Genomic DNA, 57509 nt, shown 5'->3' on the forward strand with positions numbered 1-57509 from the left:
GCGCCTCGGGCTGCGCTACGACCGCACCGAGGCCACGTTGCTCCCGTTGCTCCTGCTCGCCATCACGCTCATCAACCTCCGCCGACTGTGCCAGGCAACGGAGTTATGAGACAAGGTCTTAGTACGAGACCATGTGAAGCTCACCGTGACCCTCGCGGCATAAACCCCGTCACCTATCGGTGCGACAGCCCCGAGGGCTTGCCAACATCAGCGCCGATGATTCCCCCAAAGCGGCGGTAGTAGGCCGCTCGGCCATTCCAAGATGGCCTGACCACGACCGTGCTTATCGGGCGGACCGCCCATGCCCAGCACGCCGTGACCAAGCTGCCCGTGGGCACCCTGAAAGTCAACAACATCTTCGGCGAAACCCGGGGCGGATGAGTGCTTTCCGGTCACCGGCCGTAGTCCTCGCCCGGTCAGCAGCGGCCTTGCCCGAATCCGATCTCCAAGTTCACCTTCCTGGCCCTGCCCTGCGACACCTGCCCTCCGCCCAAGTCGAGGCGGTCGAGCAGACCACGGGCCGCGTCCGTTCAGTCGGGTCTGCTGTCAGGGGCACCTCCCGAACGGTGGTCGAGATTGGGGTCGATGGTGTATCGGACGCCACCGATTTCCATTCCGTCAGCTTTCAGGCGAACATCGATGGCCTGCACGCCCTCGGAGCGGAGCTCGTCAGCGGTGAACGACGCGCCGGGTACTAAGCGCAGCCTTAGCGTCCGTTTGATGCCCGGTGCTAACCGGAACCCGCCCGCTGCGTCCCCGACGTCCAGCGACCATCCCTTGTCGGCGAGAACCTTGGGCGTGGTCGTGTGCAGGGTCATCTGGGCGGGGCGAGTCAGGTTGTTCCCGGCGACGAAGACGGCATCGGCCATCGCGGAGAACAGCGCCTCAGCGCCGCCCCCCCCGGGCACGACGCTGACATTGCGCTGTCCCACGTTGTTGTCGTTGGGCACAAGCCGCCACTCCTGAATGGACTCTGCCCCCGTAAAGTGGGTGATATTGCTGGGGTCTCCGTCTGTGGTGGCGATCATGAGCACACAGTCGTGGCCGTACACATTCTCGTTGGGCACCCACTCGAATGGACCCAGGATGACCTCTTCGGCGCTGTTGCCTGCGATGCCAGGAGTGCTGAGTCCTGTGGCCGGTGACATGGCCGTGAAGTCGCCGGGCCAGGTCAGGCCCGCCCCAGGCAGACAATGGTATCCCCGCACATTCACGGTGCCTGAGGTAAACGTGCCACGGTTCTTGACCGCCACGTAAAAGTAGTTTGTCGCGCTGGAGACCGCGTTCTGGTGGCCTGGCAGCCCATCCGGAGCGTTGCGGTTCCACATCGATTGATTAGCCCAGTGGACTGGCTGGAACTGGTATTCGCCGGCGCGCCCGTCGTCGATGTACACATCGATCTCCGGGGGCTGACCACCGTATGAACCCTGCCTTTCGAAGGCCCAGCGGATTACCTTATTGTAGGCAGCTCCGGACAGGCCTTCGGTCACCCAATCCTCCAGGTCTGCTTCTTGGAGTTCCTCGCACCACAGCTGAGCACCGCGTCCCGGGACGTTGATCAGGGCGACAGGATCCCAGTTGTCTGGGTTGGTCCCAGGCGTCAGTTGGCCGATGGCACGAAGGATTAGGTACGTCGCGACTCGCGAAGCGAAGCTACGGCGGCCCAGGTCCGGGTGGTCACCCCCGATCGACCGGTAGATCGCAAAATGACAAGTCGCCAGGATCTGCTCGCTGCCGTACCCTTGATCGTCCTGAGGTCCGCCCCAGAGCCACGTTCGGTCGAAGCGCCGCGAAATTGAGGGCCGGAACGGAGCGTAACGGAAACGGTCCGCCGTGGCCCGTAGCGCGGAGCTGGGATCCATCTGCAAGGCGGCGAGACCATCCCCGGCGCTGTGGGCGAAACCGAACGTCCCCCTGCCCACGTGGTCGCCCAGGCTGCCGTGACCACCCATTTCGTGCCAGTGCACCCACGGGTCGACTGCCCGCCCCAGGGGCTGCGCGATGTTGGTGAGGTCGCCCAAGCCATAGCACTGGTGGCCTGTTCCGCCAGTTCCGTTGGGGGACCAGTGGGCGTTAATCTGGTTCGCGCCGCCCAGGCCGCGGTGGTCCACTGGCGTGGGGAAGGACGTGCCGTTGAAGTAAGTCGTGATGGGGAAGCCCAGATTGGCGATTCTACGGAATAGTTGCGTCTGATGGTAATAGGCGTTAACCGCCGCAAATTCGTTAGTTCTCGGCGCGTAGTCGAAGTTTGAGCCGGAGGGGCGCGTGGGCGCGGCGATATTCGGATCCTCGACATTCTGCACCACCACGTAGGTACCCCGAAGACTCTGGCTTCCCGACACGGGCGGGTTGAGATTGTGCAGCACTTCGCTCGAGTCGTGGTTCTGCAGGACCGCGTCGCCATCATCGGCGGTGACCGTCAAGTCGCCGCTACCGACGTTGGGGTCGACACGGAAGACCATGCCGTTGATAAAGCACGTCTGGCATTCGATGTAGAGCACGGAACCGGTGTCCACTTCCACAAGAAGTAGCCAAATGAGCTCGCCAAATTCGGGGAGCTCATGGCGCACTATCATCTCAGCACACAGATAAGTACGCCCTCGTTCGATCGACTCGTTGACAGGAGGGATGTCCGGGAACGGAGGGTTGCCTTCCACCCCTGATGGTTCCTCGTCGACGGGGACAGGTGTGCTGTCCGGGCGGAGCTCGGACCGACCGGCGAATCGCAGCTCGGGGTGGAATCGGTAGGCCACGAACCGGCCGTTAATCAGGCCGGTGGTCCTGGCGTCGTACGTTTTGGGGTCGCGTTCGCGGAGTCCCAATAACCGCTGAACCTCCGCAGACGCCGCAGCCACCTCAGTAGGGATCTCCGTTTCCTCGAAGTGCGCGGCTCTGTCGAAAAATTTCGCGCCGCCCCGAAAGAGCCGCTGGTAGAACTGGGTGCGATCCGGGTCTGGTAGCCGCCCGTGGAGTTCCGATTCCGTGTTGGCCGTCGCGCCGACGATCCGGCTAGGCCCTTGCTTGACCTTGACGGCGACGCCTCGGCGGAACACCGGCACGTCGAAAAAAGTCTGCACGAAGCTGACCGTGGTGGCGTCAAATAGCGCCTTCTCATCCTCGAGGCGGAACTCCTCACCCTGGTCCCGCGGTACAAGTGACTGCACCGGAGCGTTCAGAGTCTCCAAATGGCGACGGTCCAGGCCCATCAACCCGGCTAGCTCCCTGAGATAGACGCTCGCCGCTTCGAGAGGAGCGCTCTCCTCGCTCGCCCGTAGTTCCTGGCTGTATCGGACGTGGGTGACGTTGCCATCGGTGTCCCGGGTGATGTGGCCTTGGACCCTGTCGTCGTAGTATGTGGTCATTGGAGTTTCTCCTGGATGTGGCAGCAGTTGCCTGAGTGCTGTGGCGGCCGCGTCACCGGGAGGACGCCCATTAAGAACTATGAGCCACTTTCTCAGGCGCCGTTCTGAGCCACCGTGGGTCCGTTGACCTAGTCTCGGCCCACCCGCGTTACCGCCGCGTTACCAGGCCACCGTGTCCGGTCACCCGATCGGTGGCACCGCTGGTGCACGCGTTACACCAGGTCTTACATCTGGTTTCATAATTCGGTTGCTGGGTGCAGGCGGCGGAGGTTGATGAGGGTGACGGCAGGCAGCAACAACGGAAGCAGGGCCGCCTCGGTACAGTCTTACTGTCCGCGTGTAGCTTCTCCGGGCGGCGCTGTGGCCAGCCCGGGCGTCCGCGGCGGCCGCGCACCCCGGGGTTTGTCTCCAGCAGGGGTTCGAAGAGCCAGCTGTCATGGACGTTCGCCGCCGACGCGAGCACGCACAGGGGCAGGCCGTGCGGTCGTTCAGCAGATGGTACTTCGACCCTGGTTTGCTGTGGTCGATAGAGTTTGGCCCGGTCAGCACGCCCCCTTTTCGCCCACACCGACACCGAGCCGATACCGGCACGCTCCGTAGCGTTGCCATCACCGAGCAGACAAACTAACCACAACCACGTGGCCCACTATTCGACGAGCACCACCGGCCCACAATTCCAAGAGCGCTGACAACCCCAGGGCGCTGGGGTCCCCGAGGCAGTGGGCTCATGGCCGGCATGGGCCCCGGGGGCCCCGCCAGCGTGCCAAGGTAGACCAAGCTTCAGTCCCGTCCAGGTAAGGACCCCAATGCACCATCTGGAGCAGCTCCCGTCCCGTGGCGAGGTGCCGCCCACGGCCGGCGAGAGGGAGAGTTGATGCCGCGCATCTTGATCCCGTATCTGCTGTGGTGGGTTCGCCTGTACTACCGGATCGGTCATGGTCTGGCGCACTGGTTCTTGCGCATCATCCCGATGCCCTCCGGATTGCGTCACCGCCTGGCCGGGACCGTGTCCATCACCCCGTACTTGTTCATGGTCTGGGCTGTGGCCGGCGCCAACGACTTCACCTGGACGGCGATCGGAGTCGGCGCCTTGATCACGGCACTGTTGCTGGTGCTCGTCCACAAAGCGGAGGCCCGCCGTGCGTTCCTCGGACGTTGAGCGCTTCTACTCCCACGTCCTCAAAGGCCCGCACGCCGACTCGTGCTGGCTGTGGCTCGGGGCGATCAGCGATGACGGCTACGGCCGCTTCTGGATCAACACCGTAGGCGGTCAACGAGCCGTCGCCGCCCACCGCTTCTCCCTGGCCACCGTGCACGGCGGGCTGGCCGCGATCGAAGGCCTCACCGCGCTGCACTGGTGCGACGTCCCGCTGTGTGTGCACGCCGCCCTGGAGCCCTCCACGCACCTGCTGCTGGGCACCCGCTCGGACAACATGGCCGACCGGGCGATGAAGGGCCGGATGCCTTCGACCACTGCCGCCCGGTGGCGCCGGCTGTCGAGGACCGAGCGCTCCGCCCGATCCCGGCAGCTGCGCGAGGAACTCAAGTCCCACGGCTGGGACGAGGACCTGGTGCGCGAGCTCGTGCACGGCATCGATCCCGACCACCCCACCCTCTTCTAGCGCGTTCCGCTCCGACCCACACCCGGTTCGGGCCGGCCCCAGTGCCGCGTCACTGTTGGCGGTGGCCTACCGCACGAGCGGCCACGAGAGGACGGAGCTGTGTGCGCTCTCGAATCAAGCGCACGGCTTCAACGAAGCGATCTTGAATCAGGAGGGAGCCCTACGCGAGGTAAAAGGGTGCCAGCGCACCGGAGTCACACACCCACCGATGCTTGTTGCGCCGTCTGATCGGATTCATCAGTCACGTCGATGCCAGTGGAATCGTCGATGGCATCAGATGACCTGGGAACAAGGGAACCCTTGAGGAGGGCGCGGACCTCACTGACTGAAAGCTCCAGCCGTTGAGCGATCTCGGTGAGTCCGATCCGTTCCTCCTTCATGGCAGCGACCACGCGCGCCTGTGAAGCGCTGGCTCGAGCTGACTCCTGCTCGGCCTTGGCACGGATCTCCGTGATGCGCTGCTCGGCGCTCTCCATGATCTGTTCGGCCTCGCCCTGGGCGAGGAAGAATTCCTCACCCCATGCCAACAAGCGCTGCTCTCGGGCCATCGACTCGGCAGCTGCTCGACGGGCCCGCTCTCGTGCTTCGGTCTTGGTCGCACTCTTCCGCGGTGCCATGCCACCCCTTCCAACAAATGAACATGTTCACACGTATTCAAGCACCACTCCCCCACCGCCGAGGACCAGCCCGCGGATGCGGTCGCGCCGCGGGGCGGCGCGACAGTGCTGTGAGCTTTCGTCGGTGGCTGTGGACCGGCTCCGGGATAAAGCCTCCGGTCCCTTCACCGGACCCACAGCCACCCGCGAAACCTCGGCGCGGTTGTCCACCCGAAAACCACGCATGGACAACCGCGGGGCGGTGCCACCCAATCGACCTGTCAGCGTGGACAGCTGATGCTGCTTTGCCTGTCCTCGTTCCTCGTCCGCGCAGTGGCATCACCTGCCCACCCTTCCCAGGTCTCGTGGGCACCACCGCGTCACATCCGTGACGGACACTCTGGGTCGCTCCGACCCGATGACTCGCAAGCTCGCACCGGCCCTTCCCGCCCTATCAGAGACGTCACACCTCTTGCATCATTGATAAACAAGGTTGAACATGTTCAAATCAGGGGTGTGATGACCGTCCACAAGCTCAGCGCGGGGGACGGTTATACCTACTACACCTCCGAGGTGGCATCGGCCGACGAACTCCGCTCCGGCGACCGGGAACTGGGTGACTACTACACCGTGGCGGGCATGCCTCCGGGGCAGTGGGTAGCCCACTCCCAGGCGCTGTTGGGGGTGTCCGGGGAGGTGAGTGAGGCGCAGATGGCGGCCTTGTTCGGGGAGGGCATCCACCCCGAGGCCGACCGCATCCTGGCCGCCAGCGGCAGCGCGGTTGAGGTGGCCTTGGGGCAGAAGTACCGCCGTTACAACGCCGCCAACACGGAGCTGACCCGGCGCCTGGAGGAGGAGATCGCCCGACACGAACGCACCACCGGGGCGGCCCCAACTCGCGAGGAACGCCAAGCCATTCGCGGTCGCATCGGTGGCCAGCTGTTCCGGGAAACACACGGGCGCGACGTGCGGAACAAGGAGGAGCTGGGCCGGTTCATCACCTCCCAGACCACCCCGAAGCAGCAGACCGTGGCCGGGTACGACCTGGTGTTCTCCCCCGCCAAGTCCGTCTCCTTGCTCTGGGCCCTGGGCGGAGACGAGGCCCGTAAGGCCGTGGAGAACGCACACTCCGAGGCCATTGCGGAGACCATCTCCTTCCTCGAGTCCGAGGCCACCTACACCCGGCGTGGTCGCAACGGTGTGCGCCAGATCGATGTCGAGGGTGGGTTGGTGGCCACCCAGTTCCGCCACTACGACTCCCGGGCGGGGGATCCGCATCTGCACGATCACGTGGTGATCGCCAACAAGGTCAAAGGCGCCGACGGGAAGTGGTCCTCACTGGACGGGCGCACCTTGTACCGGATGGGGGTGGCCGCCTCGGAGACCTACAACGCCAAGGTCATGGAAAAAGTCTGCGTCACACTCGGGGTCGCCGCGGTGCCCCGTGTGGCGGGTGGGGATGAGCCGATCTATGAGATCGCCGGGGTGGATCTGGACGCGATCCACCACGCTTCCTCCCGCCGGACCGACATCGCTGGGACCCTGGATCGGTTGCACGCAGAGTTCACCGACCGCCACGGCTATGCCCCCAACGCCAAGCAAAAGATCGCCCTGGCCCAGCAAGCCACCCTCCACTCGCGGCCGGCGAAGAAGTCCGCTCGGCGCCTGTCCGAGCTGGTCGAGCAGTGGAGAGACGAGTACGGGCAGCAGGTGCAGATGCCGGTCGGAGAGGACCTGTTAGCTCACGTGCGGGCGGCCGCCACCGGGATGCCGACCGGCCCGGACACTACCCAGATCGACGTCAGTGAGCACGCCCGGCTGGTGGTGCATGAGCTGTCTCAGAAGCGGGCCACGTGGAGCGTGAACCACGTCCACGCCCAGACCCGCCGGCACCTGAAAGAGACCCTCATCGGGCGCACCGTGCCCGATGAGCTGGTGGCCGAGGTGGTACGCGAGGCCACCAGCACGCACAGCCTGTCGGTCACACCGACCGCTGATGTGCCGCACCTGGCGGAGTTCACCCGCGCCGATGGCACCAGCCAGTTCGTCCGCTCCGACGCCCAGGTGTTCACCTCCCGGGAGGTCCTGGAGACCGAGCACCAGGTGCTCGCCGCTGCCCAGCGAACCGTCATCCCAGCCGTGTCCACCCAGACCTTTGACGAGGTGCTGGCCGACCACACCGGCCCGCTCAGCGAGGGGCAGGTGGCCCTGGCCCGTGCCTTCGCCACGGACGAGAAGCTGCTCAGTCTGGGCATCGGCCCGGCCGGTGCCGGCAAGACCACCAGCCTCTCCCTGACCGCTGATGCGGTGCGCGCTACCGGCGGCAACGTCACCGGCCTGGCCCCGACCGCGGCCGCCGCCGCCATCATGGCGCACGACATCGGAGCGCAGGCAACGACCATCGACGCCTTCCTGATCGCCCACCGCACTGGGCGCACTGGGGCCGCGCAGCTGCACGGCGGGGACGTGGTGATCCTGGACGAGGTGGGCATGGTGACCACCCCGAAGCTGGCCGAGCTCGTGGCCGTGGCGGCCCGGCACGGGGCCGTGGTGCGCGCCATCGGGGATGACCGCCAGCTCGGGGCGATCGGCTCCGGCGGGGCGCTGCGCCTGCTCGACAACGAGGTCGGGGCAACTCGCCTGGAAGCCGTCCACCGCTTCCAGACCGAAGGGGAAGCGGCCGCATCCCTTGCGCTGCGCGAGCCCCCGGCGGCCGGGGCGGACACCCCGTGGGCCTGGTATCTGGAGAACCGCCGGGTGGTCGCCGGGAACGCCGAAGCGATGACCGACACCGCGCTGCGGGCTTGGATCACCGACGCGCAAGCGGGCAAGCGGTCCCTGCTGATCGCCACCGACAACGCCACCGTGACCGAGCTGAACGCCCGGGCTCAGGCGGCCCGGATCGCCACCGGGCAGCTCGATGCATCCGGGGAGTCTGTGGTGCTGCGCGACGGTCTGACGGCCCATGCCGGGGACGTGGTGGTGACCCGGCGCAACGACCGGACCTTGCAGCTCAACGGCGGCCGCGACTTCGTGAAGAACAACGACGTGTGGACCGTGGAGAAGGTCGGGGCCGACACCGCGACGCTGCGCCACACCGGCCACGGCGGCAAGATCACCCTGGACGCCGACTACCTGGCCCAGCACGGCCAGCTGGGTTACGCGGCAACGGTGCACCGCGCCCAGGGCGCAACCGTGGACACCGCCCACGCCATCGTGGACGACGCCACCGACCGGGCCGCCGCCTACGTGGCCGCCACCCGCGGCCGGGACACCAACCAGCTCTACGTCGCCCTGGCCGAGGGTCAAAGCCGGGACGAGGTGCTGGAGACCATCGCCAGCGCCTACGACCGGAACCTCTCCGCCCACGAAACCGTGGCCGCCGAGGCCATGCGCAACGGCGACATCGCCACGCTGGGTGAGGTCTACCGCGAGACTGCTGACGCTGCCTGGACAGCCAAGACCCGCACGATGGCCGTGGACGTCATGGGCGCGGACAAGGCAGCGGACTTCACCAGCGCCGAGGCGTGGGGCGCGGTGGCCACCCACTTGCACGCTGCCCAAGAGGCCGGCATGGACCCGGCCGAACTATTGTCGCGGGCGGTGAACCAGCGCGGCTTTGGTGGGGCGGAGGACCCGGCCGCGGTGCTGGCCTGGCGGCTGGAGCACCAGATCGAGGCCGCCCAGCGGATCCTCGACAACACCGACGGCCGGCCCCTGGGCAACCTCACGGACGAGCACCTGGAGCGACTGGCTGAGCGCACCACGGCCGCCCAGGCACAGCCCACGGTCGAGGATCCACAGTGGGCCTCCCACCCCTACGTGCTCGTGCCCTCAGCCCAGTTGGCTGAGGCGAAGGCCAGTGCCGAGGCCGAGAACCTGGCCCTGCCCCCGGATCTGTGGGAGTCCACCACCTCGGTGCACCTGGACTGGGTGGCTCGCACGATGGGCGCCGAGCAGGAGCGCCGCGCCGGGCTGTCCCCGGAGCAGGCGGCGGTGGAGCAGATCGCCCGCGGTGAGCGCACCCGCACCGACACGGCAGTGTCGATCGGGGGGGCGATCGCCGCCGAGCAGCAGGTGCGCGCGGTGGTCGCCAAGACCCCGGCACCGGCCCCGGGGGCGGACGGGCGCCGGGTGAGCGAGGACCTGGCCCCCACCCCACTGATCACCGACCGGCAGGTGCCGGTGCAGTACCGCCAGCAGCTGGAGCGGCTGCGCACTCGCATGGAGGAGCGCATCATGGTGCGCGGTGCCGAGCTGGCCGAGACCCGACCGGAGTGGACCGCGGCCCTGGGGCCGGTGCCGGCCAAGCCGACCAAGGCGGCCGAATGGCACCAGGTCGCCGCCGAGGTCGAGGCATACCGGAACCGCTACAACGTCCCCGCCCACGAGGCCACGCTGATCCCCCAGGCCCACCAGCAGGACCCGGCGGCGGCTGCGCTGGTGGCTCGGGCCACCGCGCTGCACAAGCACTCCGCGCTCACGACCGCCGCCCCGCAGACCCCGGAGCAAATCCGGCAGGCCGTCGATGAGGCGCACGTGGCCGAGCGGGTGCGCACCACCCCGGCCCCGGCTCAGGAGGCCGTGGAAGCACTGCGCGCCACCCGCGCCCAGGCCGCCGATCCGCTTCCTGACCCCCAGGTGCGGGAGGCCGCAGTCACCGAAGCTGCCACGGCCCCAGTAGCCGAGGAACCCCGGCGCGTGCAGACCACGGAGGAGTTGATCGCCCGCGCAGTGGCCCGGCACCGGGCGCAGACCCAACCCGCTTCCCCGGCTCCCGGCACGTCATCCCCCGATGCGCCGGCCCCCCAGAAGAAGGAGCCCACCGTGTCCGAGAACGCCCAGAACGACGCCGCCAGGAAGCAGAACAAGACCGACCTGGAACGCAGCCAGGCCGAGGTCATCAAACGCTTCAAGGCTGCAAACCGCACGGAGCAGAGGTCCAACCGCCAAGAAGATCATGCTGCTGCCACTCGTCGGGCTGCCGACAGCATCCGCCGCGATGGTGGCCACAGCCTCTAGCGCCTGCCCACATGACCAGGCCCCCAATCGCTATGCCCCGCATGAGCAAGCAGCCGCGCTTGCGCAATGTGGGGGATCAATCCCATGTGGATCAACAACCTCAAACTATGATTTTCAGATGTACATTCCTAACGAGCTGAGCGACAAGCATGGCAAGTGACCAGTTGCAGGCAGAGACCGATCGACAGCTCCAGCAACAACGTACGCACTCGGATGCCCTCGCTACTCGGGCTGGCATTTTAATAGCAGTTTGTACTCTGCTAATTGGTCTTGTGCCAAAGGTGGGCGGCAACCTCTCGGAGGGCCATTTGGCGCTGACTGTCGGGGCTACTGTGGTCGCAGGAGTCGTTGTTTTGACAATGTGCCGAATATCACCCGGACCATCGGCTGTTGCATTGACTGGTTGGAATGGTGGGAATGACTCAGATCAAAAATTGCTAGATGCAAAACTTCTAGTGATTGAGGCGAATAGTAAAGTTCTTAGTCGAACAGAAGTTGTTTTTTGGGGGCAGGCTGTTGGGACAGCAGTAGTGGCCATCATGATCGCAACTCAAAGTTAAGGCGTGAAAATGCCAATATCTCAAGAGCATGAATACCTTGAATATCTTGAACGTCAATTTTCAGGAGAAGCATCGACTGGGGAGTCGGCGCAGTCGAACGATGGACCGCAAGTAAAGGCTCAGGATGAGCGACGCCACGCGGAATACGTGAAGGCGGAACAAAAGCGGTGGCGGGCAGCGGAAGGTGCGGTACTTCCAAGAAGCAAATTTGGAATACTTTTCGGACTTACCGCAGATGACATAACCAGATCACGGTTGCTGCTGGAAGGACTTCCTGCTCTTTCGAAGCTCGCGTTGGTCACTAAGCGTATTGTGGATATAAGTTCTTCCGTGTGGTCTTTGATTTTGCTCGCACCAGTGCTCTTGGTGGTTGGCATTCTCATCAAGGCTCATGATGGTGGACCTATTCTCTATGCGCAGACCCGGGTGGGAGTCCATGGCGAGATTTTTTACATGTACAAATTCCGTACAATGCACTTGGACTCAAAAAACCGATCAGCAGCATCCTTGACGGATGGACCTAGCGCCGATGGCACTTTATTTAAAATGAAGAACGACCCCCGGATTACTCCCATTGGTGCGGTGCTGCGCAAATATTCGATTGATGAACTGCCGCAGTTTCTCAATGTGTTGCGCGGTGATATGTCTTTGATCGGGCCGCGCCCACCATTGGTTTCTGAGATGGAAGCCTTTGATCGGTTAGGTGGAGGAAATCTTCTGGTCAAACCAGGAATTACTGGACTGTGGGCCATTGCAAAAAGTTCCAATATGACCTGGGCTGAGCATCAGCAGGCTATCCTGTTTTATGCCGAGAATTGGTCTGTTTGGCTGGATTTTCTAGTTTTACTTCGAACGTTTGGTGCTGCCTTTCGTTACCAACCTGAAAAATTATAAACATCTTTTTTCGAACCCAGTGTGTCCTTAGAATATCTAAGGGTGTTCGCCATAACTTGACCAAGGCCGATTGAACGCATGGGTCGTTGTGAACACGCATGGCAGTGGCCGGGACCCCTGGGAAGGAGGGACCCCGGCCACTGCGGGACAGGGCACTAGTGCCTGTCCCTGGAAGGGGCAGGACGCCTACTGGGAAGGGGCGGCGACCTGCCCCAGGTCTATGTGGTCACCACGACCAGTCGGCCGGAGGGTGCTCACAGGCCAACGTGCGACGGAAGCCTTTTTCCACGTGGGAGGTGCCGCACTCCCCGAAGGGACCGCGCTTGGTGAACAGCACGGCTGCGTGGCGGTCGAAATGATTGACCCACCACGAGGACATGCCGCCCTCAGCCTGACACACGATCCATTCCTCATAGAGGGCCCTGAATCGGTCCACGGCTTCCGTGTGGGCCCACCACTGCGGGCACCAGCGCATGGCCTGGTCCATGTCCACGGACTCCACCCGGGCCATCAACCGCTCCAGCCACTCCACGAACTCCTCCGAAGTGTACGCCTGCTCCGTCTCCGCCTGCTCCGCCTCCATCTGCTGCTCACTCATCGGTGCTGTCCTTCCGTGATCCGCTTCAGTACCGGGGTGATGCGAGCTGTCAGGGCCTTGTCCTCGAACCACCGCACGGTGCGCACGATCGTGCCGCCCCCGGTGGAGGTCTTCACCCAGGCGTGCCCGGCCGGCAGCTCGGAGAGCTTGGAGACCGGCATGATGTCGCGCTGGACGGTCTGCACCGACCGGGAAGCGACACCCCGGGAGGTGGAGGTGCTGCGCACCTTCGCGTCGTAGGTGCCGATGAGCTTGCGCAGCGACTCCAGGAACTCCGCGTCATCGGAGCCCCCGCCGTAGACCTTTACCGCCGCCGCCGACCAGAGGGTGTCCCACCCGGTGCGGGCGAGCATGTCCACGCCCTGTCCGCGGGTTTGGAAGTAGGCCGAGACAACGATGCCCATCGACCCGAAGAACGAATACCACTCGGGCAGCTGCTTGAGCTTGACCACGTTGCCCACCTCATCGAGGTCAGCCACCAGCGGCACCGGCAGCCGGCCCCCCGCCCGCCGGGCCGCCTGCTGGGCGGCAGTGACCACCGCATAGACCAGGGTCGAAACGAAGGCGGCCCCGGAACCGGCGGCGTCCTGAGTCAGCAGAATGAGAGTGTCCTTGCTGGTGACGAAGCAGTGCGGGTTGAACACCGGCACCCCCGGGGTCGGGGTGGTCCAGGCCAGCAGCTCGTCATGTACCAGGGCCGAGGACATGCGCTGGGCGCTGGCGGCCACCGACCCGCGGGTGTCCTCGGGCTGATCCCCCATGCCCTCCAACGCCGCAGCAGGCCCGGTCTGCCCGGCCTGCTTCAACAGCTGGGCCGGTTCCATGAACGCGGCCGAAGACACCCAGCGCAGGACGTCCGCCAGCGTTTTGCCGCTCTTGGCCGCTGCCAGCAAACACCAGGAGAGGTAGTCGCGGCCCTGGGATTCAAACTGCGGATCACCCTTCCCACCGGCCGAGCCGGCGGCCGAGGCCGTCTGGAAGATCGAGGCGACCTCCCCGGCCGAGACCGTATCGGTGACGGTGGCCAGCAGGTTGAAGATCATCGCCGGGCGGGAGCTGTCGCGCCAGATGCGTTGCGGGTCGAACAGCCACACGGTGCTGCCCGGCGTCGTGCGGGCGGCCAGGACCTCGGCCACCCCGTCCACCTTGTTCGACGTCATCACGAACGCCCCGGGGGCCTCGGTGGCGTGGCGGATGACCTGGGAGGTGGTCTTCCCGCGCCCGGTGCCCCACACATGTGCGGAGCATTCCCGCCAGCCCTGATAGATCGGGTTCTTACCCACCAGCCCGATCGTCAGACCGGGGCCGATGTTCTCGGCCTCGGGGTGCAGCCGGTGGGCCTCCGTGGTGCGCGCCGCAGCCATCGCCGGGTTGATCCGCCCCGGAGGGCTCATCCGCCGGGCGGCTTCCTGAGTCTTGGACGGGGTGCGGGTGCCCCAGATCATCAGCGCGGCCACACCCACCACCGCCTCCAGGCCCACGAGGAAGGTCGCAGCCGTCGGCCAGTCCACCGCCCCGGTGGCCAGCTGAATGCCCAAGGTAAAGGGGTTCCACGGCAGGTCCCCGGACACCGGGGTCAGCACGTCCCCCAGGTGCACCAGGACCACCGCACCCATCACGGCGGTGAACAGGATCAGCACGCCGATGAAGCTCTTGTTCTGGTCGTTGGTGCTCATGCGTTCACCCTTGCCTGTGCGGCCGCCCAGGCGGCATTGGTGTCGTGGACCCGCAGCTCTCCGGCGGTGAGGTTCGTTTGGAAGGGCACCCCGGGGGCCTCCCCGGTCTTCAACATGAACCGGCCCCGCCCCGGCGGGGGCGAGGTGCGCCCGGTCTTGGGGTTCACCGAGCCCTCGGCCGACCAGGCCACCAGCAGCGCCTTCTCCTGCTCAGACAGCGGGAAGACCGTTTCCAGCATCCCCATCTCGTTCTGGGCCAGCCCGCCGAGGACCTTCATGGAAGAGCGCTCCATGAACCCGGTGGCGATCTTCGTCAGCTCCTCGGTGCTCAGCTGGAGGTCCTTCATGGAGTGGGTGATCAACAGCTGCCCGAGGCCCTTGGTGCGGTTCAGGCGGGTGATGCCGTCGATCTGGTGGACCAGCAGCTCCGAGGCGCGCAGGGCCTGCCACAGCTCGTCCATGATCATCAGGTGATGGCGCTCCTCCATCAGCCCCGCCTCGGCCAACGTCTTAGCCGCCGAGATGCCGGCCTGGGCGTAGGACCAGCACACGATCTGCACGGCCGCCCGCAGGTCCAACAACGTCTCATCAATGGCCGAGAGGTCGAAGTCCACCGACTGGTCGATCTGCATTTCCTCGGAGGTCTGCCGGCAGAACACGTCCCCGAACGGGCCATGAGCACCCAGGGCGTTGAGGCCGGCCAGCAGGTTGCGGACCTGCCCCCGGTAGGAGATCTCGTCATCGACGAGGATCGCGGCCATGATCGCCGGCCGCGCGGCGGTGATCACGTCCACCACGTCTTGAATGATCGGCTGTCGGCCTTGGGCCTCGGCGTGCTCGGCGGCCTCGGTGATCGCCATTGAGAGCACCGTGGGCTCTTGCTGCCGGGCATCCAACGGGGCTTTGAACACCAGCTCCAGCAGGCCGGTGAGGGCGTTGAGGCGGCGGCTGTGAATCTCCGCGCGCATCTGCCGCTGCAACGCCTCGGGCAGCTCCCCCAGCCGGCGCCACAACGGCCCCGCATCAAGGGGGTTGATCGAGCCCACCCCGGGGGCCACCCGGATGACTTGGCCGCCGACTTCGACGGTGAGCCCGGCCAGATCGGGCTTCACATCACTGGCCCCGACGAACAAGAACCCCTGGTCGACCAGGGCCAGGGCCATGCGCACGGCCACCGAGGACTTGCCCCTCGCCTGGAGACCGAGGATGAAGCAGGAGGGGGAGGAGATGATGCCGCGCAGGAACAGGTTGATCGGGTCCCCGCAGACCACCGAGCCGTTGAGCTGGTTGCGCCCCAGTACCGCCCCCACCAGGGGTGAGGAGGTGCCCACGGCGAAGGGCCACAGCCCGGCGGTCTGGTTGGAGGTGGCGGTGAACTCCGGGGGTGCCTCCACCCAGGAGTTCATCCCGCCGTGGGCGACGTCTACGCCTTTCTCGGTGAGCTCCCGGAACTGCCCGGCGCTCTGGGCGGTGGAGCGGCCGAAGACCTTGTTGAGGATCGCATCGGTGAGCTGGTCGAAAACAGACATCACAGCGCCTTTCGCACATCAGCCGGAATCGTGGCCACGGCATCGGGGACCACACCCAGCCCGAGGTTGAACGCGAACGCCGCATCGTCGTTGTAGTCGCACTCCCGTAGGCCCAGCTGCACCCCTTGGGAGGCGTTGCGCCGCAGCGTGGCCGCCACCCGGGGCAGCTGCTCGGGCCGTTCCACGGTGGCGGTGACCACGATGGAGAACCGCACCAGCGACGCCCCTTCGGCCTGCTCCCGCTCGGCCTTCCGCGCCTTCTCCAGGGCGATGATCTGGGAACTGGTGGGCCGCCGGTTCTTCTGGTTCGCCGCGAACTGCGCATTGGTGAGGGACTGCTGGACCTGGGTGGCGGACTTGTCCGGGGACTGGGGCCGGTAGAACACCGTGACGCGCTTCTGGAGCATTTCGGAGTTCGGGGCCAGCAGGGCCACCAGGGCGTTCTCCCGGAAGGTGCCGGCCGGCGGGCGCCACATCTGCCAGGACTTCGACACCACCCCACCGTGCTCGTACCGGCCCGGGGAACCGACCACCCGTGCGGCGGCGGGGCCGACTTCCTCCCAGCGCAAACCGGTGCCGGCTTCCGAGAGGCGGGCCTTCTCCACGGCGGCGGCCGCCAGGGGGTTGTAGGCCACGTAGGTCTGGTCGATGAGGTCGTGTTCCTGCATCAGGGAGACCGACCCGGCACCGGCCTGCTCCAGCTGCTCGAGGAATCCGCTCAGCAGGGAGGACACGTCCGTGGCCAGCTCCTCGGCGGTGCGCTCGGGCACCCCCTCGCCCTCGTTGGCTTTGGCGCTGAACGTGAGGGCGATCCACTGCTCCAGCTTGGGCACATCCTGGTTGAGGTTGGCCACCACTTCATCCATCGTGGCGCGGGCGAAAGCCGGCACCGACTGGGACCCGGCCTGAGCTCGACCCACGGCCACGGCATCGGGGAGTCGTTCGCCGGGGTCGGTGGTGGACTGGGTGGTGACCGAGACCTGCACCAGCTCCGTGTTGGAACCGGCGTCGCGCTGGAAGGCGGCCCAGGTGCCCACCATGCGGTCCACCCGGTCCTGGTCCAGTAGACCCAGCCCGGAGGAGTTGGCAATGACGAACACGGTTCCGGTCTTCAGTTTCGGGTGCCACAGCATCACGCCCTGGTGCCCAAACAGGTCGGTGAAGGTCACCGGCTCGGTCGCCGCCAGCACGCCCGGGGCGCGGAAGGACCCATCGGGGAGCTGTGAGGTGGGACCGGCCTTGTACGTGGTGCGCTGCTTCTTCTCCGCCCGGGAGAACATGGACCGGGCGACCCAGCGTTCGGGCTTGGACCGTCCGTTACGGTCCTTGGACCCGAGCACGGTGGCCACGATGAACGCGGCCACGGCGATGCCGGCGGCCACCCAAATCTGGGAGGCCATGATGAACAAGAACACCAGCACCGACCCCACCCCGAGCACCACGGTGGAGGCCATCGAGAACCCCAACAGCCCGGCCGTCTTGTCCTCAGCGATGTTGCCGTACTGCCGCACGATCACCTGGTTGCTACTCACAGATCCTCACCACTTTCAATGGAGTGCTCAGCGTCCCGGACGACTTCCCGCAGCCCGAACTCGATCCGTTGGCCGTTGATCAACGGTTTCTTGGCCCCCGTCACCGAGGACCCTTCCCCAGCCGGATGCCCGGTCGGCCCGGCACCGTTCGTCGGAGCCACCGCCTCGGCAGCGGCCGGCCCAGACACCTCGGACGCCCCACCGGCAGCGGCCGGGGACGGGCTCGAGCTCTGCACGCTCTCGGCACCCGTGGGCCCGCCCGTGCCGGTGCCTGCTGCACTGTTGGGGGCAGCACCCGTGGTGGGACTTTGCACGTTCTCCGCGCCCGAGGCACCACCGGTCGTGGTCCCTGGTGCGGAGGTAGGAGCTGCACCGGCTGTGGTGCTCTCCACGTTCTCGGCACCGGCCGGTCCACCAGCCGAGGGAGAGCCACCACCAGCACCAGTCGATCCCGGCGCCCCGGTCGAACTGGAGGCACTGGAGCCGGTGGAGGAACCACCCCCAGCACCCGAACTGGCACCAGCGCCGGAGGCACCGGCTCCGGCACCCGAAGCACCGGCCCCAGCACCAGAGCCAGCCCCGGCAACTCCAGCGCCACCAGCTCCAGCACCCGCAGCGCCACCAGCTCCACCACCGGCAGCACCAGCAGCTCCCGCACCGGCCCCGGCAGCACCGGCAGCTCCGGCACCGGCCCCGGCAGCACCAGCACCCGCGCCGGCAGCACCCGCGGCGGCCGCTCCGGCGGCGGCCGTGCCGACACCAGAGGTGAGCGCGCCGATGGCCACCGCACCACCGAGCATCGCCAGCCCACCAGCACCCATACCGCGCGGCCCGGCGCTGACGGCCGGGACCATGACACGGGCCAGGGCGGGCATCGACAGGCAGGCGGAGAAGATGATCACGGTGCCGGTGAGCAGGGTGATGACCTGGTTGGCCACCTCACCGTCACCGGTACCGCTGATCCCGTTCATCAGCGCCAGGCCGAAGCCGTAGAGCACGGCCGCGACCGGCTTGAACAGGATCACCGAGATCAGCCAGCCCACCGCTTTGTCGAATGCCTTTCGTCCCCGCTCCGTGGTAGAGGCGGCGGCGAAGATCGGCAGGATGCCGCACAGGGCACCGGCCACCCCGTAGGAGAAGATCACCAGGGCCGCGTTGAGGATCGCCCCGAGGATGGCGAAGGGCGCCAACACGATCAGAATTCCAGCGGTGGTCAGCGCCATCGTTGACCCGGTCACAGCATCCAGGCCCATCGACTGCCCCAGCCCGTCCCGGGCCGCGTTGCCGGCGATAGTGTCCACCAGCCACGGGGCGACCTCATCGGTGACCGCCAGGGACAGCGCGACCATCGATACCGCCAGCCCGGAGACCACCACGGTGCGGATCAGCCCCATCACCAGGTTCTCGGCCGACTCCCGAATGTGATCCCTGGCGATGCGCAGCACGGCGAAGGCTGTTCCGATGATGCCCGCGACCCCGACAAAGGTCGTCGTGGCGGTCTGCACCCGTTCGGTGGCCGAGCCTGCGCCCATTTCGGGGGCGCCGATGTTCAGCCACCAGGTGCCCACGAAATCGAGCATGGTGGTGAAGATTTCGATCAGCCACCCGGCCATGAACAGGATCAGCTTCTCCACCGTGTCCCCGGCGATGCTGCTCGCCATGTCACTGATGAACTCCATCAGACCTTGGGTCCCCACTGGACGTAAGGCTGGCCCTGGTACTGATCACCGGTGATCATGTCCGTGCCCGAGGCCGGGTCCAGCTTCCAGTCCCCGTCCTCCCACACCACATCGACCTGGCCGGTGATTTTTTGCGTGAGGCCGTTACCCGAGGGCAGGTCATAGACCAGCCGGTAGGAGGCAGCCTCATCGGTGTAGTGGTCTTGGGAGTAGCCGATCAGCGTTGAGGAGGCCGTGGCCGAGCCATCGGTGCCTTCTTCCACACCGTCGCGGATGCGCTGAGCTTTTTCCTCGATTCGGTCCCGGTTGGGACCTTCCACCATTGCCACTTCGACGTCCTCCGCGGCCTCCTCGCTCACTGAGGGGTCCAGCGCCATCGCGTAGGTCGCCGCAGCCATCAGCGCCCCGGCTTCGGAGTGGGCATAGCCGACTCGCAGTCCGGAGTCCCGTCGCTCACAGCCGCCGAACTCCGGGGAGGAGGGCACCACGTTGTAGCCGGCGGCCACCCAGTCCTGCACCTCGGGGGCCTCATCAGCCACCGACACCGCGTCCTGGTTCAGCTGTGCTTGGCAGTCCCAGGCGAAGTCCTCCCCCAGCTGGGGGGCAACGGCCTCGGCTGCCCCGGGGGTGGGGGCGGTCGAGGCAGCAGGGGTCTCGGGGGCCTGGGCCTGGCTTTCATCGGTGGTGAGGTTGCGGATGGTCACCCCGGCCACCGCGACCAGCAGCAGCACCAGGGCGATCAGGGCCGGGCCGAACCAGCGGGGGCGGGTCCGGGTTGCGTCGTTGTTGTTCGTGTCCATCGGGGGGTCTCCCTGTCGTTGCGGTGCCGGTTGAGGATCTGGGACCGGCTCAGCCGCCGGTGATCATGTTCCAGATCGCTCCGGCCGCCCCGAGCAGGGCAGCAGCGACCAGCGGCCACACCGGGGCCTCGACCTCATCACCGCGGCGGCGGTTCCGCCCGGCCGTGACGAGTCCGAAGATGAAGTAGACGAACAGCACCAGGCCGGCGGCCCAGAGGATCCAGCCCAGGATCATGGTCACGTTTTCCATGCCCGGGGGCTGGGTGGGGGTGGCGTTGATGGCCGGGATCATCAGGGCGTTGAGGGTGTTGACGAACATTGGGGGGTTCCTTTCTCAGTGCCCGGTGTGGGCGATTTTTTCGATCTTCCGCAGCACGGTTTTCAGCCGGGTGCTGGAAGGGCTGGGGGTGACGCCGACCTCGCGCCACGACGACTCGTAGGGGACGGTCATGGCCACCGGGAACATGCGCGCCACACTCCGGGCGAAGCTCAGGGTGGGCTTGGTGATCCGGTTCTTGGGCCGGTCATGGACAATGACCAGGCCGACCAGCTCATAGGGCAGCTGCCCGGTGGCGGACTTGCGCGCCAGCTGGGCCGCTGACTCCAGGGAGGCCGCGCTGGTGGAGCACACCAGCAAGGCACGTCCTGCCCACTCCGGCTCCTGCACCGCCGCGTCCACGACTTGCTCGGAGCACAGCCCGGCCAGGGTGGAGGTGCCCACTCCGCCGGAGGCACCGACCAGCCACAGCGTGGCCTGGGTGACCTCCACCGGGGCCGCCGACTCCTCGGCGGGCACTGGTTCCTCGGCCAGCCTCTGCTGGAGGTTCTGCGGGCCGCGGATGGAGTCCCGGGACCCCAGGATCGGGTCCTCCTCCATCGGGTCCTCCTCTTCGACGACCTCCGGCGCTGCCACGAAGGGGTTGCGGGGGCTGTCCACGATCACAGTCCCTCCCGCACTGCTGCCCCGGCTCGGAGCCAGGCCCGGCGGGTTGCCGGGGTCATCGCGGAGAACCGCACCCGGCCCTCCACCAGTGCCCGGTCATAGGGGATCGTGACCACGGCACGGGCGTAGGGGGCGAATTCGGCGGCCAGTTCCTTGGCCTTGGTCTTCTGGTGGCCGGGCTCGCAGCACAGCACCACCACCACCGCGTTGCGCGCGAGCTCCTGGGCGTGGGTGTCTCCGGTGTGCAGGGCGGCCAGTACCCGGGAGGCTCCTTCGGCGGCGTCATCGACGGATTTCACTGGGATCACCACCTGATCGGCGTGGCTGATCATCGCCTGCCAGTTCGCCCCGCGTTCGGTGTTGCCCGAATCCATCACGATCGCCCGGTAGTACTTCGCGGCCACCGCGTGCAGCCGGTCCACCTCGTCCCCGGTGACCATGTGTCGCTCCTGGTCCCCGGAGCGGTCATCGGAGCGCAGCACGTCGTACCGGTCGGCGGGCTGGTGGTGGACGTAGCCGGACAGGTCCCCCACCCGGGCATCGGAAGTCATGAAGTGCTCGGTGCGCCCCAACAGATCCACCACGGTCGCCTCGTGCCCGGCGTCGAAGGTGCGCCAGCCCAGGGAGCCCAGGGAGTTGTTGTTGTCCCAGGCCAGCACCCCACCACCGGAGAGGCGGGCGAACACAGCGGCCAGGCAGATCACCGTGGGGGTCTTCCCGGCCCCGCCCTTGGGGTTCAGGACGGCGATCGTGCGCGGGCCGGCCCAGTGGGCCGACACCGCGGCCTCATCCTGGCGCTGGCTCAGCTCCGCGGCCGAGGGCGCCAGGCTCAGACCTATCGAGTTCAGCGCCCCGCGCCACCCGTGCTGGGCCGGGGCGTCCACCTCGGGGCGGTCCACGAAGGAGGGCAACGACTCCCGCCGGCTGCCAGCCGACTCGGACTCCGCCACCGCCTGAGCCGTGGAGGGGCGGCCGCCGAGGAACGGATTAGGTGCGGGAGCAGCCGCCGCAGCCGGTGCAACAGCCTGATCCTCCTCAGCCGCAGCAGTCACCGGGGCCGTCTCCACCGACGCCGGCACCACCGACTCCACTGCAGGCACCGACTCAGGCTCAGGAGACTCGACCGGGGCAGCCACCGGCTCCACCGTGGCCACGGACTCAGCCGGGACCTGCACGGTGGCCGGTGCCGCGCTCTCCTGCCGGGAGGTGCCATCGGCACCGACCAGGAACGTGCGGGACCCGGAGGGGTCCTCGATGTGCAGCTGCATGTCCTGGTTGGTTTGCTCCGCCAGGGTCTTTGCCGTGGCTATCACCGAGCGGCGGGCATCGCCCACGGAGGAGTGGTTCTCCTGGGTCGCCTCCCCGTCGGTGTCCAGGTGCACGGCACCGGTGGAGTCGATCGTCGCGGTCATTCTCATCAGGGGGTCTCCTTGGCAGCGGGGGTAGGGCTCGCAGTCGGTGAAGTGCTGGCAGTGGGGCTGGCTGTGGGGGTGGGGCCGGAAACGAGAAGGGCGTAGAGGGAGCCATCGGTAGACCCGGCCACCCGAGTCATCGCCATCCCGCTGTCCGTGATGACGTCAGGCACCGCCGCCTGATCCGCCCTGGTGGTCGCCTCCGTCTGTCCGTCGCGGGTGACCTGGGCCTGCTTGCCGTTGTCGGTGACCCAGGCGTAGCCGGCGGCCAGCTTGGCTTGGCCATCGAGGCGGTGGGCGGTGGTGGCTTCCACATCGACCAGCACCGTGGAGGCCAGCAGCAGCCCGTGGACCCGATCGGCCTGCACGGTGGAGGTGGTGATCTGGGCGCCGTCGAGCTCGCGCATCGCGACCTGCTTCACCGAGGTCGCCTCGGTGGCCTCGTCGACGTCGTAGAAGCCGACCACGGTCTGCTTGCCGTCCTTCCACGCGGCCACCACCCGGCCCTGAACACTGCCGAGCACGGCGGTGAGTTCCGCGCCCTTGGCCGGGGCCGGCAGGGTCGCCGGCTTAGGCAGGGCGGCGGAGTCGGTGCCGACCCGCCACACCTTCCCAGCCTTGGTATCGGCAGCGATCAGATCCGCATCCTGGGCTTCCAGCGGTTTGGCGGCCGCCGGAACCACCCGGGAGACGGTGGACCCGTCCGCCTTCACCAGCAGGGACTTCTTGGTGGGCAGATCCAGCTGGGGCACCGTGCCGCCGTCCAGGACCACACTGGCCTCCTGGGGGACTTCCACCCGGATCGGGTCCGAGGAGTCCGGGGTGAACAGCACCAGCTCCTTGCCGGTGGCGGCCGCCAGGCGGGTCTGCCCGTCCACGGTGAACATCGCCAGCTGGGTCACGGTGAACGGCGCGCTACGGCTCCACTGCTCCACCCCGGTGTCGGGGTCGTGGCCAATGAGCTTGCTGCCCTCGACACTGACCGGGCGGCCATCCCAGTCCAGGACCGCCTTCACCTGGGACCCGGACATGGGCGTGGCCCAGGCGCCGTAGGTGTCCCACCCGGCAGGGGCCGGCACCGGCAGCTGCGCTGGGGGCGGGGTGTGCACCACCGCGACCGGCTCCCGGTCATCGTCGGTCAGGTTCATCGCCACCGAGGTGCCCGCCGTCAATCCCAGAATCCCGACGCTGCCCCAGATCGCCAGGGCACGACGACGCTGGTTCCCAGACCGGGCACCCGACTTGCGCGTGCTGGTGCTGCTCCCGCCCTGCCGGACCCCATTGCTGGTGGCAGGCCCGGGGCCAGCCGGGGGCTCGTACTCCTCCAGGGTGCCGAGTTCGGCGTCCACGACCATCTCGAACACGGACCCGTCCTCGGTGTGGCCCTGCACTCGGCACGCCTTCAACCCCAGCCGCCGGCAGGCTTCTGTGGCCGCGTCCGCGGCGACCTCATGGGTAGCACCGGCATCGAGCACCGGATAGGTCAGCACCTCTCCCTGGGCATCGGCCACGATCTGCTCCGCGCCGAAGGCCAGGGTGATTACCGGCCAGGAGTGCACGGCCGGGCTCACGAGGCGGCCTCCCCGACGGGCAGGTCGTGGGACTGGTGGCCCACGACGTCCCAGGCCCCGGAGTGCTTCTCCAGGTAGATCGTCACGTGCCGGGTCCCGGTGCCCTCGGCCGGTTCCCCGTCGCGGCTGGCCCACCGCCAGGTCACCTTGTACGCCCGCACTGCCTTATCGTCAGCGACGTCGCGGGTCGTATCCCCGATCGCCGGCACCGCCTGAGCACGGCTGTAGGCCCCGTGCTCGGACGGGCCGAGCCACGCACCCTGGGAGGAGTTGCGCTCAGGCTCGACCTGCTGCGCTGCCCACTCGTCCGACATGAGCGGCTTGGTCCGGATCGCCGCGGCCGTCTCGGTGCGGTCCACCACGGTGTCCCAGGAGTGCAGCAGAATGGCGGCCGCCCGGGCGGTGGAGTCCACGTCGGTGCGGTCCACGTCCTGAACACGCGGGAACGTCCCCTCCCCGGGCACCTCCGGGGTGGGGAAGCTGCTCGACGTCGGCCAGGCGGCCGGGGCCGAGCTGGCCGGGGCCGCTGCACTGGAGGAGGCGGACGTCTCCTGCGCCGGGCTGGTCGAGCATGCCGCCAAGGGCAGGGCGCACAGGGTCAGGGCGGTGATCAGGTGGGGGTAGTGGCGGCTCATTGCGGCCACGCTCCTTTCTCTCGCAGGATCGGCTCGGGGTCGATGTTGAAACCCTGATAGGGGAAGACCACGTCGGGGGCGCCAGGCCGGTAGATCTCGAAGTGCAGGTGGGTGGACATGCCGAACTGGCCCCGATTGCCCTCCACACCGATCACGTCGCCACGGGTGAGGCGCTGGCCCTTCTGCACGTCCCAGGAGTTCAGGTGACAGAAGGCGAACCCGAAATCGGGGTCGTCGTCGTTGTCGACCTTGGCGATCACGCACCCGTCCGCAGCGTTGAACCCTGTGATCCGCAGATCCGTCGGGGCGATCACCGGCCCACCAGCCCCGGAGCCAGCACCGGGAGTGGCGAAGTCCAGGCCCATGTGGTTCTGCGCCCACGCGGGGACCCCCAGCACGTTGCGGCGCCCGTAGCCGGAAGTGAACTTGCCCCCGGGCAACGGTGCGGTCCACTCCCCCTCCCCCAGCTCCCCGTCCCACGCCTTGCCACCGGTGGGGGACTCACAACCGGCGGAGAACTCGATCTGACCGCCGTCGAGAATCGTCTCCACGTATCGCTGCGTTTCCGCGAACGGCGGCACATCCTTGTGCTGGGCGACCGCGCCGGGGCCGGCGTTGTAGGCAGCCAGGGTCAGACGCACCAGCTGGTCCGCGTCGTCGCCGGCCAGGGACTTCACCTCATTCCTGAGCTCTGCCATGTAGCGGCCGTAGGCCGGAATCGCGTCCTCGGGATCAGTCACGTCCCCGCCGTTCCCGTACTGGGCCCAGGTCTCGGGCATGAACTGGGCGATGCCCTGAGCCCCGGCGGAGCTGCCCGCGTTCGGGTTCCAGTTGGACTCCTGCTTGAGCTGGGCGGCCGCGACACTTGCAGGGAGTCCGGCCGTCTTGGCCGCCTCCTCCACCAGCGGACCCCAACCGTTGGGAACGTTGATCACCCCGTCCTCGGGGTCCTCGTCAGAGACGACCGTGGAAGGGACGCACCCGCTACTGGCCGACGCCTGCATGTCCGTTACCAGAGCAAGCCCGGCCACACCCACGACGGGCACACCCATCGCCATCACCCCGCCCAGCGCCAGGACAGCGATAACCAGAGTGGACGAACCGCGGGACTCCTCGCCTTCCACACGTCACCTCCCTTCCCTGGCCACCATCCATGTAACTGTCTTAGACAGTCGTAAAAGCTAGCATGTCTTAACTGTTTAAAGCAGCCATAAAAGCTCAGCAATGAGCGCTGGAAGCTATTCGGTTAGGGCTACGAGGTCGGGTGCGCAGTCGGGTTGCGACACAATGGCTCTTGTGCCGTCCGTAGTCCGCCCCGCAGGCCAGTCTGAACTCGTCGCCCAAGCCGCCAAGGTGTTCGGCAACACCGTCCGGCTGTCGATCATCCATGCCCTCGGGCATGGGCCAGCACTACGCGCAGAGCTGGTAGCTCAGACAGGGCTTCCAGCCAAAACCATCGGCGCCCAGTTGACGGAGCTCGAGGCCGTAGGTGCCGTCAAGGCGGAAGCACAGCACGGACGGGGTCGCCCCATGCTGTACTACGCAAACCAGGCGCAACTCGAGGAGTTGCTATCCGCCCTCGCGGAGTACGTGCTTGGGGGTGTGTCCGATAAGAGCGCTGAAGCGCCCGCGGAGTCTCACTAGAGCTTCCCTTCCTGTGGTCGTCCCTTCCGGGGGTTCTGAACCTGTTCATGAACGTGTTCACGACCGACTATAGGCGCACTCGAGGTGCAATCACAACGAGAGGGATTGGCTACTGAGTTGTCTCGTCTGCAGACGACTTTTCATTTTTTTCGATGACGTCGAGGATGGCCTGAAGCCCTTCGGGGTCAATGTCTCCGAGGGCGCGCATGGCGAAGTCCCGTACCTGAGCGCGACGCATGGAAATGAGCATTTTCAGTTCCCGCTCGACCTGATCGGGCAAGGGGCCGTCTTCGTGCAAAAGGAACCCACGATCGACACCGAATAGATCAGCGATGGCGCTAAGCAGCTCGTGGTCGGTGCGAAGAGCGGGGTGGCCGGTGGTTAGGTAGTACCACTTGGTGCGCCCCAGAGCGACACCACGCTCCCGCAAGCCAGCCTGAATCGCGGGAAAGTTCAGGGGTTTGCCGTCCTCGCCGGGCAGCGCGTCGAGCAGTAGGTTGACCTTGTTGGCCAGGACCTGCTCTGGGGTCCGCTTGTCCTGTTCCATGCCTGCTCCCTCTAGCCGACTAGCAGCCGGTACATCACAGCGTAGATGCCTCCGATGACGGCCATGCCGAAAGTTGCGCCCGCCACCACCTGGCCGGCGGTATGGGCGCGCAGCACCACCCGGCTAATGCATACAAAGGCACACACCGGGACCGCTATCAGCGCCCATGGGCCCCATGACAGCGTGGCAATGGTGGCCACGCTCCCTGCTGTCATGGCGTGTCCGGAGATCTTCCACCACGGGCTGATGATGATCAGCCCTACCATCCCGGAGGCGAACGCCACAGCGAGGGCGAGCAGAATCGATGGGCCTTGCCACGTCAACAAAGCCATCATATAGAGCGCCGCTAGGGCGAAGGTGGCGGCCATGATGGGGGCGCGTTCCCTCTTGTCGCTGACGTGATGATCAGACAGGACCCCTCGACGGGCAAGGACGATTACTACGGCGAAGGGGATCAAGCAGATCGCGCAGGCCCCTAGGAATCCCCACAGGACTCCGGCAATCCCAACACCCTGGACGAGGGAAGGCATCGTCACAAATAGGGCGGATAGGACCAGCGGGGGTTGAAACGCCTCGCTGAACGCAACGGCGATCTTCCGGACACGGTGGTTGGCCATGCCTGCTGTACTAACGACCAAAGCGAGCCTCCACGGCTTCCATCATCTTGTCCCTCTTGGAACAGGGAGGGATGTCCCCGCGGGATTCCGCATCGTAGGCAGCGATCATGGCCTTATAGAGATCCTGCCGAGGTTGCGGACTGCGGGCTGCTACTGCGAAGCCGTGGCGCACCCTCCCCTGGCGCTCCGCCACGAGACGGCCTAGATGGTAGCGATCGCCGAGATGCCAACGCCGAAGCGCCGCCGAGGCTGCCAAAATTAGTAGGCCCACGGCCAGCAAACCGGCCCCGGATAGGTACAGCGGCCCGAATGCCGCATGCGTGATCATGATGAACCGACCGTCAGTAGCGTGAAGGTGATCTGCGGCCATGTAGAGACACTCGATCACTGAGGCAATTCCCATGCTCAGCGCCCCCGCACACACCAAGGACAGCGCCACCCGCACCCGAGCGTGCCGCCGGCGTTTTTCACGCAGTCCATCGAGCACGCGCCAGGAGACATCAAGCATTAAACCCGCAGCCGCGGCCATGTAGACAGTGCCGTAGATCAGCGTGGGCAGCTGGTCTATGTGCTCGGGGACAAATGCCATTGAGGTCGGTGACTTGTCGATGCCCCAGAACGAGAACGTCATCAGGCCAATGGTGATGGCCGCGGTCATCGTTTCTAGACGTTGCCGCTGCCGGGACCAAGGATTTGTCTGTAACGCCTCCAGCAGGGCCACCCGCAGGGACCACATGGCTCCCAAGACGAGAACGTTGCGTACGAGGTGGAACCAGTTGTGTCCACCGAGTAGGGCATCGACCTCGTACTCCGTGATGAAAACCGGATTGATCGACAAGGCAAGGGCGCCCAGTAGGGTGCCCAGCCAAGCGGCATGACTGCGAGACCGGTTAAAGACGACGGGCAGGCGCAGCAGGGTGATGGCAAACAGGATCAGGGCGGCGCAGGGTTTAAGCAAGGTAACCAGCACAGGCTCAGCCGAACAGCTCGAGGACGGGATCTGGCTGGCTGGCGAGATGTGCAGCCAAGGCCACAGCAATTGCCTCGGCATCCTTCTCTTGGGAGGTCCATCGCTCGCTACGGGCAAGGATCTGCTGGACGCTCTTGTCCTTGCCCACCTTTGAGAACGCGGTCCCAATGCTCAACGCGCACCCACTGTGTCGCAGCAGGATGTGCCCATACTCGTGCGCCACGATGTGCCTGACGAATGCCTCGGACTGCACGCATCCTTCGTCATGGAAGATGTAGGACTGCGTCTCTGTCCTCATCCACACGCCGGTGACTGACCGACCGAGGCTCTGCGGGGCTGGTCCAACGCTGATCTTGTATCCGTGCTGCTGTTCCACGGCCGCGTGTATGTCCGGCCAGGATTTCAATGATCGAGCATTGGGTAACAACTGGTCGATGCCATCGCTGGGCGGGCGCCGTGGGAGGGTCAGGACTTTCACCTCATGACTGTACCGGGGGTGGCTCGCACGAGTCGGCTCGCGCCTGAGGGGTGGGGGCTCGTGCGTACGTCGGTAGAAAAGCTTACCGGGCGTGCTCTAGTATGAACATGTTCATGCTTCCTCGTGCGGCGTTGCATGCACATGTGCTTTAGCTGAGAAACACGCCGCTCCACTGTGGGCAAATGTGCATTTACCGTGGCAGACTGAGGCCATGACCGAGTACAAGCCACCGAAGATGATCGGGCGCAAAGTGCCATTCAGCATGCGCCTGACACTGGATCAGCACCGGTTGGCAGCAGAGAACGCTTCTCGCGTGGGACTCTCTATGGCTGAGTACATCGGCGCGCTCATCGAGCGTGACTCGGGAAGGACCAACAAGCTCGACAACCCTCAGGAGACAGAACTCCCCCTTAGCAACACCGCTTAAACGACTGACGGCCCGCCGGGCAAGGCGGGCCGTCTAAGTCAATCAGCTGTCCCAGGTCGCCAAACTCGTGACAGCTGGTTCAACAGAACTGAATCAGGAACCTCATGAACCCAATACCAGGGGACTGTTGTGTCCCCTAGTGTACCTGAGGCGCGTCCGCAAATGGACCCCTCGTCACTCAATCACGCCGATTTTCGGTCACACTCCTCGCCCGAGGCTGCCCTCGAGGCCTCCGGGGAGCTCCCCTCGCACCGTCGGCGGGTGCGGGTGGCCTACGAACGCTCCAAGGCCGTGGTGCTGCGCGCTGTGCCCAAGGGGTGCCGGTTGGCCCGGCACGTGGTCGCGTGGAAGCGTGCCGTGCTGGAGCACCCGGCCCTGGAGCTGATGCGCGCCGACGGACGAGCCAATATGGCCGCCCTGATCGAGGTGATCGCCGTCCAGCAGGACCCCGGCTCGCGGACCTGGCGCACCACCTGGGGATGGGTGGCCGAGCGCCTGGGGGTGCACGAGGACTCGGTGGGGCGGATGATCCGTCGGCTCAAGGACTGGGGGCTGCTGGCGGTGGTGGCCACCGGCCGCTCCGCCCGCTACACCCCGCGGTCGACGGGTAAGACCCAGGGCGAGGCTCCCGTCTACGCCCTAACCGTTCCCGCACCCCCGAAGCCGGCGCCCACGGCGGCCGAGAAGACGGAAGAGGAGGCAGCAGTGGTTGTGGATATAAATGTCGGCCCGGTCCCCCCGAAGGGGGTATGTTCTCCCCCGCACGCGCGCGAAGGACTTTCCAGAATGGACGCGGCTGCGCCGCGACCCTCTGCCAAAGCCGCCGCGCAGCGGCGGGAGGTCCAAGCCGCCCTGGGCCAGCGGACAGCTCCACTGTGGCCGGTTCATGCGACGGTTCGGCCTTCGAGGGTGGGGGCGGCCCGATCGAATTGGAAGCAAACTTATCGTTTGGCGGGGTTGGAACTCCAACACCATGCGCTGGTGCTACGACGGATCACCACCGCCTACGTGGTCTCGGTGGCCAAGACCCACTTCCAGGCCGGCTGGACCATCGCCGATGTCCTCCACGCCCTGGACTGGGCACCTAACGGCCAGCGCTACACCCACGACGCGGTGACCGGGATCGAGCACCCCGGGGCCTGGTTCGCCGCCCGGCTGCGGGCTTGGACGCATCAGGACGGCACTCCGCACCGCTCGCCCGATCAGCGGGCTGCTGCTGAGGCCGAGCAGCGCCGGGCCGAAGCTGTGGCGGCCGCCGCCCGCCACAGTGGCCGGCAGTCCGCCACGGGGGTCGATGCGGCGGGTGTGGCCGTTAGGTCTGGGGGTGGCGGTGGTGCGGATGCGCGGCCGTTTAGGGTGCGGTGGGCTGCTGAGATCGCTGCGGGTCGTGCTGCGGTGGCCGATCAGCGCGGTGGTGCGGCCGGGGGTTGCTGAGGGGTTCTCCCTGGTGGGCTCTGGGGGTGGAAACCTGTCCCCGGATGCGCCAGGTGCCGGGGTGGGCTCAGGTGTGGTGGGCGGCTCGGTAGCGGAGCACCCCGGGGATTCGTCCACGGGTTTCCAAGGGGGCGCCGCGGGCGAAGTCGGCCCACAGGTGGCGCACCGGGCGGCCGGCGGTGTCGATGTCCTCCCAGGCCGCGCCGGTGAGCAGCCCGGTGCCAGCCCAGGTGGATTCCTCGCCGAACAGCAGCGGGAGGTCGATGGTGTGGGCGGCCCCGTACGGATTGCCCGGTGCCGCCCAGGTGAGCACGTAGGTGTGCGCCCTCCCGCCGGCGCGCACGTGCCGGGTGGCGAAGCGGTGGATCGCCCGAGTGTAGACCGCTGCCGTCACATAACCCACGATGATCCGGCGCAGCAGGGCCCCGAGCACAGGGATCCGGGTGGCCCGGTGCAGGGCGGGTCGGGTGGGGAGGTAGAGGCGGGCTTCTTCGGCGGTGTGGCCGATCAACACCTCGATCTGCGGGGCCACCCGGTCCCAGGCCGCCTCGATCTCCTCCTCGGCGGGCAACGGGTGATGGCCGTACTGGGTGCCGAAAGGCATCGCCGCCAGCAGCCCGAAGCCCCCGGCGTGGGCTTCGACCTCGGCCTGCAGGGTCACGACGTCTTCGGCCGGGGTGTCGGTGGTGACGACTTCGGCCGCCTCGGCCATGGCCGCGGTCATCTGGTGGCGGCCGCGGCTGATGCCCAGCGGCGGGCTTTGCAGAATGGCCCGGTGAAACAAGGAGGGTGCGGCGGGGATGGCCATGAGGTGGGCCACGGCATCGGCCCCGGCGGACTGACCGAACACGGTCACTCGATCCGGGTCCCCACCGAAGGCCGCGATATTGCGCTGCACCCAGCGCAACGCCTCGAGCTGGTCCAGCAACCCGAGATTGGCCGGGCGGCGCGGACCTGAGCCGAGGTAGCCGAACAGTCCCAGCCGGTAGGTGAGGGAGACGACCACGACCCGTTGTTCGGCCACCAGCCGCCCCGGGTCCATGATCGCCGCGTCCCCGGCCCCGGTGGTGTAGGAGCCGCCGTGGATCCACACCATCACCGGCAACCCCTCCCCCTCCCCCACATCATTCGGCAGGGTGATCGACAGCCGCTGGCAGGCCTCATCGCGGGGCAGGCCGGCCATGGCATCGCCGAGAACCTCGACCAGGAACGGGGACCGCACCTGCGGACACGCCGGGGCCGGGCCCGTGGCCCGAAAGGGCTCCACCCAGTCCGGGGCCGGGGCCGGTGCGGTGAACCGCTCAGCCACCGCGTACGGGATCCCGCTGGCCCGGATCACCGCACCGTCGTCCCAGACGTGGATCGGCCCGCAGGGCGGGGTGAAGGTCAGCGTGGTGGTGGCCATGGTTCCTCTTCTATCACCCCATACTCTCGACCGGGCATTCAGAATCCGGCAGGAACGGCTGGGCCACGGGAGGGTCTTGTGCAGGTCCACGGTGCGCAGCTGCCCCGCCCAGGGATAGATGTGTTGGAACAGGTGCCGGTGAATGGCTTGCTGTTCGGCTAGATCCCGGGTGGGCGCCGGTGGATGGCGCCACAGCTGCAGGGTGCGGACCGCCACGAGGTCGGCTTCCGCGGCGGCGAGCTCTACGGCGGTGCGGGCGCCGATCAGGTTGGTCAGGATCCCGGTGTGCGGGTCCGGGGCCGGGTACGGGTCATGGTAGGGGCCGGGGCCTCACTCAAGGCCGTAGCGGACGCGTGTGCGCCGAACCAGCTCATCGACCTCCAGCCCACCTTCGGCGAAGCGATCCAGCTCCGTTCGGGTCGCGGTGGTGACGTGGAGTCCTTCTATGGCCGCACTGTGCACCACGGAGGCCACCTGCTGTACCCGGTTCCCTGCAAGAGCTGGCGGCAGAATGTGTCGCTGCACCATGGAACCTCCCCGGTGGTGTGTTGGGCCGTACTGTGCGCGCCATTATGCCAAGCTCCCCTGACCAGCAGCTGGCACCACACCTTTCCGGAAACCTATCCAGGACGTCAGTGCCGGCTGCGATCCGCCGCCTTGATGATCAGCTTTGCCGCCGGACACCCCCTGATGCTCGCCGCAACACTCCATTTTGGAGGAGAACGGGCGCACCGGCGGGCTGTAGGTATCCCTGTGGCACAAAGTCGAGATGCCGGAGAGCAATGGACGAAACACGTCATGGTTCAAGACGCGGGCCAAGATCGCTACCGAGGCCGCGAAGAAGCTCCCCGCCACGCACGGAGTCGTGCACTGGGATCAGGCCCCCGAGGGGTACTGGGACCGGCTCCTGGCGGCCCTGCCCGTCACCGAGGTCTGGGGCATCGCCGGGCGGCTGGCCAAGCGCCTGGAAGCAATGGGCATCGAGACCATCGCCGACCTGCGCGATGCCGACCCGGTGGCCATCCGGCACACGTTCTCCGTGGTGCAGATGCGCACCGTCCTGGAGCTCAACGGCTTCCCCGCCATCCCCATCGAGGACGAGGTCGCCACCAAGCAGCAGATCCTGGTCTCCCGGTCCTTCCCGGACCCCATCTGGGACCCGGAAATCGTGGGCCAAGCCGTAGCCGAGTTCGCCCAACGCGCCTCCCGCCGGCTGCGCAAAGAAGGCGAGGTGGCCGGGCGGGTCACCGTCTTCGCCAGCACCTCACCGCACCGGCCCGGACCCACCCACAATGTCTCCGCACACGTGCGCCTGGCCATGCCCACCAACGAACCGGCTCCTCTGGTGACAGCGGCCCGGGCGGCTCTGGTGCCCAAGCTCATGCACGGGATGCAGTACATGCGCGCCGGCATCCTCTGCACGGACCTCGCCCCCGAGGGGTCCGTGCCGGTTCTGCCCGGGGTGTTCGAGCAGCCGGCCCCGATCGGGGAACTGATCGATGCGGTGAACCGCCGCTTCGGCACCGGCACCCTCGCCCTGGGCCGCACCGGCGCCCACTCCCCCGCCCCCTGGACCAACCGCCAAGCAGACCTCTCCCCCAGATACACCACCGACTGGAACGAACTACGCACCGTCAGCTAATCGGTAGCTCACCTCCTCCGGCACTGCGTCGAGGCGCGGCATCCACCACATACTCTTTGGCGCAGGCGATTTCCCGAAGTACCCCAGGGTCCCTGACACGGAGTAGGTACCACACTGGTACCACGCCGATGTGGTACCAGTGTGGTACCGACCATGGATGACGGTTGCTTCGCTTACCACGACAGTTGATCTCACATCGTGTATTTGCAGGAACTGTCACTTCGCTGCCTTTATCAGAGTGGAGACGACGGTTCGCGAGTCCAGTGGGACCCCGCGGCGATATCTAGGCATGAAGGTGCCGCACCAACAGTAGCCGGCGCAACACCATAGCGGTACTCGTGTAGTACTGGTGTAGTACCGACACCACACCAGTGTGGTGCAAAAGGTAGAGCTCGAGAAGTATTATGTAGCCGGGGCGCTCCTCAAACACGGGCCTTACGAGCTCTTCGATCAACTTCTGCTGAGAAGTGTCCACGGCAGCATTCGGGCATGAAGATGCCGCGCCGGCAACTGCCGACACGGCACCGTGCTGGTACTTATATGGTACTGGTGTAGTACCAATACCACACCAATGTGGTGTGCGAGAGACTATTTGATCGGCACATTTTGGCCGTAGCGCTCCTCAAGCACGGGCCATACGAGCTCTTCGATCAACTTCTGCTGGGAAGTATCTTCAGCTTCGGCGGCGTAATTGAGCAAGGCATGCTGGGTGTTGTTGAACCGGAAGTTGTACCCCTTCACCTTGGCTCCATTCCGCGCCCTCCGCTTCCACGGCTTCAGGGGTGGTCCCTGATCGGGAGTGTCCGAACCCGAGCGTTCGGCTGCTGCTGCAAACCGCTCGATCTCTTCCTCTCGATTGGAGGCAATCGGCCCACGTTTCCTCACCATGCGAAGACCTCCTGGGTCAGCAGTTGAATCTCGGCCTTGGCCTTGGCGTCGCGCATCTCTACGACCCCCTTGCCGTCGGCCAGGCAGTCAGCGAAAGCCTTGCGCTGATGCAACACGGTCTGAGCAAGGCGCACTCGAGGGAAGTCCTCGAGGTACGACTGCGCTTCCTCTCGTTCCTTGGTGAACACGTTGGAGGAGACGAAGTTGAGGACCAGCATTGATTTGAGGTCCTCGTTGAAGTCTTGGGCCCCTTCGACCGTCTCTAGGAGGCCGGCCACGGCGTCAAGGTCGGCTTGGGTGGCGCGCGTAGGGCTGATCAGCATGTCCGCAGCAGTCAGTGCTGTACGCATCTCTTTGGAGTCCTTGCCGGGGACGTCGACCAGGATGTGATCGAACTTGGGTCGGAACTCCTCCAGAAACTTATGCAGTGATCCCGACTTCTGCACGGACTGCAACGAGGGGAGCCCGGCTTCCTCTCGGTCAGTAGTGAAGTTCGAGGTCGTGCGGATCGTCGGGTCTGCGTCGACCAGCAGCACGTCCTTCCCCTGTCGCTGCAGCTCAACGGCCATGTTGACGGTAAGAGTCGACTTGCCCGTTCCGCCCTTTTGATGCCCAAAGACAATGATCATGGCACCACAGTAACACCAATGGGAGGCCACATTGGTACTAGTGTGGTACGACAACATGCCTTAGTGGTGTGGTACTTGTGTGGTACCAGTATGGGGCCTTGTGTGGCTGGACCCCGGTCAGCGAGGGCTCAATCGTGGTCCATGGGTCCATGGGTCCATGGGTCCATGGGTCCATGGGTCCATGGGTCCATGGGTCCGTGATCGGGGCGAACCCGTACGTAGGCGCATCCTCAGGGCATGCCCGGACCGGCAGAGCTGGCTGCGAGTCGTGTGCGGACCCAGGATCTATAAGGACAATGAAGTCGCCACCTCACCTTCAGGCGGGGTGGCGACTTCATGCAGCAGTAGCGCAGCCTCTGGGCGCGCTACCGGGGATCTGCGCAGCGAGATTCGTGCGTGCTAGGGGAGGACGGTGACGTTCGCCGCCTGGGGGCCCTTGGGGCCGGCCTGGGTCTCAAATTCCACGTGGTCGCCTTCGTTGAGGGAGCGGAATCCGCTGGAGGCGATGGCGGAGAAGTGCGCGAACACGTCCTTGGAGCCGTCGTCGGGGGTGATGAAGCCGAAGCCCTTGTCGGCGTTGAACCACTTGACCACACCAGTAGTCATATCTTCTACCTGCTTCTGTTCTGCGATCTCTCGAGCATCCCCGAGGTTCGGAGGGCCCGTGCACGTCAAGGACGTACGTTCCCCACCCTGGCAGAAAGGCCCGTTCCCGGACAGGATCGATCGCATTGCGACGCGCATGGGCCACCCTGCCCCCGGGGGTGGCGGTGATGCCGCGCTGCCCGGTGTGCTGACCGGACGTGTGGTCTCCGACCGGCTCACCGGCCCGATCACCGGGACCGCACCGGGCGGCGGGGGAGGGGGCGGGGCCCTGGGTGGGGTAGCCCGGGCAGGGTGTGGCGGTGTGAAAAGCGTTGAGGTGCCGGTGCCGGTGCCGGGGTCGGGTGCAGGTCAGCGCCGGGCGCACGGGCCGCGGCGCCGGGGTGGCCGGCGCTGAGCCGGGATGTGCCGGTCGGCGGGGGAGTCTCGGGCTTCGAGCAGGTGCTCGGCCCCCGCGTACAGGGTGGCCGCGATCAGCAGCACCCCGCCGTCGTTACCCAGCAGCAGGTCCGAGTCCACCACGAGCCAGGAGCGCCTGGCCTGCAGGTCGTTGGTGACGCGCACGGTGAATCCGGTCTTCCGGGCGGTGGCCGGGACGGTCTCGACCCTTTCCACGGCGGTGACCTGAACCTCGGGCAGGGCGTGTCCGGTGAGCCGGTAGTCGGTGAGGACGTGCTGTCCCAGGCTCAGCAACGCCGGCACCAGAGTAGCGGGGGTGGCCGTGGTCTCGGCGGGTAGGGCCACGCTCAGCCGTGCGCGGGTGCCCGTGGCGGTTATGCGCAGGTGGGCGGCGACGGCGAAGGAGTCCACGACCGGGACCTCGTCCACCGCGGGGGCGGGTGCGGCGGGTGGGGTGACAGCGCTCATGGGTGCTTCCCTGGGGGAGGGTCGGGGACGGGGACAGCCTCTCACGTGTTCCGCCCCCAGGGGCGGGGTGCCGGTGCAAGGTCGGGAAGATGACGCCCCGCCGAGCCTGCGACACCGCCTCGGGGTCCGCTGGTGGGTCCTCGCCTCGGGCGCGACCGGGCCACTGGCCCGGTGTCCGCTCGGTGCTCCTGGAGGGGTGCGGTGCTTTGGTGCTCAGCTACCCCGGTGCGGTGACACGCCGGGCACCGGGGGCTGGGCCGCGCTGTTGCCGGATTACTGCGGCGGTGGCCGAGACTAGGGGCTGTCCCTCCCGTCCCGCGTCCCGGAAGAACCGATGGCACCCACGCATAGCACGTTCCCGACCCGTCTGTTGCCGGCCACGTTGCGGTGCGTCCCGGCCACCCCGGGCTACGTGTTGGGCGCCTACACGACCAGCCAGGAGGCCTACCCGGGGGCGGATGCGGCCCAGTGCCTGGAGCTGCTGTTGGAGGGCGCCGTGGTCGCGGTGTTCACCGAGGGCGATGGGGAACCGGAGCAACTGAGGGTCCGGGGCGACACCGAGGAGGAACGCGGGGTGCGTGAGGAGCAGGTGGAGGCGTGGATTGGGGACTTCACCCGGGCCGGGCTGAAGTATCAGGAGGTCATCGGCGGCCGCCTCTATGAGGTCGGCTATGACCGGGAGCTGGTGGCCATCGCTTTGTTGGCCGAAGCGGAGCTCACCGAAAGGTTTGCCCAGGAGACCGATCGTTTCTACGCCGCCTCCCGGACCGCGGTGGCGCGCCAGGACTTCCACCCCCTGTCCGGGTCCTCCTCGATGACCGATGAGCAGATCCGCGAGCAGCTGGCCGGCCACGGGGCCGGGGCCGTGTTCTGGTCTCCGGGCCAGCACGCCTGGATCACCTGAGAACACCCAGGAAGCGAGCTCCCTTCCACAACGCTTCCGCCGGTACCGGCATCTGCTGCCCGATCTCCGGGTGATTCCCTCGACCCCGCACAGTCTCCCACCGGGAAGCCGACCGGGCCGATCATGGACGAGCTGCCGCTGTTGATCTCCCTGACCGGTCTGTCGGTGGATGTGGTGGTCATTGACTGCCCCAACCGGCCACGGTGGGCCGCTGACGCTGGCGGCGCTGAACGCGGCGGACACCGTGGTCTACGCCGCCACCGCCACCAGCGACGGCATCGACGGGGTGGGAGGGGCGCGGCGCACGGTCGCCCAGTTCTTCCCGGCACCGCCAGCAGCGCAGTACCCCGGACACCCTCACCGAGGCCGGCATCGTGGTCGGCGGGGTGAAGGAAACCATCATGAGCCGCGCGGCGGTGGCCAGTCTCGAGGAGCTCCGTGCCACGGGGTTGTTCCTGGAGCCGTTGATCCCGGACCGGGCCATTGTCCAGGAAGTACGCATATCGGGGGAGTGGTACGGCCAATACCGCAAGGGCTCCCGGGTGCTGGAGGCCTACACCGCGATCGCGAAGAAGGTGCTGCGATGACTGACAAGCCCGAGCGCCCCGCCTCACTGGCCCGCCGCCGGCCCCGCCCGGCCCCGGATGAACACATCGACCCGGTCGACTACACACCCCCACGCGCCACCTCACCCCAGCTTGGGACACCGGTGGTGTCGTCCCCGCCGGTGCAGGCGGCACCGGTGGCGGAGTCCCCGGTGGCCGCGCCCAAGCGCGGCCGTGGCCGGCCGCGCCGGGAACCCACGATCCAGCTCGGGGTGCGGGTGGCCCAGGACGTCTCCGATCTGATTGAGGAGCTCACCGAGCACGACGGCACCGCCCGGGCGGTGATCGAGAACGCGGTGCGCGCCTACGCCCAACAGATCAACCGATAACACCGGACCCCGGTAGGGGAGGGGACCGGTCGCGGGCGGCTTTCCCATGGTTGGCGAGGAAGGAACCCGGCTCACCGTTGCTGGTGGGCCGGGTTCCTCATTCTTTGGACAGGCGGCGGGATGAGGTGGGTGGTTCCGTGGGTCTTCGAACGACGCGGGTGCCCGCGCACCTTCCGTAGGAGCCAGGGCCGACCTCCAGTGAGGGCAGTTGTCGGGCGCCGAAGGGACGACCAGCGCTGTCCAGGTTGGACGCGGGGCGTCCCGGCGGCACCGTGGCCGGGAACGGATCCTCAGCCCGTCATCGGCTGCTCATCGTGCGGAGGGCCCTCGTGCTCGATCCCTGCCCCGAGACGTTCCCCGGTGATGCCGCGGCCGTGACCGCCGTCATCAGACCCCGCTGTCTCGGAGGAGCACCCGGGGAGTGTCCAGGTGGGGGAGTGGGGGTCTACTGGGCGGCGTAGTAGGCGTCCTTGACGGACTGGTGGATGCGGCCGCGGTCGGAGACCTCGTAGCCGTTTTCCTTCGCCCAGGCCCGGATCTTCGCCGTCTCCGGGTTACCACCGGTGGAGGAACGGGGCCCGGTGGTCCGGGGGGTCTTGGACTGGGCCCGCCGGCCAGCGGCGGCGTAGGGGCGCAGGGCCTCCCGCAACTTGTCCGCGTTAGCGGTGGAAAGGTCGATTTCGTACTGCCGGCCGTCCAGACCGAACTGGACGGTCTCCTCCGCCGGTCCGCCCTCGAGGTCGTCTTCCAGAATGATTTTCACGCTCTGCGCCAACTCAGCACCTTTTCATTGATTTCATCATAGCTTGCACCGGGATATCTACGCGGCGGGATTACTCTAACTGACCCCACTTTCTATGGGCTAGCTGAAAATTTGCTTAGAAACCATCCCTGTCAGGGTTTCGAGGGCGTCATCGCATTGGAGGAGACCCTGATCAGGTGTTTCTCCTCGTCCCAGAACATCAAGTCCATGCCCACGCCTAGGACGAATTGGCGCAGGTCTTCCCCCGGGTCTTCCGGTATCACGACGACGCACTTGGGCTGATCACCGGCGATGTAGCGCCGGTAATCCAGGAGCTGCCCCACGGCCATGCGAATGTTTTGTCGGGAGGCTGAGCTCTTCACTTCGAAGAGCTCGCGTTCATCGGGGTCCCAGACATCGGTGTAGAGAGTAGTGGAGGAGCCGGCAGGCTGGATCGCCAGTCGTAGGTCAACGTAGAGGGCTTCGCGTAGGCGGTCCTCAAGTTGGCGCTCTGTCCGAGTGGTTTCCATGGCCGCGGTTTCGGCGCGGTGCACGATCTCCGCTCGAGTCTGCTCGGCGGGGACTTCCGTGACCGTGAGGGGGCCGGTGATTCTGCCGGCCATGGGTCGGAGAACAGGAACATCAGTTGTCCCCCGGCAGGGGTCAGCATGCCTCCTTGGATACCACCGCCGTACTGCTCATTGAGCGCTGCGCGGGTGAGGACTGAGCCGATCTCCAAGTCCATCTGACTTTTCTTTGCGTTCACGATGGTGACTGTATATGGAAGGTGTCGGATTTCCTTCGCGCGCGACATGAGCGCTTCGGATTCCATGGCACGGACACTGAGGCCGGCTGGCCGTGAACTGCAGCATTCGAGCGGTGTGGTGGGATGGGTTAGTCCACCTCCTGCCCCGAAGGATCAACCGTGACCCGCTCGTCCCGTCCTCGCCGAACCCCTACGGTCCACACCGCTACGCTGTCCGACTTGATCGGGGCGGATCTGCTCAAGCCGGGGGAGGAGCTGGTGTCTGCTCTGTCGGCGTGGCCAGCGACGGCATCGCTGAACGCTGACGGGAGCATTAACTACGATGGGCGGTCCTATCCGACACCGTCTGCTGCTGCTCAGATTGTCCGGGAGGGGCGGGCGACCAACGGCTGGAGCATGTGGGGCGTGCAGCGCCACGGGAAGCTGGTGCGCCTGACAGTGTTGCGAGGGCAGTTCGAGTCCGGACACGTTCCGCCCTCCTCAACCGACTCGCTCAACGAGAGCCCCCCAGCCGCCCTGGAGGTCGAAGACCTCCCTCTGGACGAAGACCTCGACCAAGACGCACCTGACCCTGCCGATGTAAAACCTGCACCAGCCCCAGCGGAAGACTCCACCGAGGACCCAGGCCTCATCACGTCCTTCGGCATGTTCTGGCGACGGGATCAAGTCGACTGGGGCAACCGCAACCGCATCCTGGGACACAAGGCCGGCAACGAGACAGAGGTGGACTTCGCCGGGCAGATCGGCGTCTACCTCCTCCACGACGGAGCGCGCACCGTGTACGTGGGCCGGGTGTCCAAGCCACGCATGGGCCAACGTCTGTTCGAACACACCAAGGACCGCTTGTCAGGTCGGTGGGATCGATTCTCCTGGTTTGGGCTACGTCCTGTCCTAAACAGAGGCGTGTTGGGGGAGCCCGCCGCCACCTTTGGGACCGACCTGGTGGTGGCCACCATGGAAGCCATCCTGATCGAAGGCCTCGAGCCGCCGCAGAACCGCCGCCAGGGCGACGGCATGATGGGCCAGGAATACCAGCAGACCGTCGACGAGCAACTCCAAGAACGCCACGCGATGGCCACCATGCTGCGCGTCTTTCAAGGGCGGCACGAGAGCTGAGGACGCTCAACTGAAACTTCCCACTAACCACAGGAGGGTCACCGGTCGTACCCGGCAGCGGTGGGCAAGTTACTCCCCGATTTTCTCATTAGGAGGAACCCTCAGTATCCTTCTTCTGTGAAACCGCCCAGTGACGAAAAACCTACGATAAATCTCCGCAAAGCTGTATTTTGGGCACCCGTGTCTGTGGGTGCAACCATAATTCTCATACTTATCACTACGGGACTTCTCGGGTTCTGGAACTTCGGAAACTTTTGGGGCGTAGATGAGCAAGCCTGGTTGGGTTTCTGGGGAACATACATCACAGTGGCGGGGGCGGTGATTGTAGGTGCGACGCAGTTGAAATCCCATGATGAAGCTCAACGCCAGGCGGCTGAAGTAGCACGCAAAGCTGAAATAGCCTCTGCCGCACGCGAGAAAGCAGTACGTGAGGAGCGACGGCGGGATCGCGAACGCGTCGCATTGCAGAGCTTGCTTCGCGCCACGGAAGATCTGCTCAAAACTTACCGATCCCTCGTGCATGAGGCTCAACGCAATTATTCCACCGTCGGTGGCCACCAATGGCGCCTGACTTTCCAGAACGCGGAGTGGCTCAACGCCGCCGATGTCGTACGAAACCGGGCTTCTCTCTGGGCCTCTGAAACCGATGTTCCACACCCCGACGGGGCAGTAGAAGCGGCCCCTCCTGACGGAAGTTTCATATACGAGCTGGAAGAGATTATTACGACCGTGCAGAACAATGCTGACATGCGGTTACCCATGCCCTCAGGACATGGGCGGCATAGTGGGAAAGTGCGCGCAAGCTATCTGTTGGACTGCATGATGCAGCAAGTGCGCATGCTTCTTCCCTATGCAAGTATGGAGACATTCGAAAGACGGGAGGCACTATTCCGGCACGCTAACAATCTGAGAAGTGAAATTACGCGATCCGTGGCGCCAAGTTTATGATAAAAAATAGTATAAGGTTCATTCCAGGCTGAGATCATGTTTGCGGTCGGCTTCGAAGTTAAAACTAGGCTCTTGCCGCGTCTACAATTACCTCTTCCTCTTGCCCCGTTCGAGTCGTGAACCCGATCTTTCCATCCGGCGCCGCCTGTTTGGGGAAGGCCATATAGAAAATGGACGCCACGTGCCCCACCGGTACTTCTGCGTTTGGGTCAGGTGTCAGTGTTTTCGGGTCCGAATCGTCACCCTTATCTGCTGCAAAGGCGAGCAACATCGCTCCCCGGGTAGGCGTGTGCAGTGACGCCACGGTCCTCTGTGCTCGACTCACCGCGGGGCTCGTCTCAAGTAGTGCCGGCGTCGGTCTTCCGCCGCTGATGATCTCCATCGCCAGGCGCTGACGTGTGGAGCTTCCTGCGAAAGCGAAGTCACGTTCCTTGCGGCGCAGGCGCTTCTGGATCGGCAACGCGTAGTTGGTGCCTGCCAGGCACCGTTTGTCTACATTCTTCAACTCGGGGTAGAACACCAGCCAGTCCTCGAGGTGCCCGTCTTTCACCGCGGCGTCGAAAAAAGCGAGAGTGGGTTTGACGGACCAATTGAGGCCCCATTGGTACTCGTCCAGCAGTCGCCGTACGGTGGCATTGTCGAAGATCCCGTAATGCGCTGGATAGGTCATGGTCTTCCCGGTCGTGTACACGTCGTAGAAGTCATCCGTCCGGTCCAGCCCGCCCAGAAGCCGGCCTGCCAGGCCGAAGTGATGTTCGTTGATCTTCCGTTGCTCGGAGGCTCGCGGGGAGTACAGCTGATTGTTGAACTCCTGGACTTTGCCACCCACGCCTTTCATGGTTTCGACAGCGTTGTACATCTTGTTGGCCGCGGTGGGCTTGAGCCACGGCGACCGCTGAAACACCATGGGAGGCACATCTGCCGGCCGGACCAAGGGTCGACCGTTCTCGCGTAGCTTGCTGAACCGGCGCAGTTCCTCACGGAACTCTTCCTCGTCGCGGACGATGTCTTCGAATGCCTTATACAGGTCGACGGTTTTCTGGGACTTCGTCGACGTCGACACCGACCGCCCGATGAACAACCGGATGAGATCGCGGTAGCCGGCGCGGTATCCGAACCAGCGGCCCATCTGCATCAGGGTGTCCGCAGCCATGGTTTTGCGGGTGTAGTGGCTGACGGTCAGCCCCTCGACGGTGAATCCGCGACTCAGCTTCTGGCCGCCAACGATGATCTTCCACACCCGCTCTTGAGTCAGGAAGTTCGCGTCTTCGCGGTTGTAGTCTTCGTTCTTATCGCCATTGATGACCACGACGGCGGACACCCCGGCGCGGATCTTGTCGATGGCCGCGGCGATGTAGGGCATGAGGTCTTGGAAGTGATCCGGCACGGCCTCCCCGGTCTCGGCTCTGGCCGCGCTGACGGGCTGGAAGTCGCCCTTCCAGAGGGCGTCGAGGCGCTGCAGGGCTGAGGGTGCCTGGTAGTTGCTTTCCTGCCACACCTGTCGCACTAGTTCGGCCAGGTCCGAGTGGTCGGCTTGCTTCATGGACTCGTGCACCAGCATGGTGTGGTGCCTGAACCGATACGGTTCGGGCTGCCATCCATTGGACTTGCGGCCCTTGGCCTCGCGGAAAAGTTTGATCGCACCGGAGAGCACGAAGCTGTCGACGGCTTGCTGCATTTCCTGCCGGCGTTCGTCCTGCTCTTCAGGCAGCGCCAGTAGGTTCCGGACGTAGGCGGCTTCGTTGGAGGTTGCCGACGTCATCGGCTCGTCATCTTCCGACGGGCGGTCCAAATCGTGGAAGTCCTTTCCTCCCATGTACGCCGGCGATGGCGTCAGGCTGACGATGAAGTCCTTGGGGAAGAGGTCTTGGCTGTCCTCGGGGTCCACGAACACGTTGGCGAACGGTGTGGCCGTGTAGGCGACGTACTGGGCCCGTGGCATCAGGGTGAGAAGGGTGGAGATGTAGCCGTTGATGCTCGTGCGCTCCTTCTCCTCTTCCTTGTCGCGGGCTTTCTTAGGTCGGGTGGTGTTGACGGAGGCCTGGTCAGCCTCGTCATCGATGATGAGTGCGGGGATTTCCCTGAGATTGGTCTGGAGGGACTTGAGGTCGTTCACCAACTTTTTCAGCACCGTCGAGTTCTTCTTGACGACAGCGAGCCGTACATCGGTGCCAAAGAGGTTTTTCTCGTGATAGACGCCCAAATGGGGTACCGCCAGGGAATCAGTGGACTTGAAGTCCAGGATGCCCAGTCCTAGCTTGAGGGCCTTGTAATCGTCTGATTCTCCGGTGAGGCGACGGATCGAAGGTTTGCCTACGTCGCGTGGGGGGATTTCAAAGGAGGTGAATCCGTGTGGCCAGTCTTGGTCGTTCGTGCTGGCGTAGTCCACTCCCACCTCGTCGATGAGTTCTTGATCGGTGGGGTCAATGCCGAACAGGATGTTTTCCCGCCCCACCAGCTCCATGTCGAAACGTCGCTGGGTCTGGTTGCGCAGGTTGTCCATCATGCCGGTCAGCACGATGACGAGACGGTAGCCGGCGTCAATGGCTTTGGCGGTGACACCAGTGAAGTTGGCGGTTTTGCCGCTCTGCACGTGACCCATGACCAGCCCCTTGGACTGGTAGATCTCAGCTCGAGTCGGATCCGACAGGCGTCGGATGACTTCGTCGGTGCTCTCGTCCAAGTCTTGCGCTGCTTGCTCGCCGAGCTTCTGCGCCACGACCTTTTTGTAATGCGGCCAGTAGAACTCATGGGCAAGCACGCGGTCTTTGGTGTACCAGGGGTCCCACGCCCCGTTGTCGATGGTCGTAGTGATGTCCTCAGGCACGGGGAACTCTTGGTCGACCCGGATTCGTGAGGTGCCCTCAGACCACAACAGATCGGCGATAACCTGCCGACGCTCCGGTGTCGCCTTCTCGGTACCGTTCGTCCACTCCTCGTCTACGGCGTTGTCCCACCGGCCCAGGAGCAGGTGGAACCGGTGACGTGGAGGGTCGTTGACCCCAGCATCGACGATGTGGTCGACCAGCCGCGACTCGTCGATCGAGTCCTCGTGGGCGAAGGTGGCGACCAGGCGCTGAAGATTCTCTGGCCCATAGTCCTCCATACTGCGCAGAGATTTGACGATGGCCTGGGGGATCTTCTTCTCCTGGACGGGGTCCATGCGGGGTCTCCTGGGGGCGTTTTGTCGTGGAGCGGGGGAGTAGAACTAATGGGTTTCTCAGTTAGTCAGCGGCACCGTGGCCGGTGGATCGACGAGAACACTGTCCAACGGGGCTCCCGGCGCGGCGTTATCTAGGTCGGTCACGTCTACGGCGTAGGACAGCCGGGTGATCAGGTCAATGCGCGGCACAGCCGCGGCCAGCCGCTTGTGGGTCACAGCTGGGAAATCGTCGTCCACTAGATAGGCCCGGGGTTCGGCACGCCACAGGAACCGCTCGTCATACAACGGGGCGTCGATGTCCAGCCAGCCGAGGTTTTCCAAGTGGTCGTCGAAATCCGGCCGGCCGGTGTCCAATAGGCCCCGAACTCGGGTGATCTGGTCGGACAACGTCACGCCGCTGCGTGCCCCGGCGCGCGTCACCTGAAGGGAGAGCAGCCACAGCGGCCGGTCCGGGGAAGCTTGGAGCTGGGTGTCTCCGGAAATCATGTGGACCCGCCGCTCGGACACCGTGGTCTTCACCTCAACGTCGTAGGTAGCGAAAACATAGTCGTGCTCCTCGGCCAGCGGACCCAGCCAGGAGTCGAGCGCCGCACCGGCACCGAGCCGCTCCACCAGGCCCTGCAGCACCAGCAACTCACCGAGCAGACCGATCTGCTGTTGCTCGCTGAGCCGCCGGCGTGCCTTGAGCAGCATTCGTAGCTGGCGCAACGCGGAGTCCGCGGCGTCGGCGAAGTTCTGCCCCGAGCGCATCCCATCCACGACCGACAGCACCATGCCGTAGGCCTCCATGTGCGCGTGGCGCGCGTCAATGCTGAGCACCAGCATCCCGCGGTCCCCGGCAGTGCTCTCGGTGCCGACTGCGACCCGCTCCAAACCGTGGACATCGGGAACGCTGCCGTCGTCGGCGACCTTCAGGTGCAGGCGCTCAGCACGTGGGTCGAGGTGCAGGACTGCCTCGATCTGCTCGTCGAGTGCATGCGTGCTCACGTGCCCGGCCGTGAAGAAGTCTTCGAGGTTATCCGGCGTCAACCGGTCAAGCGGTGCACGGCGGGCGCTGGTCGGTGTGGGGGTCATGGGCGGGTCTCCGCATCGTGGACGGCAGCGGTCAGGATCGTGTTCAGCACGTCGAGCTCGTGGGTGATGCGGGAGCCGTGGTTGTCCCGTGCGAAGTGGTCTCCGACCAGCAGCGCCAGCAAGGCCTTGACCACCGGGGCGTCGTCGTTGCGCCCGCCGTCGATCCCTCCAAGCGTCGCACGGTGCCGTGCGTTGAGCAGTAGCACGTGATCCTCCAGGTCGATCTCGACCATGCGGTCCTCAGGCAACAGTGACCACCGAGTGCGGAATGGTTGCTCGCCAGGAATGAATTCCGCAGCCTCCCGAAAGGCCTGGCGGACGACTGTTGGTATGCCTGCGCCTGGTTCCACCACGGTGATCCGGCGGGCCGTCCGGGACCGGGACTGCTCGCCCTGCGCCCTGGCGATTTTCAGATAGTCCTGGAAGCTGTGACCATCCTGCGTCTGAGACGCCAACAGTGCTTCACGAAGCGTGGCATCGAAAGTGACGCCGGCTTTCTCCGGGTTGAAGGTGACGTGTGTGCCGAGGTCGTCGATGTCGATGACTACGCGGGCGAGGCTCAGGTCGCGGTCCGGGGTGACGAGGCCGTTCCATGACCCTTGCTGCAGCAGGCGGTCGCGCCGGTAAACGTAGAAGCCTTGGGTCTCGATCGGAGGCCGCCCGTCCAGCCGGTAGCCCCGCGCGCCAGTACCACGCTTGTGCCACATGGAGCCGTGCACGGCACTGTGCAGTCCAGGAAAATCGAATTCCAACTTCCAAGGAAACCCCTGTTGCGCATTACGATTTTCAGGGAATGGATCGAGCGCAGGCACGGTGGCAGGCAGACCGTCCCAGTTCCCCTCCCGTTGCACCAGCTGTACCGTCAGGTCGCCGCGGGCGAGAATCCGGTGGAATACCGTTCCCAGGTGGATGCGCAACGCGTCAGTGGTGTTGCTCAACCAGGCGTTCTGTTCTCGAGGATCTGCAGTACTTAGGAACGTCCGGACATCTCGCCACTCGACCACCGTGCCGGTCCGGTACCCTGCGGGGAGCCCGAGGCTTTCCAAATAGTCGCGGGCATCGTCCGTGTCGAAGGACTCCACTACCGGTGTGGTTGCCAGCGTCTCGCGGCGCAGGCGTCGCCCGGTGGGGAGGTGGTGGGATGCTTGGGACCAGACCAAGAGTGTCTCGGCTTGGCTGAGGGATGCGGCCTTGAGGCCGATCCCGAAGTGCCCCAAGTCCGCCGGGTCGTAGTTGCGCTGCCGGGCGTACGTCATGGCATGGTCGATCTCCACGGAGTCCATGCCCCGCCCGTCGTCGATCACCTGCAAACCGACGGCATGGCCGTCCTCTAACAGGAATCTGATGACGACGGTCGTGGCGCCGGCGTCGACGCTGTTGTCGACCAGATCCGCTATGGCCGTCTCGAGCGTGTGATGTCGCCCCACGGCGGAGACTACGGCGGGATCTGGGGGAACCTCACGAGAGCTGACGGGCTGGGGCTCCGAGGGCATCAGAGGTCCCGAAACTCACTCTGATCAAGGGCCAGCACGGTGCTGTTCTCCTTGACAGCGCGCACAGCGTGCTCCGGGAATCCCGCGGCTTTCTCCGCGAACACGTCGATACTCACCTCCAGGACGTCGGGGCCCGCGGACTGAAGGTTCTGCAGGATCTCGTCCACAAACGTCGTAATCTGACCTCGCAGGTTCTGCTGAGGGTTCAGCTCCAGACGGGCCTTGTATCGGGCGTTGGCAATCCTCCGTTGCGTCGGAGCCACAAACGTTTGGTCGCTCCCACCCCCTGCGCCGTCGTCGGATCCGGGTCCTCCCGTGGCCGTCGATGTCCCCGGAATGCCGATGCCCGGACCGGTGGCTGTCGTGGTGTCTCCACCAGGGCTCTGCTCGGCTGCCTGGGCGCTTTCTTCGGCGCGTTGCTGTATGGCCAGGTCGGGTCGCACCAATAGCGTCGTGTCGACCAAATCCGGGGCGACCTTGTCGTCGAATGGGATGTAGAGGCCCTGGTAGAGCCCGGTCGTCTCGTCGTAGCCCTCTGCCAATGCAAAACCCTGCTGGGCCCAGCCGGCGTCGTACTGCACCTGGTCGACGGCACGTACCAGAACAGACTTGTCCCTCAGCCGCGCCAGATAGGGGTAGCGCGTCAGGTAAGCCCACAGATGGCCCAGCGGCACATGTCCCTTGTTCCACACATTGCGCAGGCCATGGTCCAGGTCGAGCCGGAGAGAGCGAGGGTCGGTCTCGATGCGCAACTGGTCGTCCTTCACCAACTTCGCACCAACGCGGTGCAGCAGGCGTTTTTCAGACCCTTCAGCCTTAACCCGACCCACATCCATCGGATCGAGCGGTTCAGGCTGTTCCGCATACAACGTCCAGATCCACGTGGCCAGAATCTGGTCGTCAACAGTACGGGAGGTCTCGGTAACCTTACGCTCGGCCAGCTCGGCATTCTGCTGTGTGAGGTCCAGTTCCTTCTTCCGCTGGTGGATGTCCTTCCAAGCCAGGTGCTGCCGCACCGTACCCTCCAGATTGCCCCAACCGTTGGAGTCCGCGGCCAAGCCCAACAGCATGTTTGTGTGAACCCGCTGACCAGTCCCCTTGTTCTTGAGCAGGGAACGCATTTCCTCCACCGCGGTCGACGCCGTGGAACGAGAATCGACTCGGAACCTCGGGTGCAGAACGATCAAACGGGCCTGATCGGTGTCGGGCACATCCGCACTGGAATCCGGAGCCACCACGACATCGGTGAACTGCTCAGATTTGACCCTAATGAGGTCCTTCAAACGGGAGACAACCTCGTCGTGCACCACCCTCTCGTCCAGATTGCGCGCCTGGTCCTGGACCATCCGGTTAACCGAGGGCTGGGTGTCGTACCAGTAGCGGTCACCTTGGGCGAAGAAATGCACGGACTGCTCAGCCAGTGCTCCCAGCGCGGAGTTCAAATTGCCCAGGGCATCACCAGGTAGCACCACGCCGAGGGCGATCCGCTTGCGGTCCGCACCTTTATCTACAGCCGCCAGCGTGGGGGTAGCCGCCAAGAACACCGCACGTGCCGTACGCAGGGTCAAGGAACGTCTGCCGAGCAGGAGGCGGTCCTCGTCGATGACGCGGGCCACAGAGGTCTCGCTGTCAATGTCGGCTTGGATGATGCTGTCCCACCGAGCGTCCAGATACTGAACCACCTCGCTGCGCGCACCGCCCTCATCCAAGGGCACGGCGCCGGGCATGATCAGCGGCGAGGGATCCTTGCGTTCGTAGAGGGCCTGCACCACGGCGCTCATTAACCGGAGCACGCCACGGGTGCGCTGAAAACGATCCAAAGCAGACCAGTCGTTGTACAGGCGGTCCAGCAACTCCGGATGGATGGGGTAGGCCGCCCGGATACGTTCCAGATAGGCGGGCTGTGTGGCTTCGCGCGGCACCTCGGACTTGTTCTCGACGTAGTAATTCACGATCCGTCGTGCGGCCACAGCGATCGTGTCCAAAGCTTGTGCATCGGGCTCCACGAACAGACGGCGCCGGACGATCTCGTAGGACTCGTCCTTCGATGCCGGTGCCCACTGGTGAGCCACACGACGCACCACGTTGTCCAGACGGACCAGGGCCGTCTGGCCGTGCTCGCCGCCGACCTCCAGATCGGAGCCAATGATTTCGTCGGAGCTGTTGCGAGCATCGCTGGCCGGCACGGAGATCAGCAGCAGGCACCCGGGGACGGCAGACACGGCCTGAGTGAGCGCCTGGGCGAACGTGAACTGAGTATCGAAAGAGCCGCCACAGAGCCTGTCCGTGCCGTGAAGCTGGCGGGCGTAGGCCACCCACTCGTCGATCAGAACGACCACTGGACCGAAGTCGCGGAACAGGTCGCGCAAGATGTTGCCGGGGTTGGTGCCTGTCCGGTCGGCCTCAGCGACATAGGCGTATGCCTTCGGGCCTCCGAGCTGCCAGGCGAGCTCGCCCCACAGGGTATGCACCTGGGTGCCGTCGGGCTTGATGGTGGGCTGGCCGGGTGGGATCTCATTGCCGACAATCGCCACGCGGCGCACATCGGTGCGCAGCTCCGCCTTTGAATCGGTCACGACGTCCTGCACGTCCTGCGGGAAGGCCGTCAGATCGGTACCGGAGAACAGGTGCCACACGGCCAGCATCGAGTGCGTCTTGCCGCCGCCGAAGGTGGTCTGAAGGTTGATGACAGGATCACCGGCATTGGTCCCTGCGACTCGCGCGACCGCCCGCGACAGCAAATCGCGCAACCCGGCGGTCAAGTAGGTGCGGCGGAAAAACTCCACCGAGTCGGAGTATTCGCGATCGGCGGGTGCGCCCTTGCTATCGACCGCCACCTGGTAGAGGTCCGCAGCAAACTGGGAGTTCGAGTACCGACCGGCGGCCACGTCGGGGTGAGGCTTCAGCACCTCCCACCAAGCTGGTAGCTCCTTATCTCCGGTAGCCAGGGCGACGGGTTTGGAGGCCTGCTTGCGAGCACGGGTCTCATAGGTGCCACGTTGCAGGTCTTGTCGGAGCACACGGACCTCATCGGCCTCAACAACTGCGCCCGCGGCACGGAGTAAACGCTCTCCGGAGTCCAGGGCGCGGTAGGCGTCGTCGTGGGAGAACGACGTGTTTTGGACCCAATCATTGCAGGCTTGCCGCAACTCACTGGCCATGTTCTGCTCGGTGCGACCCAGGTGCTCATTGAAGGCCCAGCCGATGGGATCCGGCAGACGCTCGGTCAACACACGGAGCACGATCTGGGGGTCGTCTGCCGAGTAGCGACCATCGGCCAAGCCGGATTTCTTGGCGTCGACGGCGCACACCAAGTCTGTCCAGGAAGTCTCTGAGCTGATTTGGGGATTAAGAGTCCGCTCGATCAGAGGAACCATTCCGCAAGCGACCAATTCCAGCATCCTGCCAACTCGTTGACTGTTGCTCTGCGCCATATCAGTCGTCCTCCACATCAATGGTCATCTGTTGCCCACGAGGATCTGAGGCATTTAGTTCTACTCTGCCGGCCTTGTCCACCAGCTCCGCCCACGCCGAACCCAGCACATTGAAAAGACCCGCCACCTCGCCGTCCTTCGTCTGACCGACCTCGTAGAGGCGATAGGCGAGCATCTGGATCGCGTCCGCCTCCAATCGTTGCGACGCCGCCGCCAGCAGCGGGGCTGTGCCGTCCAAACCGGTCTGCTCCAGAGAGCGAGCAATCTGTAGTGTGCCCTCCCAAAGATTGATTCGATCGTCGATGAGAGGGTTCCAGCGAGGGTCAAGCTCAGCGGGTTTGAGCAGACGCACCTCACTGCGTGGGTTAGCCACCACGCCTGCGGCGATCAAACCCTCGACCGAGGTGTTGAAGGCACGGGACATCGTGTCGGCGTCCCCGTATGGGCCGCTGCCCCAGCCGTACTGAGCAAACCAACGCAGGCAGAATCGGCTGTCAGCATCCAGCTCGCCGTCCTCTTCAGCCATGATTTGGCCAAGCGTGTCATTGATAAGCCTGAGCGCAGTGCGGACAGTCATCTTCTTGCCATCCGGCTCGCGGACCCCAGAGTAACGCGAGAAGATTGCCATTCCCGGGCCGATAGTCGCCTGGGCCAGATCCACCGGCGCGATCGCGCCTTGCTGCATCTCAACCAGAGCCTTGGGGAGTTCGCGCTTGAGGTCACTGAGAAATCCGCGGCGGGTTGTCGCCCGAGCGGTTTTTTCCCGCGGGCGCAGAGACAGCACGATGGACGAGGCCAAAGCGTTGGTGCCGACGCTGATCATGCGTCCGGATCGCTCCGAACGAATGGGCCATGTGGCGGTGATGACCCAGCCGGATTTGATCATGCCCTCGAGCATGGTGGCCCATCCAGTAGAGGCCGTCCCCTCTTGAGTGAGCTCCTGTTGCTTGAACGCGTAGTACACCGTCACCGGGTAGCCGGCACCGCCCCCGTCGCGCACCTGGCGGAAGACCTGTTCGAATCCCGTCTCAAAAAACTTCTCAGCGCCTTCACGGCCGCTGTGACGATACGGGTTGGCAACGAGCTCCTCAGCTTTGGGCACCAGCATGGTGGAGAAAAGTTCAGGGTGAATGGTCCGCAGCATGCGTCGTAGCCAGACGTAGAAGAAGTCCGAGAGGTCCGAATAGCCAATGTTGTCGTAGTACGGCGGATCGGTGGACACAAGCACGTTCGAGTAGTCACGTGAAGCTGCATCGGCCGTCAAAGCATGAGCAGGAAGTCCCGCAGGCGTGTGCTTGATGGCGTCTGTCACCGCACTAAGCATTTTCGCCCATGATCCCGAGGACGTTGCAAATGGATTGCCCTCCGCATGGTCCCAAGCCATAGGGATTGCTTGGCGGGCAAAAAGGTTCCGGAGGATTTCCATCTGCGGGTTGCTGGCCCACGTGGTGATTGAACTTTGGTAGTCAGTGATCCGACTGACAACCATGGCCAAGTAAGTGCAAACAGCGTCAGCGTATGCCACAGCATGAGAGCCGCCAGCAGAGAGGGGATCTCCCTCGGCGAGGCCAGCGGCGCGAGCATCGACGAGGACGCGGTTACGCGCTTCGTCCACCAGATCACTGAATGTCATGAGCATGGTCAGCTGTCGTGGGGTGAACAAATCAACCCAATCCTCCATGCCATAGGCTTGAACGCGGAAACTCAAGGCTTTCTTTGGCAACGCTCCGATTGGGAGATTATTGGGGAGAGGCACTTTTGCCGCCTGGACATGATCTTCGGTCGGCGCCCGGTAGATGCGTCGACCGGACCCTTCGGCCACGATAGCCATAAGTCGAGAACCCATCCGCTGGGCCATGGCCTCGGCTCGGACATATTTGAGATTCACTGGAGTCCCGCACGCTACGCACGTAGCTCCTGTGCGGCCGACTGTGCCGTCGTCTTCCATGGTTGGCACCTCGGCTCGATTGTGGCTGACTGTAAAGTCGACTCGCCGCCCGGCCGGCACGGAAGTATCGTCCCTGACTTGGGGGACAATAAACGCTTCCTTGCCCTTCTTCTTACCCAACCACCAAGAGCGCACCAGCGGCATCTCAATGCCGCAGGCAGGGTTCGGGCACATGACTGTCCGGGCCCAGATCCAGGCGATCACGTCCGCATGGGTGCCGTCGTCGAGGGTGGCCTTCGGGTACAGGTGCCGGATGCGTCGTTCAGCCTCGTCGCGAATCCACTGCCCGTACTGGCGAACGTCCTCGGCCAGTCCTTCTGCGCCCTTCCACGCCACGGTCTGTGCGTCCTCGGCCTCTGGGAAGACCGGCGGCTGATCGCGGAACTTCGGGGGGATCTCGATTAGCGCCTTGTTGATGAGCACGGCCACAGGGTTCAGGTCGCTGGCGTGCGCCTCCAGCCCCAGGCGCTGCGCCTCTAACGGAATGGTGCCTCCGCCGGCAAACGGGTCCAGCACTGGAGGCGGGTTGCCACCGGTCGACTTCAGGATCTCCTCCCGGGCCCGGCCCATCACCTGCGGGTCATTGCTGTTCTTCCAAACGACCAGGTCACGAATGATGTTGTGTAGGCGCTCACGTTCGACTCGCTGCTCCTCCACGGTGGGGAAGCGATCCGGATGCGCTGAGGGATCGTCGACAAGCTGAGCGAAGAGCACCGCGCGGGCTGCCGCCAGTGGTCGACGTGCCCACCACAGGTGAAGCGTGGATGGATGGCCATGTCGGATGGACTTCTCACGCGATGCCGCCTTGTTAATGTCCTCCAGAGGAAGGGAAACTTCGATGAGCTTGCGCTTGTGCGAACCCGACGCATCGCGGGTCAGCATCGGTCCGCCCGTACCTGCAGGGTCGAGATCAAGATCCAGGTCTGGTACAGGGCCATGCGTCATTCGCTTACTCCGTCGTTGGTCAGGCTGAGGGGCCGTCGTTGCGTACCGCGGGCGGCCGGGCCACACGGGTAATAACATTTCATCATCCCATGCGGTTCACCAGGGGCGGTCTTTCATCACCCCGCTGCCCATAGGTCGGGGCAGTTCTGATATTCGGTACGGAAGACGTAGAGTCGCGCCTCTCCGTCACCTTCTGACTTCCAACAGTCGTCGGCGCTGGGCCAGTAGCGCACCAGATCGTTCACGACCTTTCGGTTTAGTGGGCTTTCACAGATGAGTGTGGGTGAGCGGTAGCGCCGGGTGCGTGTCACGAAGGTTGGGCAGGGGTCGAGGCCTCCAGGATGGGGGTGCTGAATCCGACCGTCCTCGAAGGCCTCGACGTGTCTCATGTTAGTTGCGCGCCGGCGTGCGCGCTCTTTGACCTGCCCGATGTCCATGTGCTCACGATCGAGCGTCACCGGTCCTCGTTCACCGTGGTGGTGGAGACCGTGCCGTTGGTGGTGGGCTGCCCTTCCTGCGGGGTGCTCGCAGTCGGTCATGGCCGGGTGCCGGTGCTGTCGCACGATCTGCCCTGCGCAGGGGTGCCCGTGCGCGTGGTGTGGCGCAAGCGCCGCTACCGCTGTCACGAGAATGTCTGCGAGGTGAGGACCTTCAGTGAGGTCCACGAGTTAGCTGCCCCGCGGGCCAAGCTCACCACCCGCGCGATCGCCTGGTCCGTGGCGCAGCTGCGCTCCCACGACATCGCCGTCTCGGCTGTGGCCGAGATGCTCGGGGTCGCCTGGAACACCGTGTGGAACGCTATCGCCCCTGTCATCAGGGGCCAGGTGGCCGCCGAGGACCGGCTGGCCGGGGTGAACGCACTGGGGGTCGACGAGCACGTCTGGCGCCATGTGGGCCCGCCGGGGACCGGGCTGGTCACTTCGGATCGTGGACCACTCCCGCGACGAGCACGGCCGGCCCCGGGCGAGGTTGCTGGATCTGGCGCCCGGCCGCACGGGGGCGGCCTACGGTGACTGGTTGGCCGAGCAGGGACCGGGCTGGTCGCCGAGATCCTCGACTCGTTCCCGTCCTGCCGGATCCCGGAGATCGCCCGCCTCGGCCGGACGTTGCGCCGGTGGCGAGCGGCGATCCTGGCCTACTTCGACACGGACGGCGCCTCAAACGGCCCCACCGAGGCCGTGAACGGGGTGATCGAGACCATGCGTCGGGTCGCACGGAGATTCCACAACTTCGAGAATTACCGGCTACGCGCGCTCCTCGCCGCCGGCGGTCACAGCCCCTGGAGAAAGACCCTCACCCACATTCAACTGTGAATGCCCACTAATCTCTTGCACGACTCACACTGGGTTCTTATCCGCTATCGTTGCACCACGGGTCTTTTGAACTACTGTCAGCACCTACTACGCTTAATTTTTGATGCGCTTCGTCTTATTGACATTGGGAGTATGTGCCCAATTGGACATAAAAGCAACACTTATTCACACAATAGTGTTGTCAAATGAGTTACTCATTGCCCGTGTTTCGATTACGAAACGCGTTCTTCAGCGCTTCTATTGGGTCATAATCCGGATGTCGATCGGTAAGTTGTCCATTGAAGGATCGCCCAGTATCGGCAGCGCCTACTAGAGGATCGGGTTCGTTGGTTTTCGCGTCCCTCTTGATCGGGACCCACTGTTGCTTTCTGGCGTTCCACTGCTCAGCATCGAACGACTTGAAAGGTTCAGTCGGCGACGGCAGCTTCATACGGTACCCGTCTGTGGTGAAGCCCTTTTTGAACATCCGCGGCGTTTCCCACACCACACCGCAGTACACGTTTTCCCACTCCTCTTTGGCACCGCGCTTCAACTCGAACTCGATGCCAGAGTGGTCAGGACCCCAGACCTGTACCTGCGGCGTCAAGACCTTGAATGCGCCCTTACCCCACACAGCTCCCTGCGCGCCGTAGCGAACGCCCGGACCCCGAGACAAGATGACCGACACGTAGTACGGCCGAGGGCTCACCTTGGTCAGCGGCCTGGTTGGATTTTCCTCATTAGGCAAGACCTCCCTGATCTCCTCATGCCGCTCCGCATGTAGGAAGTCCAAGCCGGCGGTAGAAGTCGACTGACGCTGCAACGCGAAGGCTCGCCAGGTGTAGGTGCCACTGATGAGGGCGACGACCAACGCTGTGGCAGCGACCAGTAGGTTGGCGATGTCAGTGACACCGGGGGGATCAGTCATGGTGCCAGGCTAGCTGGATAGGGTTGCAGGCATGGGGATGTGGAAGCGTAGAAAGCGGGCACTGCCGTGGAAAGAGCCACTAGATGTCAAGGTCATCAACTGGTTCCTCAACCGGTCGTTCTGGAAAAGTGTCGCTGTCAACGTGGTTTCCGCCGCCATTATCGCTATGGGGGCGACATTCGTACTTTCCATAGCCATTTATAAGAAGGTTGACTACAAAGTTCAGCAGGACCGTATCACTAGCGATTACTGGTGGCTCTTTCTGTTCGTCGCTATGACGATAGTCTTTGCCATGCTCGCTAGGCGCCGCTCCAGAAAGGATAGGGACAAAGGCGCTGTAGCCCTAACCGTATCTATTTTGACGGCCCCGGTCGCCGTATATTATCTACTCAGCATTTGGTCGATGCAGATAACTAACCTTGTAAACACCATTGAAATCACGGAGTTCAGCGATGGCACTCACATTTCCCATGTGTTCACCTACTTAAGCTACGACGAGTTTGGCAACCCCCGCTACATGGACGATGTGCCGTACTCGGCCAGGTAAGGTGGCATCTATCTCCGACGAGAGGTACCCATGACTCTCGACGCCTTGCTGAAGCTGCTTCCCAACACACCCTGGGTCACGCTACTGCTATTCATTGTAATTCTCTACTTGGTGATCGAGCGGGTCTTCAACTTCACCACAAGCATCTCTGACCGGCGCAGCGACCAGCAACTTTTAAACCAGGCGGAAAAGGCGGCCTCAATTTTGGAGAAACTGCCTGCCAATGATGAAGCGCGATTCGAACTGCTTGCCTATATCGCAGCGGGGCCTTACTACGAGAATTCCCCGTTGGGAGGGGGCGGGAATAATTTGCTGCCCGGAGCGCATGGAGCGATCCCCGGCTGCGGGGGACAATGCAGGGGAGGGTGCAGACGTGAACTTAGCCTACTGGAAATGGTCTCACCAATTTTCGCGTCTCAATTACTTCAGTCCACCCCCTTGGTTGCCATGCCCACACCGAATAACTAGTCGTCACCCATAGGAAGTCTCCGTGTTGGGTCGACCGCCAGCGCGTTGGGGGTGCGCCACAGCTGGTCCTCGGTGTCGAGGGGGTCGTAACCCAACTCACGGAGAAGAGTGGTATTCATCAGCATGATCATTAAATGAAATAATTCATGCAACTCTTCCTCGGCCGACGCTTCCAAAGCGCCAGCATGAGTTAACTCATTTCTGGCCCGGACAACTTTGGGTATC

General features: G+C 65.0%; 49 protein-coding genes and 1 pseudogene (1 of these 50 running past the window's edge). 17 read left to right on the plus strand and 33 right to left on the minus strand.

Annotated features, from left to right (window positions below):
• Window positions 1-530: 530 nt before the first annotated feature.
• The gene (locus ACP7CD_RS16650) at window positions 531-3362 is read right to left on the minus strand and encodes a hypothetical protein (protein ID WP_426120658.1); all 2832 of its coding nucleotides are present in this window, start codon (window positions 3360-3362) and stop codon (window positions 531-533) included.
• A gap of 874 nt (window positions 3363-4236) precedes the next feature.
• Between ACP7CD_RS16650 and ACP7CD_RS16655 the strand changes: the two genes are divergently transcribed.
• Both ACP7CD_RS16655 and ACP7CD_RS16660 read left to right on the plus strand, forming a co-directional pair.
• Complete coding sequence (locus ACP7CD_RS16655; RefSeq protein WP_426120659.1) at window positions 4237-4521, plus strand: hypothetical protein; 285 nt, start codon at window positions 4237-4239, stop codon at window positions 4519-4521.
• Window positions 4502-4984 carry a hypothetical protein gene (locus tag ACP7CD_RS16660; protein WP_426120660.1) on the plus strand — a complete coding sequence of 161 codons (483 nt, stop codon included), beginning with the start codon at window positions 4502-4504 and terminating at the stop codon, window positions 4982-4984. Before ACP7CD_RS16655 ends, ACP7CD_RS16660 begins: the two co-directional genes overlap by 20 nt.
• Before the next feature lie 194 nt (window positions 4985-5178).
• Here ACP7CD_RS16660 and ACP7CD_RS16665 read toward each other — a convergent pair whose 3' ends face one another.
• Window positions 5179-5601: a hypothetical protein gene (locus tag ACP7CD_RS16665; protein WP_426120661.1), complete on the minus strand. Its 423-nt coding sequence runs from the start codon at window positions 5599-5601 to the stop codon at window positions 5179-5181.
• A 498-nt stretch (window positions 5602-6099) separates the two neighbouring features.
• On the opposite strand from ACP7CD_RS16665, the gene mobF reads away from it, so the two are divergent.
• Window positions 6100-10602, plus strand: coding sequence for a MobF family relaxase (gene mobF, locus ACP7CD_RS16670; RefSeq protein WP_426120662.1), 4503 nt, complete (start codon window positions 6100-6102; stop codon window positions 10600-10602).
• Window positions 10603-11171: 569 nt separating this feature from the next.
• Entirely contained in the window at window positions 11172-12056 is an 885-nt protein-coding gene (locus tag ACP7CD_RS16675; RefSeq protein ID WP_426120765.1) for a sugar transferase, read from the plus strand.
• 226 nt (window positions 12057-12282) lie between these two features.
• Here ACP7CD_RS16675 and ACP7CD_RS16680 read toward each other — a convergent pair whose 3' ends face one another.
• Genes ACP7CD_RS16680 through ACP7CD_RS16735 form a run of 12 tightly spaced genes read right to left on the minus strand, consistent with a single transcriptional unit; the run spans window position 12283 to window position 25555 of the window.
• On the minus strand, window positions 12283-12654 hold the full coding sequence (locus tag ACP7CD_RS16680) for a DUF4913 domain-containing protein (protein WP_426120663.1): 372 nt from the start codon (window positions 12652-12654) through the stop codon (window positions 12283-12285).
• A complete protein-coding gene (locus tag ACP7CD_RS16685) occupies window positions 12651-14330 on the minus strand; it encodes a type IV secretory system conjugative DNA transfer family protein (protein WP_426120664.1) in 1680 nt (559 codons plus the stop codon). The genes ACP7CD_RS16680 and ACP7CD_RS16685 overlap by 4 nt, the downstream gene beginning before the upstream one ends.
• Complete coding sequence (locus ACP7CD_RS16690) at window positions 14327-15859, minus strand: hypothetical protein (protein WP_426120665.1); 1533 nt, start codon at window positions 15857-15859, stop codon at window positions 14327-14329. Before ACP7CD_RS16690 ends, ACP7CD_RS16685 begins: the two co-directional genes overlap by 4 nt.
• On the minus strand, window positions 15859-17391 hold the full coding sequence (locus ACP7CD_RS16695; RefSeq protein WP_426120666.1) for an SCO6880 family protein: 1533 nt from the start codon (window positions 17389-17391) through the stop codon (window positions 15859-15861). Before ACP7CD_RS16695 ends, ACP7CD_RS16690 begins: the two co-directional genes overlap by 1 nt.
• On the minus strand, window positions 17388-19070 hold the full coding sequence (locus ACP7CD_RS16700) for a hypothetical protein (protein WP_426120667.1): 1683 nt from the start codon (window positions 19068-19070) through the stop codon (window positions 17388-17390). The genes ACP7CD_RS16695 and ACP7CD_RS16700 overlap by 4 nt, the downstream gene beginning before the upstream one ends.
• Entirely contained in the window at window positions 19070-19870 is an 801-nt protein-coding gene (locus ACP7CD_RS16705) for a hypothetical protein (protein WP_426120668.1), read from the minus strand. The genes ACP7CD_RS16700 and ACP7CD_RS16705 overlap by 1 nt, the downstream gene beginning before the upstream one ends.
• 49 nt (window positions 19871-19919) lie before the next feature.
• Window positions 19920-20189 carry a hypothetical protein gene (locus ACP7CD_RS16710; protein ID WP_075872775.1) on the minus strand — a complete coding sequence of 90 codons (270 nt, stop codon included), beginning with the start codon at window positions 20187-20189 and terminating at the stop codon, window positions 19920-19922.
• A gap of 15 nt (window positions 20190-20204) precedes the next feature.
• Window positions 20205-20807: a DUF6668 family protein gene (locus ACP7CD_RS16715; RefSeq protein ID WP_426120669.1), complete on the minus strand. Its 603-nt coding sequence runs from the start codon at window positions 20805-20807 to the stop codon at window positions 20205-20207.
• A gap of 2 nt (window positions 20808-20809) precedes the next feature.
• Window positions 20810-22231: an AAA family ATPase gene (locus ACP7CD_RS16720; RefSeq protein ID WP_426120670.1), complete on the minus strand. Its 1422-nt coding sequence runs from the start codon at window positions 22229-22231 to the stop codon at window positions 20810-20812.
• Window positions 22231-23796: a hypothetical protein gene (locus ACP7CD_RS16725; RefSeq protein WP_426120671.1), complete on the minus strand. Its 1566-nt coding sequence runs from the start codon at window positions 23794-23796 to the stop codon at window positions 22231-22233. Before ACP7CD_RS16725 ends, ACP7CD_RS16720 begins: the two co-directional genes overlap by 1 nt.
• Window positions 23793-24431 (minus strand): hypothetical protein, encoded by a 639-nt coding sequence (locus ACP7CD_RS16730; RefSeq protein ID WP_426120672.1) that lies wholly within the window; start codon window positions 24429-24431, stop codon window positions 23793-23795. Before ACP7CD_RS16730 ends, ACP7CD_RS16725 begins: the two co-directional genes overlap by 4 nt.
• Window positions 24428-25555 (minus strand): transglycosylase SLT domain-containing protein, encoded by a 1128-nt coding sequence (locus ACP7CD_RS16735; protein WP_426120673.1) that lies wholly within the window; start codon window positions 25553-25555, stop codon window positions 24428-24430. Before ACP7CD_RS16735 ends, ACP7CD_RS16730 begins: the two co-directional genes overlap by 4 nt.
• A gap of 163 nt (window positions 25556-25718) precedes the next feature.
• Between ACP7CD_RS16735 and ACP7CD_RS16740 the strand changes: the two genes are divergently transcribed.
• Window positions 25719-26075, plus strand: coding sequence for an ArsR/SmtB family transcription factor (locus ACP7CD_RS16740; protein ID WP_426120674.1), 357 nt, complete (start codon window positions 25719-25721; stop codon window positions 26073-26075).
• Between the two features lie 109 nt (window positions 26076-26184).
• Here ACP7CD_RS16740 and ACP7CD_RS16745 read toward each other — a convergent pair whose 3' ends face one another.
• Genes ACP7CD_RS16745 through ACP7CD_RS16760 form a run of 4 tightly spaced genes read right to left on the minus strand, consistent with a single transcriptional unit; the run spans window position 26185 to window position 28585 of the window.
• Entirely contained in the window at window positions 26185-26622 is a 438-nt protein-coding gene (locus ACP7CD_RS16745) for a hypothetical protein (protein ID WP_290468069.1), read from the minus strand.
• A gap of 11 nt (window positions 26623-26633) precedes the next feature.
• Entirely contained in the window at window positions 26634-27239 is a 606-nt protein-coding gene (locus tag ACP7CD_RS16750; RefSeq protein WP_426120675.1) for a phosphatase PAP2 family protein, read from the minus strand.
• A 10-nt stretch (window positions 27240-27249) separates the two neighbouring features.
• On the minus strand, window positions 27250-28209 hold the full coding sequence (locus ACP7CD_RS16755; RefSeq protein ID WP_290468071.1) for a hypothetical protein: 960 nt from the start codon (window positions 28207-28209) through the stop codon (window positions 27250-27252).
• A gap of 4 nt (window positions 28210-28213) precedes the next feature.
• On the minus strand, window positions 28214-28585 hold the full coding sequence (locus tag ACP7CD_RS16760; RefSeq protein ID WP_426120676.1) for a hypothetical protein: 372 nt from the start codon (window positions 28583-28585) through the stop codon (window positions 28214-28216).
• Window positions 28586-28898: 313 nt separating this feature from the next.
• On the opposite strand from ACP7CD_RS16760, the gene ACP7CD_RS16765 reads away from it, so the two are divergent.
• Window positions 28899-29114 (plus strand): hypothetical protein, encoded by a 216-nt coding sequence (locus tag ACP7CD_RS16765; RefSeq protein ID WP_084271859.1) that lies wholly within the window; start codon window positions 28899-28901, stop codon window positions 29112-29114.
• 267 nt (window positions 29115-29381) lie between these two features.
• On the plus strand, window positions 29382-30548 hold the full coding sequence (locus tag ACP7CD_RS16770; RefSeq protein ID WP_426120677.1) for a hypothetical protein: 1167 nt from the start codon (window positions 29382-29384) through the stop codon (window positions 30546-30548).
• Window positions 30549-30615: 67 nt separating this feature from the next.
• Here ACP7CD_RS16770 and ACP7CD_RS16775 read toward each other — a convergent pair whose 3' ends face one another.
• Both ACP7CD_RS16775 and ACP7CD_RS16780 read right to left on the minus strand, forming a co-directional pair.
• A complete protein-coding gene (locus ACP7CD_RS16775; protein WP_426120678.1) occupies window positions 30616-31953 on the minus strand; it encodes a carboxylesterase family protein in 1338 nt (445 codons plus the stop codon).
• A 330-nt stretch (window positions 31954-32283) separates the two neighbouring features.
• Window positions 32284-32481 carry a hypothetical protein gene (locus ACP7CD_RS16780; protein WP_354536488.1) on the minus strand — a complete coding sequence of 66 codons (198 nt, stop codon included), beginning with the start codon at window positions 32479-32481 and terminating at the stop codon, window positions 32284-32286.
• Window positions 32482-32818: 337 nt separating this feature from the next.
• Here ACP7CD_RS16780 and ACP7CD_RS16785 point away from each other — a divergent pair, with 337 nt between their 5' ends.
• Window positions 32819-33595: a DUF4113 domain-containing protein gene (locus ACP7CD_RS16785; protein ID WP_426120679.1), complete on the plus strand. Its 777-nt coding sequence runs from the start codon at window positions 32819-32821 to the stop codon at window positions 33593-33595.
• A gap of 588 nt (window positions 33596-34183) precedes the next feature.
• On the opposite strand, the gene ACP7CD_RS16790 is transcribed toward ACP7CD_RS16785, so the two are convergent.
• The 4 genes from ACP7CD_RS16790 to ACP7CD_RS16805 all read right to left on the minus strand — a co-directional run bounded on the left by ACP7CD_RS16790 (window position 34184) and on the right by ACP7CD_RS16805 (window position 36582).
• Window positions 34184-34336 (minus strand): hypothetical protein, encoded by a 153-nt coding sequence (locus ACP7CD_RS16790; protein ID WP_426120680.1) that lies wholly within the window; start codon window positions 34334-34336, stop codon window positions 34184-34186.
• Between the two features lie 140 nt (window positions 34337-34476).
• On the minus strand, window positions 34477-35112 hold the full coding sequence (locus ACP7CD_RS16795) for an AAA family ATPase (RefSeq protein WP_058860082.1): 636 nt from the start codon (window positions 35110-35112) through the stop codon (window positions 34477-34479).
• A gap of 399 nt (window positions 35113-35511) precedes the next feature.
• The gene (locus tag ACP7CD_RS16800) at window positions 35512-35718 is read right to left on the minus strand and encodes a cold-shock protein (protein ID WP_426120681.1); all 207 of its coding nucleotides are present in this window, start codon (window positions 35716-35718) and stop codon (window positions 35512-35514) included.
• Between the two features lie 348 nt (window positions 35719-36066).
• Entirely contained in the window at window positions 36067-36582 is a 516-nt protein-coding gene (locus ACP7CD_RS16805) for a hypothetical protein (RefSeq protein WP_426120682.1), read from the minus strand.
• Between the two features lie 334 nt (window positions 36583-36916).
• On the opposite strand from ACP7CD_RS16805, the gene ACP7CD_RS16810 reads away from it, so the two are divergent.
• The 3 genes from ACP7CD_RS16810 to ACP7CD_RS16820 all read left to right on the plus strand — a co-directional run bounded on the left by ACP7CD_RS16810 (window position 36917) and on the right by ACP7CD_RS16820 (window position 38420).
• Window positions 36917-37486, plus strand: a complete 570-nt coding sequence (locus ACP7CD_RS16810) for a hypothetical protein (protein ID WP_426120683.1) — start codon at window positions 36917-36919, stop codon at window positions 37484-37486.
• A 401-nt stretch (window positions 37487-37887) separates the two neighbouring features.
• Complete coding sequence (locus tag ACP7CD_RS16815; protein WP_426120685.1) at window positions 37888-38073, plus strand: hypothetical protein; 186 nt, start codon at window positions 37888-37890, stop codon at window positions 38071-38073.
• Complete coding sequence (locus tag ACP7CD_RS16820) at window positions 38070-38420, plus strand: hypothetical protein (protein WP_426120686.1); 351 nt, start codon at window positions 38070-38072, stop codon at window positions 38418-38420. Before ACP7CD_RS16815 ends, ACP7CD_RS16820 begins: the two co-directional genes overlap by 4 nt.
• A 445-nt stretch (window positions 38421-38865) precedes the next feature.
• On the opposite strand, the gene ACP7CD_RS16825 is transcribed toward ACP7CD_RS16820, so the two are convergent.
• Both ACP7CD_RS16825 and ACP7CD_RS16830 read right to left on the minus strand, forming a co-directional pair.
• On the minus strand, window positions 38866-39195 hold the full coding sequence (locus tag ACP7CD_RS16825) for a histone-like nucleoid-structuring protein Lsr2 (RefSeq protein WP_426120687.1): 330 nt from the start codon (window positions 39193-39195) through the stop codon (window positions 38866-38868).
• A 119-nt stretch (window positions 39196-39314) separates the two neighbouring features.
• Window positions 39315-39785 carry a hypothetical protein gene (locus tag ACP7CD_RS16830; RefSeq protein WP_426120688.1) on the minus strand — a complete coding sequence of 157 codons (471 nt, stop codon included), beginning with the start codon at window positions 39783-39785 and terminating at the stop codon, window positions 39315-39317.
• 302 nt (window positions 39786-40087) lie between these two features.
• Between ACP7CD_RS16830 and ACP7CD_RS16835 the strand changes: the two genes are divergently transcribed.
• Both ACP7CD_RS16835 and ACP7CD_RS16840 read left to right on the plus strand, forming a co-directional pair.
• Window positions 40088-41044: a hypothetical protein gene (locus ACP7CD_RS16835; RefSeq protein ID WP_426120689.1), complete on the plus strand. Its 957-nt coding sequence runs from the start codon at window positions 40088-40090 to the stop codon at window positions 41042-41044.
• A gap of 279 nt (window positions 41045-41323) precedes the next feature.
• Window positions 41324-41992, plus strand: coding sequence for a hypothetical protein (locus ACP7CD_RS16840; RefSeq protein ID WP_426120690.1), 669 nt, complete (start codon window positions 41324-41326; stop codon window positions 41990-41992).
• A 64-nt stretch (window positions 41993-42056) separates the two neighbouring features.
• Here ACP7CD_RS16840 and ACP7CD_RS16845 read toward each other — a convergent pair whose 3' ends face one another.
• From ACP7CD_RS16845 to ACP7CD_RS16865, 5 genes are all read right to left on the minus strand, one after another.
• The gene (locus ACP7CD_RS16845) at window positions 42057-45155 is read right to left on the minus strand and encodes a Z1 domain-containing protein (protein WP_426120691.1); all 3099 of its coding nucleotides are present in this window, start codon (window positions 45153-45155) and stop codon (window positions 42057-42059) included.
• Window positions 45156-45212: 57 nt separating this feature from the next.
• Complete coding sequence (locus ACP7CD_RS16850; protein ID WP_426120692.1) at window positions 45213-46229, minus strand: PD-(D/E)XK motif protein; 1017 nt, start codon at window positions 46227-46229, stop codon at window positions 45213-45215.
• Window positions 46226-47656, minus strand: coding sequence for an ATP-binding protein (locus ACP7CD_RS16855; RefSeq protein WP_426120693.1), 1431 nt, complete (start codon window positions 47654-47656; stop codon window positions 46226-46228). Before ACP7CD_RS16855 ends, ACP7CD_RS16850 begins: the two co-directional genes overlap by 4 nt.
• A 65-nt stretch (window positions 47657-47721) precedes the next feature.
• Complete coding sequence (locus ACP7CD_RS16860) at window positions 47722-51156, minus strand: DUF499 domain-containing protein (RefSeq protein ID WP_426120694.1); 3435 nt, start codon at window positions 51154-51156, stop codon at window positions 47722-47724.
• 1 nt (window position 51157) lies between these two features.
• Window positions 51158-54049, minus strand: a complete 2892-nt coding sequence (locus ACP7CD_RS16865; RefSeq protein WP_426120695.1) for a DUF1156 domain-containing protein — start codon at window positions 54047-54049, stop codon at window positions 51158-51160.
• 347 nt (window positions 54050-54396) lie between these two features.
• Here ACP7CD_RS16865 and ACP7CD_RS16870 point away from each other — a divergent pair, with 347 nt between their 5' ends.
• Both ACP7CD_RS16870 and ACP7CD_RS16875 read left to right on the plus strand, forming a co-directional pair.
• Window positions 54397-55062 (plus strand): helix-turn-helix domain-containing protein, encoded by a 666-nt coding sequence (locus tag ACP7CD_RS16870; protein ID WP_426120696.1) that lies wholly within the window; start codon window positions 54397-54399, stop codon window positions 55060-55062.
• A 33-nt stretch (window positions 55063-55095) separates the two neighbouring features.
• Window positions 55096-55362: pseudogene (locus ACP7CD_RS16875) on the plus strand (transposase); the annotation flags it as partial.
• Window positions 55363-55552: 190 nt separating this feature from the next.
• Here ACP7CD_RS16875 and ACP7CD_RS16880 read toward each other — a convergent pair.
• Window positions 55553-56269 carry a hypothetical protein gene (locus ACP7CD_RS16880; protein WP_426120697.1) on the minus strand — a complete coding sequence of 239 codons (717 nt, stop codon included), beginning with the start codon at window positions 56267-56269 and terminating at the stop codon, window positions 55553-55555.
• A 31-nt stretch (window positions 56270-56300) separates the two neighbouring features.
• On the opposite strand from ACP7CD_RS16880, the gene ACP7CD_RS16885 reads away from it, so the two are divergent.
• Window positions 56301-56816 (plus strand): hypothetical protein, encoded by a 516-nt coding sequence (locus ACP7CD_RS16885; protein WP_277551875.1) that lies wholly within the window; start codon window positions 56301-56303, stop codon window positions 56814-56816.
• Window positions 56817-56846: 30 nt separating this feature from the next.
• Window positions 56847-57284, plus strand: a complete 438-nt coding sequence (locus ACP7CD_RS16890) for a hypothetical protein (protein ID WP_426120698.1) — start codon at window positions 56847-56849, stop codon at window positions 57282-57284.
• Here the strand turns inward: ACP7CD_RS16890 and ACP7CD_RS16895 are convergent.
• Window positions 57281-57509, minus strand: partial view of a HEPN domain-containing protein gene (locus ACP7CD_RS16895; RefSeq protein ID WP_426120699.1) — the final stretch only. The gene runs 1232 nt beyond the window's last position; 229 of the gene's 1461 nt are visible here — the last part of the coding sequence; its start codon lies off the right edge, out of view; its stop codon occupies window positions 57281-57283. The two genes, ACP7CD_RS16890 and ACP7CD_RS16895, sit on opposite strands and share 4 nt — an antisense overlap.

The organism is Kocuria sp. LHG3120 (assembly GCF_049897445.1).
Taxonomy (GTDB): Bacteria; Actinomycetota; Actinomycetes; order Actinomycetales; family Micrococcaceae; genus Kocuria; species Kocuria rosea.

Bases quoted from the DNA above. Each gene is read 5' to 3' on its own strand.
- ACP7CD_RS16650 (WP_426120658.1), bottom strand. From the start codon at position 3,362: ATGACCACATACTACGACGACAGGGTCCAAGGCCACATCACCCGGGAC.
- ACP7CD_RS16655 (WP_426120659.1), top strand. From the start codon at position 4,237: ATGCCGCGCATCTTGATCCCGTATCTGCTGTGGTGGGTTCGCCTGTAC.
- ACP7CD_RS16665 (WP_426120661.1), bottom strand. From the start codon at position 5,601: ATGGCACCGCGGAAGAGTGCGACCAAGACCGAAGCACGAGAGCGGGCC.
- mobF (WP_426120662.1), top strand. From the start codon at position 6,100: ATGACCGTCCACAAGCTCAGCGCGGGGGACGGTTATACCTACTACACC.
- ACP7CD_RS16675 (WP_426120765.1), top strand. From the start codon at position 11,172: ATGCCAATATCTCAAGAGCATGAATACCTTGAATATCTTGAACGTCAA.
- ACP7CD_RS16680 (WP_426120663.1), bottom strand. From the start codon at position 12,654: ATGAGTGAGCAGCAGATGGAGGCGGAGCAGGCGGAGACGGAGCAGGCG.
- ACP7CD_RS16685 (WP_426120664.1), bottom strand. From the start codon at position 14,330: ATGAGCACCAACGACCAGAACAAGAGCTTCATCGGCGTGCTGATCCTG.
- ACP7CD_RS16690 (WP_426120665.1), bottom strand. From the start codon at position 15,859: ATGTCTGTTTTCGACCAGCTCACCGATGCGATCCTCAACAAGGTCTTC.
- ACP7CD_RS16700 (WP_426120667.1), bottom strand. From the start codon at position 19,070: ATGGAGTTCATCAGTGACATGGCGAGCAGCATCGCCGGGGACACGGTG.
- ACP7CD_RS16705 (WP_426120668.1), bottom strand. From the start codon at position 19,870: ATGGACACGAACAACAACGACGCAACCCGGACCCGCCCCCGCTGGTTC.
- ACP7CD_RS16710 (WP_075872775.1), bottom strand. From the start codon at position 20,189: ATGTTCGTCAACACCCTCAACGCCCTGATGATCCCGGCCATCAACGCC.
- ACP7CD_RS16720 (WP_426120670.1), bottom strand. From the start codon at position 22,231: ATGAGAATGACCGCGACGATCGACTCCACCGGTGCCGTGCACCTGGAC.
- ACP7CD_RS16730 (WP_426120672.1), bottom strand. From the start codon at position 24,431: ATGAGCCGCCACTACCCCCACCTGATCACCGCCCTGACCCTGTGCGCC.
- ACP7CD_RS16740 (WP_426120674.1), top strand. From the start codon at position 25,719: ATGGCTCTTGTGCCGTCCGTAGTCCGCCCCGCAGGCCAGTCTGAACTC.
- ACP7CD_RS16745 (WP_290468069.1), bottom strand. From the start codon at position 26,622: ATGGAACAGGACAAGCGGACCCCAGAGCAGGTCCTGGCCAACAAGGTC.
- ACP7CD_RS16750 (WP_426120675.1), bottom strand. From the start codon at position 27,239: ATGGCCAACCACCGTGTCCGGAAGATCGCCGTTGCGTTCAGCGAGGCG.
- ACP7CD_RS16765 (WP_084271859.1), top strand. From the start codon at position 28,899: ATGACCGAGTACAAGCCACCGAAGATGATCGGGCGCAAAGTGCCATTC.
- ACP7CD_RS16775 (WP_426120678.1), bottom strand. From the start codon at position 31,953: ATGGCCACCACCACGCTGACCTTCACCCCGCCCTGCGGGCCGATCCAC.
- ACP7CD_RS16780 (WP_354536488.1), bottom strand. From the start codon at position 32,481: ATGGTGCAGCGACACATTCTGCCGCCAGCTCTTGCAGGGAACCGGGTA.
- ACP7CD_RS16795 (WP_058860082.1), bottom strand. From the start codon at position 35,112: ATGATCATTGTCTTTGGGCATCAAAAGGGCGGAACGGGCAAGTCGACT.
- ACP7CD_RS16800 (WP_426120681.1), bottom strand. From the start codon at position 35,718: ATGACTACTGGTGTGGTCAAGTGGTTCAACGCCGACAAGGGCTTCGGC.
- ACP7CD_RS16805 (WP_426120682.1), bottom strand. From the start codon at position 36,582: ATGAGCGCTGTCACCCCACCCGCCGCACCCGCCCCCGCGGTGGACGAG.
- ACP7CD_RS16810 (WP_426120683.1), top strand. From the start codon at position 36,917: ATGGCACCCACGCATAGCACGTTCCCGACCCGTCTGTTGCCGGCCACG.
- ACP7CD_RS16815 (WP_426120685.1), top strand. From the start codon at position 37,888: ATGAGCCGCGCGGCGGTGGCCAGTCTCGAGGAGCTCCGTGCCACGGGG.
- ACP7CD_RS16820 (WP_426120686.1), top strand. From the start codon at position 38,070: ATGACTGACAAGCCCGAGCGCCCCGCCTCACTGGCCCGCCGCCGGCCC.
- ACP7CD_RS16830 (WP_426120688.1), bottom strand. From the start codon at position 39,785: ATGGCCGGCAGAATCACCGGCCCCCTCACGGTCACGGAAGTCCCCGCC.
- ACP7CD_RS16845 (WP_426120691.1), bottom strand. From the start codon at position 45,155: ATGGACCCCGTCCAGGAGAAGAAGATCCCCCAGGCCATCGTCAAATCT.
- ACP7CD_RS16850 (WP_426120692.1), bottom strand. From the start codon at position 46,229: ATGACCCCCACACCGACCAGCGCCCGCCGTGCACCGCTTGACCGGTTG.
- ACP7CD_RS16860 (WP_426120694.1), bottom strand. From the start codon at position 51,156: ATGGCGCAGAGCAACAGTCAACGAGTTGGCAGGATGCTGGAATTGGTC.
- ACP7CD_RS16865 (WP_426120695.1), bottom strand. From the start codon at position 54,049: ATGACGCATGGCCCTGTACCAGACCTGGATCTTGATCTCGACCCTGCA.
- ACP7CD_RS16880 (WP_426120697.1), bottom strand. From the start codon at position 56,269: ATGACTGATCCCCCCGGTGTCACTGACATCGCCAACCTACTGGTCGCT.
- ACP7CD_RS16885 (WP_277551875.1), top strand. From the start codon at position 56,301: ATGGGGATGTGGAAGCGTAGAAAGCGGGCACTGCCGTGGAAAGAGCCA.
- ACP7CD_RS16890 (WP_426120698.1), top strand. From the start codon at position 56,847: ATGACTCTCGACGCCTTGCTGAAGCTGCTTCCCAACACACCCTGGGTC.